Origin of the sequence: Silvimonas sp., assembly GCF_031291215.1 — a bacterium.
Classification (GTDB): domain Bacteria; phylum Pseudomonadota; class Gammaproteobacteria; order Burkholderiales; family Chitinibacteraceae; genus Silvimonas; species Silvimonas soli.
In genome coordinates, this window is the sequence record NZ_JARLJK010000136.1 from 112,802 (window position 1) to 168,334 (window position 55,533).

Consider the following 55,533-nt stretch of genomic DNA (forward strand, 5'->3'; position numbering starts at 1 on the left):
CAAAGAAGCGCCTCTCGAAAAAGTCTGCCTGCTCGGTTGCGGCGTCACCACTGGCATGGGCGCGGTCATGAACACCGCCAAGGTTCAGCCAGGCAGCACCGTCGCCATCTTTGGTCTGGGCGGGATTGGCCTGTCGGCGATTATCGGCGCGGTGATGGCCAAGGCCGAGCGCATCATTGGCGTTGACGTGAATCCGGCCAAGTTTGAGATTGCCCGGCAATTGGGCGCCACAGATTGCATTAATCCAGCTGATTACGACAAACCGATCCAGGAAGTCATTGTTGAACTCACCGATGGTGGCGTGGATTACTCGTTTGAATGCATCGGCAACACCAAAGTCATGCGTTCAGCACTGGAGTGCTGTCATAAAGGGTGGGGTGAATCGATCATCATCGGCGTGGCCGGTGCGGGTGAAGAAATCAGCACCCGGCCATTCCAGCTGGTCACCGGCCGCGTCTGGAAGGGCTCGGCATTTGGTGGCGTACGCGGTCGTTCCGAGCTGCCTGGTTATGTGGACCGCTACATGAAGGGCGAGTTTGAACTGGATACCTTCATCACCCACACCATGGGCTTGCAGGACATCAACAAGGCGTTTGATCTGATGCACGAAGGCAAGAGCATTCGCAGCGTCATTCACTACGATCTTTAATCGCACTCAGACCGCATCGGAGTCCGCTGCATGGCGTTAACCCAACTCTCCCGCAATCGCGCCTTTGGCGGTTGGCAAAGTCGGCATCAACACACTTCAAGTCATTTGCATTGCGACATGAAGTTTGCGGTTTATCTGCCGCCCCAGGCAGAAACGCAGAAAGTGCCGGTGGTGTACTGGTTGTCCGGGCTGACCTGTACGGACGAGAACTTCACTCATAAGGCGGGCGCACAGCGTATTGCGGCTGAGTTGGGGCTGGCGCTGGTGATCTGCGATACCAGTCCGCGCGGGCCAGCGGTCGCCGATGATGGCAGCTACGATCTGGGGCAGGGCGCTGGTTTTTATCTGAACGCCACCCAATCGCCGTGGGCCGAACATTATCAGATGCACGATTATGTGGTGCATGAACTACCGGAGCTGGTTGAGGCGCATTTTCCGGTGCTGCCAGTGCGCGGGATTGCCGGACATTCAATGGGCGGGCACGGTGCATTGGTGCTGGCGCTGCGCAATCCGGGGCACTATCGCTCGGTATCTGCTTTCGCGCCGATCTGCCATCCGGCTGAGGTACCGTGGGGTAAAAAAGCATTTACGGCGTATCTGGGCGAGAACGAAGCGGCCTGGCAGGAATGGGATGCTTCGGCGCTGCTACGTAAAGCCACTGAACATCTGCCCATGCTGATCGACCAAGGCGAAGACGATGAATTTCTGTCCACCCAACTGTGGCCAGAAGCCTTGGTCGGCCCGGCGCAAGCCAGCGGTTATCCACTGACCTTACGTCGTCAGCCAGGCTACGACCACAGCTATTATTTCATCGCGACTTTCATGGAAGACCATCTGCGCCATCACGCGGCTTGCTTGTATGGCTGAGTGATGGCCTTGCCAGCTGGCATTCAGAAAATGGGGTGCATCCATGTGCACCCCATTTATCGATCTACCGGTCCGCCTGTAAATCCACAAACCTCAAGGCGTCGATTTATCGATCACGTCTACCTGGAAGTAATGCTTGGCGATCTTGTCGAACGTGCCATCGGCCTTCAGCGCCGCAATCGCGTCATTCAACTGCTGGCGTAATGCCGTATCCGATTTGCGCAGCCCAATCCCCACGCCAGGCCCGAAAATCGAGGCATCCTTGATCGGTGCTCCGGCATAACCAAAAGCCGAACCAATATCGGTACGCAAAAAGCCTGAATAGGCCGCTTGCGATTCTTGCAACGAGGCGTCGATGTTGTTGGCCAACAGGTCCATGTACACCTTGTCCTGATTCGAATATTCCACCACGGTGACGCCCTTGGGCTCCCAACGGGTTTTGGCATAAGTAGCCATGATCGAACCCTGCAGCACGCCGATGCGCTTACCCTTAAGTGACGAAACATCAGGTGTCAGATGGCTCTTTTTGTTGGCGATCAATTGCACCGGCACGGCGTAAATCGGGTCAGTAAAGGCAATGCTTTTCAGGCGTTCTTCGGTGATATTCATGGCGGAATGGATCGCATCAAAGCGATTGGCCTGCAACGCCGGGATCAGATTGTCGAAGGGCATTTCCACCCAACTGCATTGAGCTTCGATTTTCTTGCACAAGGCATTGGCAATATCGATATCAAAACCCTGCAACTTGCCCGAGACACTTTTGGATTCAAACGGTGGGTAAGCGGCTTCAATGCCAATGCGGATTACTGCGGCTTTTTGGGCCAGGGCAACGCTGCTGCCAATGGCTAGAGCCAAAGCCAGCACAAGCTGCTTGCGCAAGTTCATAAGTACTCCCGATCTGTGTGGTTTGACTGGTTTTTATTTGATGTGAATACCGCGCCCAATCTGACAGCCCGTCCTGCTACTCACAAGCGTGGCTATCCCTAAGGGGCGTTGGGCATCAGAACAGCATAAGCAAAGGCTGTTCCAGATCAGTCGTATACAAGAAGGGTGGGCAATGCACAAGCAATGGCGCGGGTTAACGCTCAGGAAGAGCAGCAACCCGCGCCAGCGAAGAGGATGCAATGATGATTTATGGTGCAGTCACCAGGCGTAAGCGGGTGATTTCGGACGGTGCACCAAAGCGTTTCGGTGGCCCCCAATAGCCAGTGCCACGGCTGGTATACACCCATAGCTGATTCAACTGGTTCAGCCCGGCGGTAAAGGGTTGCTGAAAGCGCACAAACAAATTCCACGGCCAGAACTGGCCACCATGGGTGTGACCGGACAACTGCAAATCAAATCCGGCGGCAGCGGCGGCAGTAGCAGTGCGCGGTTGGTGCGCCAGTAGTACTTTGATCCCGGCATCGGCCGGAGCGCCTGCCATGGCGGCGACAGGATCGCTGCGTTGCGCTTCATTGAAATGGTGCGCGCCGTAATCGGTTACGCCGGCCAACACCAGCGGTGCGACGCCATCATGCTGCAACACGACGTGTTCATTGAGCAGCACATGCAGGCCAAGGCGACGTAACTCGGCGGTCCATTCGTCCGCGCCAGAATAATATTCGTGATTGCCGGTTACAAAGTAGGTGCCGTGGCGAGCGCTCAGGCGGGCCAGCGGCGCGGTGTGCTGGTTCAGATCAGCCACACTGCCATCCACCAGATCTCCGGTCACCGCGATCACATCTGCGTTCAGGGTGTTGACCTTGTTGACGATGGCATCCAGATAATTGCGTTTGATAGTTGGGCCAACGTGGATATCGCTGATCTGGGCAATGGTAAAACCATTGAGATTGGCGGGCAGGCCAGCTACCGGCACATCTACGTTCACTACATGCGCACGACGGCGAGCGTTCACGAAGCCGATCAGCGTGACCAGCAGCGCCAGCGCCGGAACCGCTACTGCCGACCATTGCACCAACTCAGCGTACTGGCTGGCCGCCAGTAACAGACCCACCAGCAACACCACCTCGCGCAGCAGCGTCAGCACAAACAACGACGAAAACAGCCCCATGGCCAGCATGCCAGCCCAAGCCAGCCGGTCTGACAACGGCTGGCGCTGGATGCCGCGCGCCAGCAAACCCAAGGGCAGCAACAGGCAAGACAGCACCAGACCGGCAACACCCACGATCTGACCGGCCAGACCCAGCGGCAACGCCGGGATCAACCGGATGCCGATATACAGATGTAGCACCACCAGCAAGCTGACGGCAAAAGTGAACGAACGACGCATTGGGCAAGCTCCAGATAACCACCGCAAACAGGTGGCTGGATGATTTTGGTGGGGAACCGGCGTTGCCAGTAACACAGCGGCACTGGTGCGGGTTAGCCCGATTTGTCTTAGCTAGATGGGTAACTCATATGACATATTCAAGCAGGGCGCCCCAGGAAAATGGCCAGACGGCGGCTGAACGCCATCACTCACGTGTAAAAAACAAACCCCGCGTTGAGCGGGGTTTGTTGCATGCGCCAGTGAACTTACTGGCCCATTTTCACGCCTTGAGTCGGGTTGGCCGGGTTGTCGCCTTTGTGCCAGCGTTCACCTTGTGAACCGCCAGCCAGCGCTGCGGTAGTAGCAAAAGCCATAGAAAACAGAACAACGAGTGACATGGCAATACGTTTCATGATGGTTTCTCCTGTTGTTGGTGCGAGGATTTTTTCCCCGTCAGTAGTACTTACGCATAGACCGTCCAAATGGATGCAAAGTTCATTGCGGTAGATATAATAATTTTCTGAACTTCTTTGTCATGGATTTGCAACGACTGATATCCGCGTCAGAAAATTTCTTTCTTGCCCAGACATTTACCGTGTGATCGGTTAGCTGATCTTCGGCGCCGGTAAGTGGCGGCTTTATGGTCTAGCGTGATGCATGGGCGACTTCTGTCGCGCCCATACGACCTGCGGAGATCAACATGAGTGCGAAGAAAATACTGGTACTGGCTGGGGATTACGTCGAAGACTACGAACTGATGGTGCCATTTCAGGCGCTGTTGATGGTGGGGCACAAGCTGGATGTGGTTTGTCCGGACAAAAAAGCGGGCGAGCAGATTCGTACTGCCATTCACGACTTTGAAGGCGACCAGACTTATAGCGAAAAGCGCGGCCACAACTTCACATTGAATGCCACGTTTAGCGAGATCAATCCGGCCAGTTACGATGCCTTGTTGATTCCTGGCGGGCGTGCCCCGGAATATATCCGGCTGAATTCTGCGGTGCTGGACGCAGTGCGCCACTTTGCCCAAGCCAACAAGCCTATCGCCGCCATTTGCCACGGCGCGCAATTGCTGGCAGCGGCTGGCGTGCTGGAAGGGCGCTCATGTTCGGCTTATCCGGCTTGCGCGCCTGAGGTCAAACTGGCTGGTGGTACCTATGCCGAAGTGGAAATTACCGGGGCCCATCGTGACGGCAATCTGGTGACCGCCCCAGCTTGGCCAGCCCATCCGGCATGGCTGGCGGCTTTTCTGGAGGTGCTGGGCACGCGGATTACGCTATAACCAAGGGTAGGGGATGCATCCTGCCCGGGTGCATCCAGACTGCCAGGTTGGGAAATGCACACAGATACCCGCCCCTCAAGTAGTGATCTCACAGCTCGTTTGCTGTATGCATTGCAGCGCGAGATTCCGTCCTGTCAGATATTGTCTGATCGTGAAGATACCGCCCCTTACGAGAGCGATGCCTTGCCGGTGTATCGGCAATTGCCGCTGGCGGTGGCTTTGCCCGCCAATGAGGCCGAAGTCCAGGGCGTCTTGCGGGTATGTCGGCGATTGGGCGTGCCGGTGGTGCCTCGCGGCGGCGGTACGAGTTTGTCTGGCGGGGCGACACCCATGGCGCATGGTCTGGTGCTATCGCTGGCGCGACTGAAAAACATTGTGTCGGTCGATCCGTTAGCCCGCACCGCAACCGTGCAGCCCGGCGTGCGCAATATCCAGATATCAGAAGTCGCCGCGCCCTACGGTCTTTACTACGCGCCTGATCCTTCATCGCAGATTGCCTGCACCATCGGCGGTAATCTGGCCGAAAACGCCGGTGGCCTGCATTGTCTGAAATACGGCCTGACCGTGCATAACATCTTGCGCGCCCGCGCCATCAGCATGGATGGCGACATTCTGGAGTTCGGCTCACTGGCGCCTGACGCGCCGGGGCTGGACTTGCTGGCCATTCTGATTGGCAGTGAAGGCATGTTTGCGGTGGTTACGGAGATCACCGTGCGTTTGATTCCGCGTCCGCGCACAGCCCGGTTGGTGCTGGCCAGTTTTGACGATGTCGAAACTGCAGGCGATGCGGTAGCGGCCATCATCGGCGCGGGGATCATTCCCGCCGGGCTGGAAATGATGGATCAACCCGCTGTTCAGGCCGTCGAGGCGTTTGTGCACGCTGGATACGACCAAGGCGCCGCGGCTATTTTGTTATGCGAATCCGATGGCACCAGCGAAGAAGTCGCCGACGAAATCGCACGTATCGGCGAGGTTCTGCAACAGCACAACGCACGTCTGGTGCAGGTTTCGGCCAACGAAACCGAGCGGCTGAAATGGTGGTCCGGTCGCAAAAATGCGCTACCGGCAGCGGGTAGACTGGCGCCGGATTACTTTTGCATGGACGGCACCATTCCCCGGCGCGCTATCGGCAAATTACTCAAGCGTATCAAAGCCATGGAGACAATATATGGTCTGCGGTGCTTGAACGTGTTTCACGCGGGCGATGGCAATCTGCATCCGCTCATCCTGTTTGACGGGAATGATGCCGATGAATTGCGGCGCGCTGAAGCTTTTGGCGCCGACATCCTTGAGCGCTGCGTTGAATTGGGCGGCACCATCACCGGCGAGCATGGGGTAGGTATCGAAAAACTTGATTCCATGTGCGTGCAGTTCGCCCAAGCCGAGCGCGAGACTTTTCTGGCGATCAAGCGAGCCTTTGATCCGTTGGGTCTGCTCAATGCCGACAAGGGTATTCCCACCCACGCCCGCTGCGCCGAGCATGGTCAGTTGCGGGTGACGGCGGGGCAACTGCCATTCCCGGACATTCCGAGGTTCTGATGGCGCAACCCGACCCAGTCCTGGCGTTGGCACGTATCCGCGATCAGGTACGCGCGGCCACTTCGACGCAAACCCCGTTACGCCTTCATGCTGGAAACACCAAAGCCTGGTACGGCAATCCGGTGCAAGGTGAGCCGCTGGACTTGCGGGAGTACGCGGGGATTGTGGCCTATGACCCGGCCGAACTGGTGATTACCGCGCGTTGTGGTACGCCGCTGCGGGACATCGAAAGTGCCTTGGCCGCCAGTGGCCAGATGCTGCCGTTTGAACCGCCGCACTTTGGCCCAGAGGCCACGTTGGGAGGTTGCGTGGCCGCCGGACTCGCCGGGCCGCGGCGGATGTATAGCGGCGCCATTCGCGATTTTGTGTTGGGTGCCACCAGCCTGAATGGGCGCGGCGATGTCATGCATTTTGGTGGTCAGGTCATCAAAAATGTGGCTGGTTACGATGTTTCTCGCCTGTTTGCCGGCTCGCAGGGCACGCTGGGTGTGCTGCTGGAGATATCAATCCGTCTACTTCCGGCACCACAACATGGCCAGACCTTGCGCTTTGTAATGGACGAGGCACAGGCCATTGAAACCATGAACTATTGGGCGGGCAAACCTTTACCGCTGACCGCCTCCTCGTGGCATCAGGGCGAATTGTTATTACGGCTGGCCGGTAGTCAAGCTGGCGTGATGGCTGCCACCTCGGAACTGGGCGGCGATCTGCTGGCGCCAGAGGTTGCGGATGCGCGCTGGCACGCGCTTAAAGAACAGACAGATCCGTTTTTTGCTCTGCAACACCAAGCGGATTGGCAAGAGTGTGACTTGTGGCGCCTGGCCGTACCACCCACTGCGCCTGCCCTGGCTTTGCGGGGCGAGCAGCTTATTGAATGGGGCGGCGGCCAACGCTGGTGGTTGACGGATGAATCCGCGACCGACATCCGTACTATTGCGGTAAGCGCTGGCGGACATGCCACGCTATGGCGGCGGCCATTTACCAAGCCCATATTGACCAACGCTTTTTCCCCACTGGCACCAGCGTTACTGGCGATTCATCGTCGGCTAAAAACGGTGTTTGATCCCGCAGGCATCTTTAATCAGCATCGCCTTTACCCGGACTTCTGAGTCTATGCAAACCCGTTTGCCGCAAACACTGCGCAATACCGAGGAAGGCGCCGAAGCCGAGGAGATTCTGCGCAAATGCGTGCACTGCGGTTTTTGTAATGCCACATGCCCCACTTATCAGGTTTTGGGCGATGAACTGGACGGCCCCCGCGGGCGCATCTATCTGATCAAGCAAATGCTGGAAGGCCACGCCACAACGGCGCAGACACAACTGCATCTGGACCGCTGCTTGACCTGCCGCAATTGCGAAACAACTTGCCCGTCCGGAGTGCAGTTCGGCCGCTTGCTGGAAACCGGCCGCCGACAACTGGCCCTGCAAACGCCAAGGCCGCTGGCGGTACGTGCGGCAAGACGTGCGCTGGCCGCGTTTTTGCACCAACCCACGTTATTTTCCACCGCACTGCGGCTCGGGCAGTTTATGCAACCGGTGTTGCCTGCGGCTGTCAGCGAGAAAATCCCGCCGCGCGCTCAAAGTGGTGGGAAGTGGCCAACAAGGGTTCATCCAGACAAAGTGTTAGCGCTGGCTGGCTGCGTGCAACCGGCGATGTCCCCCGGCATCAATCTGGCGACCGCGCAGGTACTGGACGCGCTGGGCGTGCAAATGGTGATGGCCAATCACGCCGGATGCTGCGGCGCCATCCCTTTGCATTTGGGGTTTGATGAGGATGCGTTGATCGACGCCCGGCGCAATATCGACGCGTGGTGGCCATGGGTAGAGCGGGGGGTAAAAGCCATCGTCATGAACGCTTCGGGTTGTGGCGTCACTGTCAAAGACTATGGACGCCTCCTGCGACACGATATGTGTTATGCCGCCAAAGCTGAACGCATAGCGGCGCTGACAGTGGATGTCTCTGAATTTCTGGACGGCTACACCGATCAACTCCATCGCCTGATCAAGCCCTTGGGGACACGTACCGTGGCCTTCCATCCGCCATGTACTTTGCAGCACGGGCAGCAAATTCGCGGAAAGGTCGAGGCGATTCTCAGCGTTTTGGGTATCACAGTGAAACTGCCGCAGAACGCCCATTTGTGCTGTGGTTCGGCAGGCACGTATTCCATCCTGCAAAGCGAACTCTCCAAAACCCTGCGGGATAAAAAATGCGAAGCGCTTTCGCACTTGGGCGCGCAATGCGTGGTTTCTGCCAACATCGGCTGCATTTGCCATCTGCAAACTGGCACCTCAATCCCGGTCATGCACTGGGTTGAACTGGTGGCGCAGTTGCTTGGAACTGCGCGCGAAATCGAAAGTAGCTGATTTCGTTTTAGCCGCCAGATTCAATTTCTGGCAAGTAGCCACTGTCACGCGGTGCGAGCCGGGTAGTTGATGACTTGGGCTAAGGATATGCGCCAAGGTGTGTCATAAAAGCAGCACATACCGGTAAAAAAAAACGCAAAAAGCCCATATTGGCGAGCAGGTTTTCCCACCCGAGCTAACCCGCGCCGTTGCTGGATTCCCTCTGTTTTCCCACTTCCCAGTCTAAATGTAGTTTGCGCTAGATCAGCTACAACGCTCTTGTCATGCTGATATATTAGGCGCAGCATTCTGATATATCACCAAGACAGTGCAATCACAGCACTTAAGTGGTGCGACGCACAAAATTTCGATCTGGAACAAGTATTTGCATAACGCCGCTGCCTGATGAGCGAGCGTAATCAGCAATGCTCCAAAACCGAAAACTGTATTTCGTTCCGAATGCTAACCGGACACAACATGAAGACGTTGATTCGCGATACGCCGTTTACGCTACCGATCAAATTCATCCAGTTTGGCGAAGGCAATTTCTTGCGTGCTTTTATCGACTGGCAAATTGATCTGCTGAACGAACGCTGCGGCCTGAACGCAGGTGTGGTGGTGGTCCGCCCGGTTGGCAACAGCGACAAGCCATCGCTGGATACGCAAGGTGGTGTCTATACCACGGTGATTCGGGGACTGAATGAGGCCGGTGAGGCCATCAAACAGTTCCGCAAAATCACCTGTGTGCAGCGAGAAATCAATTGTAACACCATGTTTGCCGAGTACCTGCAGCTGGCGCATAACCCGGACGTGCGTTTTATCGTCTCAAACACCACCGAGGCTGGCATTGCCATCAATGACCGTGATAGCTATCACGACCAGCCGCCGACCAGTTTCCCGGCCAAGTTAACCCGTCTATTGCACGAACGCTTTTGCCATTTTTCTGGCGCACAAGATAAAGGCGTCGTCCTGTTGCCGTGTGAGTTGATTGATCACAACGGGCAAGTGCTGGCCGCAGCTGTGCGACATTTTGCCAGCCTCTGGCAATTGGGCGACGATTTCAGCCGCTGGCTCAACGAGGCCTGCTTCTTTTGCTCAACGTTGGTGGATCGCATCGTCCCCGGATATCCGCATGAGGAAATCAACGCGCTGGAGGCTGAACTGGGGTATCACGATCAATTTCTGGTCGCCGCTGAGTATTTTCACCTATTTGTGATCGAAGGCCCGACTTGGCTAGCAGAAGAGCTCAAGCTGGCGGGCGCTGATCTTAATATCAAGCTGGTTGACGACATCACGCCATATAAGCAGCGCAAAGTGGGTGTATTGAACGGAGGCCATACCGCGATGGTCCCGGTCGCCTTGCTGGCCACCCTGGAAGCGGTGGGTGAAGCGGTAGATGACCCCGTCGTTGGGCGTTTCCTGCAGGAAACTCTTGATCAGGAAATCATCCCTTCGTTACCGCTGGAGAGAACTGAACTGGACGCGTTTGCGGCGGATGTCCTGCGTCGCTTTCGCAATCCGTACATCCATCACCGTCTGGAGTCCATTGCCCTCAATAGCTGGAGCAAATTTGCTGCGCGGGTCATGCCGCAATTGCTGACTTATCAGCGCACCAATAATTGCATCCCGCCCAGACTGGCCATCGCATTCGCCGCCACTGTTCTGCTTTATCGCGGTGGTGTGGTGCCGCTGGTGGACGACCCTGCCAATCTGGCCTGGTTCAAATCAGCGTGGCGGCAAGTGGGGTATGGCAGCTGGTCGCAGCGTGATGTGGTGCAGGGCTGGCTGGCAAACACCGAATTATGGGGGCGCGATTTAAATTGCATCCCCGGTTTGACAGAAGCGCTGACCGCATCAGTGGATGCTATTGATCGCGACGGCATTCGCAAAGTGCTCGCGGCGCTTTGAGCGGGTTGACGTGTTGTTATTTATTCAGCCCGGATATTTTTGTCTTGGCAGTAATTGAAGTAAACCCGAAATGCTGGTCTCTCGAAGCTGAGAGTGAGGACACAACGGGATTGAGGTGCCTTTGTTTGATCTGGAGCGTGCGTAACTTGGGGAGCACATCTGGTCTAGCAAATGGTAGTTGTTTTTAAATCTTGCAGAGATTGAAGGCTTTTGTTGCAGGTAAAAGCCGAATGATCCGAATAAACCCGGCTGCCGCAGTAACCCGGAACTCGGTGAATACCGAAACGGTGCAGTTGGCTCGTCAATCAAGTGGTTGAAGGATATGTCATGAGCAAAATCAAGGGCATGCGTTGGTGGATGGTCGGCATGGTCACCGCTGGCCTGATCGTCAATTACCTCGCGCGCAATACGCTGTCGGTGGCTGCACCGACAATGATGCACGAACTGAATATTTCTACGCAGCAGTACTCCTGGATCGTGGTTTCCTGGCAAATCTGTTATGCCTTGATGCAGCCTATTGCCGGCTTTGTGCTGGACACCATTGGCACCAAAATCGGTTTTGCCATTTTTGCCTTGGCCTGGTCGGTCGCTTGCGCTGCTGCAGCCCTGGCCACGGGCTGGCAAAGTCTGGCGGTCTTTCGAGGCCTGTTAGGCATGAGTGAGGCGGCTGGTATACCGGCAGGAGTGAAAGCCACCACCGAATGGTTCCCGGCCAAAGAGCGCTCGGTGGCCATTGGCTGGTTCAACATCGGTTCATCCATCGGCGCGCTGTGCGCACCGCCTTTGGTCGTGTGGTCCATCATGCACGGCACATGGGAGTGGGCGTTTGTGATCGTTGGTGGTCTGGGATTGATCTGGACAGGGCTGTGGGCATGGCTCTACAAGCATCCGAAGAACCAGAAAAATCTCTCCAACGAAGAGCGCGACTATATCCTCGCTGGCCAGGAAGCCAAGTACGCCGAAGAGGTCACCAAAAAGGCTACCTGGCGCGAGATTCTGCGCAATCGCGACTTCTGGTCCATCGGTATTCCCCGCTTCCTGTCGGAACCGGCATGGCAAACCTTCAATGCCTGGATCCCTTTGTACATGGCCACTGAACGTCATATGAATCTGAAAGAAATTGCCATGTTTGCCTGGTTGCCGTTTCTGGCTGCTGATATTGGCTGCGTGTTGGGTGGATATCTGAGCCCGCTGTATCACAAGTATTGCAAGGTTTCGCTGTTCACATCCCGCAAGATGGTTATGGTGACTGGTTCGCTGTGCATGATCGGACCGGCTTGCATTGGCCTGGTCGAAAGTCCTTACGCAGCGATTGCCTTGTTGTGTGTCGGCGGCTTTGCCCACCAAACCTTGTCTGGCGCGCTTTATGCAATTACCTCCGATGTGTTCGGCAAGAACGAAGTCGCCACAGCAACAGGTCTTGGTGGCATGTTTGGTTATCTTGGCGCGACGCTGTTCACTCTCGTGTTTGGTGTTCTGGTGACACAGATTGGTTACAGCCCGCTGTTTGTCGTGCTGGCTTTGTTTGATGTTGTTGCCGCAATCGTAGTTTGCCTGATGGCTCGTGAACGTATCATTGTGACTAACCAGCCTGTGCAAGGAACTCCCGTCGCGGTTTGACATCGGGTGTATTGAACTTTAAAAAGCCGGTCCTGCCGCAAGGGAGGCGGGATCGGTAAATCACCCGAATAGATGAATTGTTGTTCACGGCAAATCTGAACGGTGCGGTGAAATCTCAAACACATTAATTTTTTCCAGTCCAATTGCTGGCGGGGATTCCTGCGCATTGTGTTTATCAAGCCGGTTAATCTGAATATTTTTGTTGCAATTGTGGGTATTTTGTCGGTAATCAAATAGGGAGCATAAAAATGTCTAAATCAGGTAAGTTCAGTAAAAAGGCAATGCTGATTGCGGGAGCATCGGTATTTGCAGGGATTTCGTCTTGTGCATTTGCTGATCTGGATTCAGCGATGAAAGATCTCAATATTGATACCTCTGTGTACGGATTTTTGAACGGCCAGATCGAGTCTGTTCAGGCCGATGGTGGCGCAACTCCGTATTCGTCACGCGGCAGAATTTCGGACGGTAACTCCCGGCTTGGATTTAAGGGCTCAATTGAGATTAATCAATACGCGAAAGGTATTTGGCAATTAGAAGGCGGTCTGAACAATTTTGAGAATGGCGGCGTGAACGACCAGGGGAGTTCCGCTACGCTTGAATCGCGTAACTCTTTTGTTGGCGTTGAGGACACTCGCTTCGGTCGCGTGATCGTAGGTAACAATGATTCTATCTATCGCAGCCTGGTTGGTTCGGGGGGTGAAATGGGTGGCAACCTTGGCCTTACGGTGCACGGGCTAGATCTGTGGAACAACACTTCCGCACAAATGACTGGCAATGCCAACAGCTTATTCAGCCGCGGTGAGGCACGTTACAAGAATTCGGTACATTACCTCTCACCAGAATTTTATGGCTTCCAGGCCGGTGGCTCCTATGGTTTTGATGAAGCAGAAAGCAGCGGTGGCAACCGCGGTCGTTATTCGCTGGCAGCCAAATACACACATGGGGGCTTTGAAATTGGTGTCGGCTACGACCGCCAAGGCAATACCGGTGTGCTCACCGACAAGGTATCGCAAGGTTACGGATTCCAGACTGGTGCCGTTAACAATGTAGACACTTATTTCTACAAGGTTGTTGCATCTTACAAGTTCCCGACCAAAACCTACGTTGGCGTTGGTTATGAAGTTGGCAATTACGGTTATTCGCAATTCAATCCGGCTAGCTCGTCCAATCTGTATAGCTCGACGACGACTGGCTCAATGAAGCAAAGCTCGGCGATGATTTCTGTCGCACAAGATGTGCGTGAAGATACGTCGATCATGCTTTCTTATGGCAAATTGGGTCACCTGGATAATGCAACCTTTGGCACCCCGGATGATTATTCCGCAACTCAATTCTCGGTCGGTGCGTTGTATCAGTTCAACAAGTATCTGGCGACGTACGTGTATTACACCGATATCAAAAATAAGTCACAGCAAAACGTGAATCTGGGTCAGTCTCCAATTTATAGCAATAACTCAGGTACCACTAACGCGTTCCTGGCTCCTGGTGATAGTCCGCGCGCATTTGGTTTGGGTTTGATTGCTCGTTTCTGATCGGGTGGAACATGTTCAGCCAGGCAATGGCTGGCTAATTACCCGCTCTCGCAATACCAGTCACAGTGATGACTTTGGTAATCACGCATTGCTGTCATGGTTTGACCGCGATTGCCAGGTTATCCAGAGGTGATATCCACGATCTGGATATCCAATTTGGGGGAAGTAAATAAAATGAAGATGCATAAAACAAGGGAAATGCTGCAGCGGCTGAAGGAACTGGGTTTTCTGGTTCCGGTGGTAGCTGTGTCAATCGCACTTAGCGCATGTGGTGGCGGTGGTGGCGACAGTAGCAATGCGACAAACTACTCGTCCGACAAACCGTTCCAGGTAGGCACCACCAGCTTTGATGCCAATCTGCCGGCAGAACCAAGCCTGCCAACGGACGACCAGGTATGTGCAACGGTCTATGCCCAGCCAAACGTGATCGGCGGCAAATCTGTGCCGGTTGTTAGTCGCCCGGATGGTTCGTTGCCACCAGAGGCAGATCCGTCGACCTCTGGTAACGGTGTTGCGACCACAACAGCCAATCCTGATCAGGCGCGCATCCAGGCCGCGTTGGATCAGTGCGGTGCATCGGTTGATGCAGAAGTTGGTGGGCAGATTGCTGCAGTCGACGCTGCAGCAACTGCGGCTCAGAAACTGGCCAACGTGATGGTAACGGTGAAGAACGCTTCGGCACCGGTTGCGGCAAATATCGCTGGTGTTTCAGGCGAAGAATTGGCCAAGCCACAATATAAAGCCAAGAAATTTGCAGTACGTCTGGTTGCCAGCCAAGGCGCAGATGGCAGCAATGGCTTTATCAGCGGCCCGCTGACCTTGCCGTCTGGTGTAACGCTGTGGATCGATAAGGGGGTGACGCTATATGCCTCGCGCGATGCGACGACCTACCTCACAACGACTGCCGGCAAATACTGCGCCAACACTGCAAACTCTGGTTCGGCTGGTAGCTCCAGCAACTGCCAGGCGTTGATCAATGGTAACAATATGGTCAACTCCGCGGTGATGGGTGATGGTCGTATCGACAGTCGTGGTTACGCGGAAGTCGTGACGTCCAACAAGTACTATCCGCTGATGAAGGTGGATCTGACTTGTACCAACACCTACGCGGCTTATCTGACGAACAAATTTGCGGCTGACGGCACGCCTTGCGACAACGGCGGTACCTTTGTTGATACCAAGTCCGCTGCCCGCAACATGACCTGGTGGGATCTGGCCTTCAAAGGCAACATGGTTGATAACGGTACAACCGGTTCCGGTTCGCAGTCCAACTTCCGCATGATGGTGTTCAATTACGCCAAAAACCTGACCTTGTATCGCATTACCCTGAACAACAGCGCCAACTTCCACGTCGTGCCGAGTGGTGTCGATGGCCTGACTATCTGGGGCGTGAAGGTACAAACACCGTCGCTGGCAGCCTTTGCCAACCCGGCAGGTAACGGCAATCCGCTGTACAACGGCCAAACCTTTACCGAAGACAACGTCAAGAACACCGACGCCTTCGATCCGGGCGCAGCCAGCAAGCAAACCTCGGTCGCTCTGGCAACCGGCAGCAAGACCAATTCGGCAGCGAAGATCTCGTTTGACGGGTATCTAAAGAACTTTGTGTTTGCCTACAACTTTGTCAGCACCGGTGACGATGATATTGCGCTTAAGGGCAGTAGCAATCCGACTCCAGGCGGCAATGGCTCCGGCATCTTCGCCATCGACGGTAACCGCGACGTTCGTTCTGACCGTAAGTGGGGCATGATCATCGCCCACAACCATATCTACTGGGGTCATGGCATTTCGGTGGGTAGCGAGACTAACTCTGGCGTGACCAATGTGCAGGTGTATGACAACTCCTTCCAGGATTCGGAAGAAGGTCTGCGCATCAAGTCCGACTATGCTCGCGGCGGCGAAGTCAGCAACATTAACTACAGCAATATTTGTATCAAGGATGCTCAGAACGCGCTGCTGTTTACGCCGTATTACAGCACCAAGGCGTTGCCAGCGGCTGGTCCGTTGTACCCGAACTTCCACGACATCGTTCTGAACAACGTGCGGATTCTGGGTAGTTCAAACGTCAAGCTGCAAGGCTTCCAGGCGAACACAGGTGGCTTTGGCAATCCGGCTTACCCGCTGGTGATGTCGCTGACCAATGTGCTGGCTGATTCGGGTACTGCGGTGACCGTTTCGGCAATGTCTGATGCCAATCTGACCGTTCGTGGTGTCAACCTGCCCTTGTTCTCCTCGACCGATAACCGCGTTGTGGTGAACGGTACAGTGACGCAAGCCGTCGATCCATCCAAGGTCATCGATTGCAGCAACGCGTTTGTTGATTTCCCGGCAATTGGTCAATCCAACTTGTTCGGTTCTACGTGGGCTTCCCACTAAGTAGTAAGCGGGCGGCGATAACCTCGCCGCCTCTCGCGTGATCAAACCTCCCGGCATCGTCGGGAGGTTTTCTACGGTCCATTTGTTTGTTATCGGGCCTGTATCCAAGGTTATTAACCCAATCCTGTTCTGCCGGTGAGCACTGCCGCCGCAGTGGGAAGGATTTTGTCAGCGACTTTGGTTTTGAACGGCAACAACGATTTAAATGCCGCGTTTTAAAGGCTCTGACAGGATTAAAAAGATGGCTGCAATGGCTGAAACGACAAACAACGCATTGGCAAATTCCTGCCTGGTAACAACCGTAGCGGGAAGTTCAACACCGATATCCCGGTGTCGCCGCAAGCTGGTGATCGGCAACTGGAAAATGCACGGAAACCTGGATTTGTGCCTCGAGGCCGTCAGTGTGTTGGCGGACGTCGTGCAGCCTGAGGTGGACTTGGTGCTATGTCCGCCAGCTCCTTATTTGGGAGAAATCCGGCGGTTGATGCGTACTACACGGCTCCAGATGAGCGCGCAAAACGTAGCGGAACTGGCCAAGGGCGAGCGCACGGGGGAGTGGTCCGCTGCCATGCTGGCGGAAATTGGTTGTCATTACGTGATTGTGGGGCATTCCGAGCGTCGTCAGCACCACGGCGAATGTGATGCGTTGACCGCTGCCAAAGCGCAAGCCTGTGTCGCTGCGGGTGTAATCCCGGTGGTTTGTATTGGTGAAAACCAGGAGGAGCGCGATAGCGGGCTCACCGAAAGTGTGCTGGCGAGCCAACTCGATACTCTACTGGCAACCACTGGGTGGCGTTACGCCGTGGTGGCTTACGAACCAGTCTGGGCCATTGGCACAGGTAACGCAGCCACGCCCGCCGTTGCGCAGTCGGTACATGCGTTTATCCGCGGTTATCTGGCTCAGGTGGATGCCACTGCAGCTTCCCGCATGCGCCTGGTTTATGGCGGCAGTGTCAGTCCACAAAACGCCGCGGCCTTGTTTGCCATGCCCGACGTTGATGGCGCATTGATTGGTCGTGCGTCGTTGGCGCCGCAATCCCTTTCGCAGATTTATTCGGCGGCCCTGCAAGCGCAGGCCGGATGTCTTTAACAGGTGAATTATGAGTACCAGTCTTTCCAGTTTCATTGCGACCCGATGTACCACCGATGATCGCCACCCCGTCGCTTTCTATCAATTGATTCACAGCATTGCGCAGGCCTGCCGTGCGATTGCTGCTGCTGTGGACCGCAGCGCGCTGGCAGGTACCACGGGTAGTGCTGGTGTTGCCAACGTTCAAGGCGAAGAACAAAAAAAGCTCGATATTGTCACCAACACCTTGATGCTGGAAGGCACCGCCAACAACGACGTGTTGGCGGCAGTGGCATCCGAAGAAATGGCGCGGATCAGCCGCACTGGTCAGGCGCGTAAAGCCGGTCAATATCTGTTGCTGTTTGATCCATTGGACGGCTCTTCCAACGTGGACGTGAATGCACCGGTGGGAACGATATTTTCGATCCTTCGTTGTGCTGACAGTACTTATCCGGTGAGTGAATCGGATTTCCTGCAGCCGGGCACGGCTCAAGTGTGCGCCGGGTACGCTATCTATGGCGCGGCCACCATGCTGGTGCTGACGCTCGGTGATGGGGTGGACGGTTTTACGCTGGATCGGGATAGCGGTGAATTCGTTCTTACTCATCCGCGGATGACCATCCCGGCCAGCACACGTGAATTTGCCATCAACACGGCTAATACCCGTTTCTGGGAAGCACCGGTCAACCGTTATATCGACGAATGCCTGGCCGGAGCCAATGGTCCGCGCAAACAGGATTTCAACATGCGTTGGGTGGCTGCGATGGTTGCTGACGTGCATCGCATTCTGCTGCGTGGAGGCGTGTTTCTGTATCCACAAGACACCCGCGAAGCAAGCCGCTTTGGCAAATTGCGACTGCTGTATGAGGCAAATCCGATGTCTTTTCTGGTAGAGCAAGCCGGCGGCATGAGCAGTACCGGTCATGAGCGGGTCATGGATATCCAGCCGCACGCTTTACATCAGCGTATCGCCGTGATGCTCGGTTCGCGCGACGAGGTGGAGCGATTGACGGCCTATCACCAGCAAGCGGCACAACCAGTGCCTGATCTGGTCAATGCCCTTCGCCATCTCTGGACCGAGTATTAAACGGCAGCCCCAGCCAATAGAAACATGGACCTGACGGCATATCCCAGCGCCCAGGTCATACAAACAAGATCAAGGAATAACACCATGCCACTGGTTTCCATGAGACAGCTGCTGGATCACGCTGCTGATTACCAATACGGTTTGCCAGCCTTTAACGTCAACAATATGGAGCAGATGCGCGCCATCATGCTCGCCGCAGATCGCACCGATAGCCCGGTCATCGTGCAGGCGTCAGCGGGGGCTCGCGCTTATGCCGGTGCGCCATTTTTGCGGCATCTGATTCTGGCGGCGATTGAAGAGTTTCCTCATTTGCCGATTGTGATGCACCAGGATCACGGCACTAGCCCGGCGGTATGCCAGCGTGCCATTCAGTTGGGATTCTCTTCCGTAATGATGGATGGCTCGTTACTGGAAAACGGCAAAACCCCGGCAAGTTACGACTACAACGTGAACGTCACCCGCAACGTGGTGGCTTTTGCGCACGCGTGTGGCGTCTCGGTCGAAGGTGAACTGGGCTGTCTCGGTAGCCTGGAAACCGGTATGGCTGGCGAAGAGGACGGCGTGGGAGCGGAGGGCACGCTGGATCATGCGCAGATGCTGACCGATCCGGATGAAGCCGCCGCATTTGTTTTGGCCACCGGCGTCGATGCGCTCGCCATCGCCATTGGCACCAGCCATGGCGCCTACAAGTTCACCCGCCCGCCAACGGGAGACACACTGGCGATTGATCGCATCCGCCAGATTCATGCTCGTTTGCCTGAGACCCACCTGGTTATGCATGGCAGCTCATCTGTGCCGCAGGAATGGCTACGGGTGATCAATGAATACGGCGGCGATATCCCAGACACCTGGGGAGTGCCGGTATCGGAGATCGTGGAAGGCATCCGGCATGGCGTGCGCAAAATCAATATTGATACCGATTTGCGCCTGGCTGCTACCGGCGCCATTCGCCGCGCATTCGGGACGGCCAGAGCCGAGTTCGATCCCCGCAAATACCTGGAGAAAGCGACCGATGCCATGCGCGATATTTGCATCGCGCGCTACGAGGCCTTCGGTGCTGCGGGCAGGGCTAGTCGTATCAAGCCGATGTCGCTGGATGCCATGGCCGCACGCTATACACGTAGCACTGTAGCTGCGTGACACTTAATTCGACCTTGTAGGCAGCGGCGAGAATATCAATGAACAAGCAAACAGTGGCCATCATTGGCGAATGCATGATCGAGCTGCAACGGCATGGCGGCGGTTTGGAGTACCACTTTGGCGGCGACACGCTCAATACGGCGGTTTACCTGTCGCGCAAGGTGGATCAAACGCGATTTGATATCGCTTACGTAAGCGCGCTCGGCGTGGATACGCTCTCTGATGAAATGTGCGCGGCCTGGCAAAGTGAAGGCATATCAACGCAGTGGGTGCAGCGTTTGCCCGACCGCTTGCCTGGTATTTATCTGATTGAAACGGATAAGCAAGGCGAACGCACCTTTCACTATTGGCGCAAGGACTCCGCCGCTCGTTACTGGCTGGAGGGACCGCAGACGGGGCGGGTGATAGCCGGGTTGATTAACGCTGACGTGATTTACCTGTCAGGAATCAGCCTGGCCATTCTCAGCTCGGCGTATCGCGAGATGCTGTGTGAAGTATTAGGGCGCTGTCGGGCGAATGGCGGCCAGATAGTATTCGACAACAACTATCGCCCGCGGCTGTGGGAAAGCACTGAAGCGGCGATCCAGATGTACTGCCGAGTTTTGATGTTAGCCAATACAGCCCTGTTAACGCTGGACGACGAAACCGCGCTATACGGGGAGCAAGATGTGGACGCGGTGATTGCCCGCACTCGGGCGCTGGGGGTGGCGGAGGTTGTCGTCAAGCGAGGAGGGGCGGCGTGTGTGGTTGCTACACCTGACTTGCGGCTGGAGATCACGCCAGAGCCCGTTGCTGAAGTGGTCGATACCACTGCGGCAGGGGATTCATTTGGCGCAGCTTATCTAGCGGCAAGATTGGCTGGCGCGAACCCGGCCAAGGCCGCCGAAGCAGGACATCGCCTTGCGGGGCGGGTGATTCAGCACAGAGGCGCCATCATTCCTTTATCAGCCATGCCGGATTAATCCTTTCTGTTACTGATTTCTCCCTATCGATCAAAACCTGTTTACGAGACTTTTCCAGATGCTCCAGAAGAGAGCCGGTGATCCCGCACGAACCGAAGAAAACCCCGGTAGCGCAGCGCAGCGCGTTTACCTCGATTTGCGCCAGCGAATCGTCGATATGGTGCTGCTGCCCGGCACCCGTATTGTTGAGAAAGATCTTGCTGCCGAACATGGCACCAGCCGTACACCGGTACACGAGGCGGTTCGCCGTCTTGCTGAAGAAGGCCTCGTGGAGGTAACTCAGCGCGTTGGAACATATGTATCGCGGATTCCGCTGGACAGGCTGGGCGAAGCCATGCTGATACGTACCGCGCTGGAAGTCGCCATTGTGCGCCGTGCGGCGCTGCAGATCAGCCCGCAAGACATCGGCCGCCTGCGCGGGATGCTGGCGGAACAGATTGCCTGTATTGAACGCCAGGACGTTCTGGGCTTTCACCGTAGTGATGAAGATTTTCACGAGGCGTTGGCGGATATCGCTGGTTTCCCCGGCGTCTGGCGGATGGTTTTGCAGGCCAAAATCCAGATCGACCGTTACCGCCGCTTGACCTTGCCCATGCCGGGCCGAATGGATGTGGTGCTGGCTGAGCACATAGAGGTTGTTGCGATGCTTGAGTCAGGTCAGCGGGATCAGGCTGCCGTGGCGATGCGCGAGCATCTGGATCAGGTCTTGCCGGTCCTGGATATCGCCCGTACTCGCTGCCCGGAATATTTCATTGCCAATTTGCCCGAAAGCCGGGAGCCAGCACCTTACTGGTAACGCTGCGGCGGGCAGCACAGGCGGCGCTGATGATGAGCGTTGCAGACCATTTTGAGTTGATATGACGGAGTCAGAACATGAAGTTATCAACGCGGCTGGGTTTGATTGTCGCAAGTGCTGTAATTGGCTTGATCATAGTGGCCATCTTCGCCCTGCATACCTTGCATGCCACCATGCTGGCAGATCGGCGAGAGGAGATTCACGCGGTACTTAACCTGGCGCGCCATCAGGTGGCGTTTTACCAGGATCAGGAGAAGAGCGGCAAGCTCACGCGCCAGGAAGCTCAAGCTAAAGCAATCGAAGCGTTATCTGGCCTGCGCGATGGCAAAAACTATCTCTGGGCGCGGACAAAGGGCGCGTTGGGCCTGGTTCATCCTAACCCGGCTGTAATAGGCAAAGTGGATTTTGGTGCACGTCTGGCCAATGGCCGGACCAACTTTGAGAACTATGTAGTTGAGCTGCAGGATAAGGACTTTGGTTATTTTGACGACATGACCAAGCGGCCTGGCACTGACGTTGAAGTGCCAAAAATCAACGGCGTGACCCGTATTGATGGCTGGGACTGGTTGGTAGGTTTTGGTGTTTTTGTCGACGACATTGACCAAGCGTACTGGACTCTGGCTTGGCACTTTTTGTTAATTGGCTTTGCCGCACTGATCGTAGTGTCAGCCTTGGCCATCGTGATGTCACGAAACATCTACCGGCGCCTTGGCGGCGAGCCGGATTACGCGGCGGAGGTTGCACAAGCCATCGCCAGCGGCGATCTGACCTGGCAGGTCAAACTGCGTAATGGTGACGGGAGCTTGCTGGGGGCAATTGCGGGCATGCAAAAAAGCCTGCGGGAAATGATTCATGGCATCCAGCATGGCGCTCAGGAACTGGCACAAGCATCGGTCAGTCTGACCCGGCAGATGGAGCAGATCCACACTTCTTCCCGCCAGTCCTCTGACGCGACATCTTCCACCGCTGCGGCCATTGAAGAAATGTCAGTGAGTATTGACCAGATTTCGGGCAGTGCCAGGGAAACAGAAAAGGACTCTGCGCGCGCAGCTGCATTGGCGCAGGATGGTGAGGTCCTGGTAAATCGGGTTGCTGCCGAGATACAGGGGCTATTAAGCGAGGTCGGCGAGGCGTCGGATTTGATCAGCGGGCTGGTAGAACGCTCCCGCGAAATTGGCGGGGTGTCCGGCGAGATCAAGGAAATTGCCGATCAGACCAACCTGCTGGCCCTGAACGCTGCGATTGAAGCCGCCCGGGCTGGCGAACAAGGCCGGGGTTTTGCTGTGGTTGCCGATGAAGTACGTAAACTGGCGGAGCGAACTACGCAAGCAACCAATCAGATCGCCAATATGGTGCAAGCTATTCGCACGGACACCGGAGAAGTGGTCAGCAGCATGCAAGCGGTAACCCCCAGGGTGAGAGGGAGTGTGGAGATGGCCGGGTCTGCTGCCACTGCATTGCGTGAAATCAATCACGGCGCCAACGCCAACCTTGAGCGGGTGCGCGACGTAGCCAATGCCGCTGCGGAACAGAGCCTGGCCAGTAACAGTGTGGCGGGGAATGTTGAACGAATTGCCCAAATGGTGGAAGGCTCTACGTCTTCTGTGCAGATCGCCAACCAGAACGTGCGGGAGCTGGAGTTACTTGCTGCACAATTGCGGCGATCGGTGGCGCAATTCAGACTTTAGCTTGGCATTGCCTTTCAAAGAAGATGCGACACAGACAGGCGAGGACTGCATTTCAGTGCGGTCCTCGCCAGTGCCAATCCGGCGGTAACAGATTATGCTATCTTGATTCACGCCATTGGTGATTAATTTTATTAAAGGCTCGCCAGTGACGCTGTTCCTGGCTGGTGCCAAAATTGCGCGAGAACAGCCATAATTGCAGGTGCCACTCGCGCTTGAGGAAAATCAGTATTTTCTTGATTGGCTGCATGATTGGCTGCATGATCTATTCTTTATTCATTTGCAAATGAAAACAGAAAATCAATTTTCCTGACAGTCATCACCTTTCATTGTTTTCTTCAGCTCAGGAATGTCCAGTAGCTCAATCAGGCGATTTTGCATTTGTATTAATTTCATGCTTTGCAAGCGAGACAAAATTCGGCTCACGGTTTCAATTGACAAGCCAAGATAGCTGGCCATTTCGTTTCGCGTCATACGCAGCAAGAAACTTTTATGTGAATAGCCTCGTAGCGCGAACTCGTCAGACAAATTAAACAGAAAGGCGACAACACGCTGTACCGCGGCAGTATCACGCAACAACAAAGTGGCGTGGTGCAATCGGTTGATTTCGTGCGCCATCAGTCGGTACAAATAGGCTTGAAAGGCTGGAGAACTTTGAGTTTGCGCATCGATACGGGCATAGGAAAGCTCGCAGACTTCACCATCCTCAAGCGCAATGGCGTCATAAGTGTGGCGGCCTGACGCCAGCGCATCCGCTCCGATCAACGCACCTGCCATATAAAAGCCGGTTACTTGTTCCCGGTGATGCTCATTCATCATCCTGGTTTTAAAAACCCCCAGCCGCACTGCGTAAAGCGAATGCAATGTTTGTCCTGCCGAGAAAATTCTCGTACCGCGTTTGACATGAATAGTGCGCGTGATGAATTGGCTCATCAGCGGCAAATTTTGTTGCGCCATGTCTGCAGGCAGGCAAATATCCCGGACATTACAATTGGTACAGGTGCGTTGCACCGGCTTGGCTTTTATGGATTGGACTTGGACAGTAGAAAGCATGATCCATCCTGCATAAATAAAAAGGATTTAAGGCTGCAAACTCATGAAAAATATCGCCGATGGTTTATTTATATGGAACAGAAATTTGGAAGAATTATTTCAACCGAAATTAAAATAGGAAAGCAAAGGCATACTGTAAATGCTATGCATGCAGCTAAAGGTGGATAAGTCCAAACTGCTTGCTTGCTAACTGCTACAACTCTTCTGTTTGGGTATGCGGAAACATTATCACTTCGATTCCGGTTTCATTATTGATCCAATCTGATATATCAGTATTATGTGCGCTATCTTTATGAATTTGCAACAGTTTTGTAGTTTCTTTTAATGTAACTACAACGACCTGGAATCAGACACTTGGCGATCTCGGAAATGTGAATGAATTAGTAGTCGTTAGTGGGCATAGAGGGGGGGAACGAGGAAAAAAAAGAGGCCATCGGAGATAGCCTCTTTGAACGGAACAGCCTGACGCTCAGTTGTTGTAGAACAGCAGGGCATGCGTGGGTCAATGGCCAGGTAGATGGAGCCAACACCATTGGGCCAGTTTGACTATGGGTCAGGTGGGCTCCCGACCGGCTGGATATATGAGCACCAAGCGGGCTGTTGCGCACCAGCGTTTGCGGGTTGCTAACACAAAGATCGGGAGCCACTCAGTGTTCAGTTGACGGAGACGGATGCCCCGCTAACGGTCATAGGCATTTTGTGGATAAGGGTGGCCAAGGAATACCGGGCTGGCAGGTATTGCAGCGTTATCGTCAGTTCTGAAGGTGCTGTTTACAGCCATAATCCCATAAGGGTGATTGGAAGCGGTAAACGGCGCAAGCAAAGAGCCACTCAGCTCGGGCGCGATGTGTAGGTATAGCGTACTTGGAATTGATTACGACAAGCGCGGCGCGCTCTACCAGGATAGCGGGTTTCCCGTCACCAGTGATCCGGTGATGAATGAGCGGAGCGGACGGGGCCGGACTGTAAGTGGCGATCGAGCCAAGAACGAAGTCATTCTTGAAAATAATGTTCTTCGCCTGGCAGCCGATAATGCCGGACCCCAGCGATAAAATCGTCGCGCAGCCTGTGCTGATTGGCGTTTTGGCCAGGCAACGGGTATAGATTGAGTTGGTATTGATCGGGTTGTAACCGCAGGGAAGTTACCCTTGAGATTAAAGTACGGGTATGTAGCGGGCGAGGTGCTGTTACGTCATCGTTACTGAGTCAGGCATTTGAGAGCCATTGCCGACCGAATGTTATCCATTCTTGGGTTTTATTCAGTGGGGGGATGGTCATTGAATGCGCCGATTTTTTCCTTGCCGTGACTGATCCATCCTGAAATCAGCCACGGTGGCCCCGGCGAATTACTGAACTGTCATAGGCGCATTGGTCGCGGGGAAATTGACAAATGCGGTGCTGCAGTCATACGGCGCAGTCGTCGTTCCGGTGCGCGCATCGGTTAGGGTGAACCCGTTCTGGCCCCCTGCGGCATGCAGCAAACTAGCAAAGGATACTGGTCCAGGCCCCATTGTCAGACCCGCGTTCGAAGCCAAAGCAGGGAATCCGCTAGCGGGGCTACCCCAGCCAGGCATCGAATCAAAAACAACGTTATCAAGCGTGATGTTCTTGAGGGGAGAGGTTGGTGAAGTGTACTGATAGCCTCTAAAGCCGATGCTGGCGTTACCTGCCCCTGCATAACGCGAGCCACTTACATCCAGGTTGCGCACATTGCGGATCGTAATGTCGTGGATGTTTGGCACCAGCGCGTTGGTGGAGCCCTGTGCGTTGCCATAGTAGCTATCAATTAAAAGTGGCTGTGTAACACGCCGCGTACATAAGCCATCAACGACCACATTCTTGACCTCACCACCGCGACTATCATCTGTTTTGATCCGGAAGCCGCTGGTAGAACTGATATCGAAACCATCCACGGTCATATCGCGAATGGTGACATTGCTCAGGCCGGAATCTGTTTCGCTGCCAATCGACATGCCGTGGGTGTAATACATGCGGTTGTGCAGAATCTGGATATTGCTGGTCGCAGGCGAGGTATGCGACTTGATTGCAATGCCGTCATCGCCGGTACTGATATGGTTGAAAGCGATCAATACGTTTTGCGACTGGCCCGGATCGATTCCGTCTGTATTTTTTGTGGTATCGGGCGTGAAGCAAGTGCTTGCACGTGTAAGGTTGGGCGAGCCAGAAACAACGGGAGCAGTTCCCGCCGCGCAGTTGTAGCCAGCAACGGAGTATTCCAGCGAAGGAGTAAGTATTTTGCTGGCCCAAATTGTCGCGCCATTCGTCCCCGTGGTTACCACATGAAATTTGGGGGCATTTTGCAAGGTGGTACGGTACAAGACAAAATTGCTGCCGCCATTCACCTGGATCAGGCGTGGATTGTTTTGATTGGCATTGCTCATGGTTTTGGTCAGTGCACCAACATCCCACCAGGTCAGCGTATTTGCATAAGTGCCGCTAGTCATCACCGCGCCACCACGGCCATCAATTGTCCCGTCACCAACTACGCCGCTATTGTTGGGTGTGATGCTGATAAGCGGGCTGCAGCCATTATCACTAGCGGATGTCGCACCACAGGTGTTTTTGCCGGCGATCTGATAGTCAACCGGGCTACGCGATGCGAACAGGGTGATACCGCTATCAATCCATAGTGTGACGCCTGCTTTGAGCGTGAGCGGGCCCGACAAGAAGGCATTTTCGCCATTCGCCCCCGTAACCAGTTTGACCGCCTGGCCATTCGCACAGGAGTTGAGCGCACTCTGAATTCGCGACGCATCTGGTTGCGAATTTGCTGGAGTAGCATCAATTGAATTGTCCAGCAGGCCTTTGGCGTTTCTGGTGAGGCTGGCATTTACCGTTGCACAAACAGCGGTAGGTAGGGTGGGTTCTTTGCCCGCTACTGCAGCGTCATTTTGTGCGCTGAGTGGCCAGGAACCAATGGACGGTGCAGGCACGGGAGTAGGGCTTGGTGTTGGGGTTGGGGTAGGTATGGGGTTCGGAGTTGGTGTAGGGGTTGCTGCCGAATTATCAGCAGGAGGCGTTGTTGAGCTGTTTGCCTGGGCGCTCCCAGAGTCTGAGCCACCTCCGCAGCCGGCTAGCGAGATAGTCAGGAACAGTGAAGCGAGCGCGCAACTGCCCGCATTGGGTTTGGAGTAGTTCATGTGCGGTCCTTGCACGACTTGGCAGAACGCCAGCCGAATTTTTGTGGGAGCATGATGACGCCGCGCAGATATAGCCCGCGGCGTCATAAGGACGATGAAGTTAAGGTTTGATCATTAGCCCCTGAATAACCATGGTGCCCCCGGTATTGATGTTCTGCAGACGCAGAATGAGCGGCTGAGTGATTGGGGTGGGGATGAGGTTGGTTTCATCGCAGACGTTACCCGTGCAAGCTGCTCGGCTCGGCGACGTGGTTACAATATTGGTCCAAGTCGTGCCGTTAGTGCTGTAGTCGAGCTGATAGCCATTACTACCTGCCCGATAGAATTCAAAGCTGAACTGACTAAGTTTAGGAAGGTTGAAGGTGACAAAACCGCCGCCGGTAGCCGAGCCGGTGAACGTTTTGGATAACTGAATATTGCCCACGAGACTGCTGCCTGACGCTAGATCAGAGGTGTATTTCACAGTGGAACTGGCACCAGTAGTTGTGCCATTGCCATTTTGGCTGGCGCAGATGAATTGTGAGCCTGTCGCTGCAACCATCGAGCCTGATCCCGGGCCGTTTGGCGTGCCGGGGTAACTTTCAAAGATGGCGGCGTCCCCGGTGGTTGCCAGACCCGCAAGGTAGGCACTGGCGTTTGCAGTGCCACCCATTGTATTGCCAAGTGAGGCCAATGGCGTAACCATGGTGCCTGTGGCTCCTCCAAACGAGGTGTTCAACGTCGCCACATCAATCATGACACCGCACGAGCCCGCGATCTGGGTTGGAGTGCCCGTAGGTGTGGGGGTTGTAGTCGGGGTCGGAGTTGGTGTCGACGTTGGGGTAGGAGTGGGAGTGGGTGTTGGAGTCGGCGTCGGCGTCGGCGTTGCAACCGGAGTTGGCGTCGGTGTTACGCTTGGCGTTGCTGGTGCCTTGGGCGATGCGGCTGTTGATGGCGCGCCGACCGGGTCGGCATTGGTGCCATCGCCACAAGCGCTCAGTGTTGATGCAAATAATGCAGCGATAGCCGCAGCCTGCAGTGTTTTTCTGGTTTGATTCATTGCAGCTCCCCCCATAAATTTAACTGAAGCCCGGCTTTGCTGTTCCTTCCGTGGATTCGCCAAGGTAGCGTATCAACCAGGTTATGCATCTGATAAGCAAAGGTTATTTCCGGGCCGATATACCCAATACCCGCCAATCAATGTGTGGGGCGTGTATCAAAGTAAGCACAATATGCGTCTGATATATCAGAAATATTTGCCGGTATGCTAGGGGGAAACAGACGTGAGCGGCTACGCGTAACACGCAATGTCATGACAAAAATCAACCGCATGTGTACTTATGGAAAAATGACTACATGTGGCGGGATGAGGCAGAGCAAGTGGCATGCTGTTTGCTTGGTTCAAAAGGAGCGAAGTGAGAAAAGTGGGGCTCACTGTATCTTGAAGTGGCGGCCATCCGTGGCGACCGGGGTCCTGCGAGCTAAATCTGACGCTGCTTGTTTGCCTGTTTGGGAAGGCATTGCGCTTGTATCGTTGGGCTCTCCAACTTCTGGCGTAAGTGGATTCAATATTCGCATGGGCTATTAAAACCTGCCGAGTATCGCCAAAGCAGCGTTCCACGAAGCGCTATCGCCGGGAAATTACCTAAAATACAGAAGCTTGTGATCATGGGGGTTTGTGATGCTGACCGTATCCAGCCCTGTTGCCGGGAATCTGTTGCGTATGTATGCGCAGTCGGGTTCGGCTGCACCGGTGAATGGTGATAACGGTAGCAATGCAAACACGCCGCGTAGTGCCAGTGGGCAAACTCTGGACAACGCTCAGCAACAACAGGTGGACCAGCTTCAGAAAATTGACAAGGCCACGCGAGCACATGAGCAGGCGCATCTGGCTGCTGCTGGCGGGTTGACGATTGCGGGGCCTAACTATCAACTGACTACGGGGCCGGACGGCAAGCAGTACGCCAATGGTGGCGATGTGCAGATTGATGTGAGCGAAGGGCGCACTCCGGAAGAAACCGTGCGCAAGGCGCGCATTATCCAGGCTGCCGCGCTGGCGCCGGCGCAGCCGTCGACGCAGGATATTTCGGTTGCCGCGCAGGCCCAAGCCATGGAGCAGAAAGCAGAGCAACAAATCGCGCAGCGTAGTACGCAAAGCCAGCAACTGGCCAATGCGTATCAGCCTGATTTACCTGCAATTTCAGGATTTTCCAATAGCGCCTGACTTTGCCCGCAGCGTCTTTCTGTGTTCAATTGCGATGAGGCCAGCACCCGCAGATGCTCCCTCCAGTATGAAACCGTTATCTCCTTGATAAGTGCCGAAGCTGTCCCAAGTGGGTGAGGGGGATAGCAGATGCTGGCGAACCCCGAGTCTGGTTATTGGGGATGCAGTTCTTCAAGCGTTTCAGCTAACCCTCGGCCAAACACCCGCAAATTGGTGCGCACGGTGACCAGATCGGTGACGTGAAATGGCAAGCTGCCTTTGCGTACTACCAGGATATCGCCGGAGTCGCCCTTGGGTGCTTTGGGGATGAAGAAGGTCTGCCAGTGAATGGTTTCCTCCACCAGAAACGCGGCTAGCCATTGACCGTCACTTTTTTCCAGCAGCCCGCCTTGCCAGGCGTCGGCGTCATGCACGTCAAATTGCTCGTCGGCCATCGATTTGAGAAAGCTCAGTGACGGCATGACACGCACCGCCACGCCCTCGACCGAGTCTCCCATCAGGCGCAGTACGGTAGCCCGTTGCAACAATAAACCCAAGGCAAAGCACAGTAAAACGAGAGCGGAAATGGCCAGCACGGTCAGCGTGAATTCGCCCAGAAAGTGCTGAATGCCGATTTTGTCGGCCAGAGGTGCTTCCAGCTTTTTGAGTGTGCCTATGAATCTGGCAAAGACATAAAGCAGCACGCCCAGAGGCAGCGCAAACAACACACCGCTGATCATGATTGCCAGAAAGCGCTTGAGCATGAGTGCCCTCCCTGTTGGCCAAATGAAAAGACAAGGCCCCAAAATACATATGGGGCCTTGTCATACTCCAGCTTGCACAAGTGCGGCAGCTGCGTACTGTTTAAGGCGCGTTCACCACAACGTAGGTGACATTGCTGCCCTGATATTGCGGCTGGTACCAGGTGCTGCCGCATTGCATATAAGCCGTGTTGCCATGCATGACCTGGACGCAGCCGCTGGTCGGCATTTGTGCCGGGGTCAGAATGGCGCCGACCACGGCCACGGTTGCAGTAATGGCCGCTGCCGTGGCAATAGGATGATAGTTATTGTCATAGCCATAACCACCGCGACCATTGTTTTCGACGTTCACGTTGACGTCGCGGTTGTTGTTGACGTTCACGTTGTTGTGGCTGTTGTTGATATTGGTTTTGTTGCCCACGTTGTTACCGTTGGCCACTCTGTTACCACCATTGCCGTTGTTGTGGGCGCCGCCCCCAGCGGGTTTATTAACCGAAGTGCGGGCCGCTCCCCTGGCGCCGGGTCCGGCATTGGCGGCATCCGCCAAGCCCAGTGTCATCAGGGCTGCAGTGATAAGGGACAGCAATGCGACATGTGTTCTGGATTTCATCATTGGCCCCTTATTCGCTTGCCTTGGTTAGTGGAATGGACACATCACCTTTGCCTGGCACGAAGGTAAAGCTGGATGACTTGATGACCGGCTTGACGTTCCACGTGTAGACCGCGCTGTATTCCGGATGGGCATCATCAGTTAGCGTGGTGATCACCAGCTTGCATGGCAGCGGTTTTTCCGATCGGGTGACCCACAACTGCCAGTCCATGCCTTCCTGGCGGAATGCCAAGTGGTCGCACATCTTGCCGTTGATTTGGGACGGGCCGACATACAGTGCGCTGGTCAGGGCACTAGCCTGCGATTTATCGGTGCCAAACAGGAACAGATCCTCCAGCGGGATCTGAATGCCGTAGTGATCTTCAAGGTCGTGTATGGCATCGGAAATCTTGCCGGGCGCATTCACCGTGGTGTAGTACTTCAGGTTTGGCGAGTACTGGGTCAATTTGCTGCCGTTGTAAAAGAAGCGCCGGCTTTGTGTATCGCTTTCCACGGCCGCGTACATTTTGGTACGACCATCCACCTGCAGTTTGGTCGTGGCCTGCATTTGCAATTTCTGGCCGGTTTCCAGCACGGTGTCATGGGTAATGGTAGCGTCTACTTCAAATCTGGGCAGGCTACGCAAGTAGTTGCCCATCTGGGTCAGTTTGTCGACCACGCGCGGGTTGACTACCGCAGCCGGTGCGGATGCGTCGGCCGCTGCAGGTGTTGCATCCTCCGCCCATGCATGCATCGCCGCCGGGGCGAGCAATGCACACATTAGCTTTAGTTTCCACGTCATGTGTTTTCTCCAGCGTGTTTGAACGTACTTAGGTGAAGTTTAAACTCCGCAGTCAGCGGGGTTTTCTGCATGCAGTTTGTGCGGGCAACCAAGGGGCACCGATGGCGGTGTTATTCATGTTCGGGCCCGCATAAATGATGGCTGGCTGATACCCCCTATGTTCTAGCACCTTAATTACGAACTTGTAATTTAATTGGCAAAATGTCGCAGGGGGAGCGAGGTTTTCGCAAAATGTAATCGGCTGATTCGTGATACCGGCTATGTGGTTTTGGCCAGGCTTGCACGCGCAAAGAGCGCGTACTTGCAAGTGGTCAATTTTTGCTAAGCTGCAGAAAAGCAACGAATTTATGGATTATTTTGCTGAGGTTAAGGTGGGACGGTGTTTTGTGAGGACTAAGTACAGTCGTCTACAGCTTTCCAGTTTTTGTAAGTTATGGTCGGCAATCGCAATTTTTACATTCTATATTGATCGTAATTTCGTGGAGCCGGTGGCACGGCGGTCGCGAAAAGGGATGGGGTGACAAGCAGCCAGCAGAGGCTGCGGCAAACGGTGTGCGACCACATGGCGCATCCGCTTCAATGAGTGTTCGACATGTCAGAAAAACAAGGTTCCTCCCGCGCGCAGAACCCGCTGCGTCCGCGCTCCCACGCTCTGGCGCTGGAACCACGCATTTTGTTCGACGGTGCCGTCGCGGCAGCGGTTGAACAACACCACGCCGATAGCACCCACGCTCTGAAAGTGTGCTGTTTGGGCTAAAAACTCATCGCCAAACCGAGGGATACCCCGGAGACATTATTGCCAAACACATAGCGCGCCACTAGCCGGGTGCGCGTGACAATAATGTCGTACTTGCTCGAATCCAGCTCCATCCCCACGCCCAACGAGGTGAGATAGTCGAATCCCAACGCGCCGCGCAATTGGCCCAGGTATTGGGTATGGGCAAACTCCAGCACATAGCGCACCGGACGGTCCAGCGCGGTCATGCCGGTCGGGGCGCGGTAGCGGGCCCATACGCCCAGACTTTGCGCGTCAGCATGCCCTTTCACCGCATCATCCGAGCCACCAAAGCTTTCCAGTGCGATATTGGAATAACGCAGCTCGATTTCCTGTTCGCGCTCGGGTTTGAAATCCTCATACACCAGCATCAGTGAGCCACCCAGGCCATAAGCATTCAAGGTGCCGCCATCTACAAAACTGATGTCCCGATCTGTCTTGTGGTTAATCAGCCATTCTCCGGCGGAAAGATCACTCACCACCTTGCCCAGCGCGATATTGAGAATAGGGCGGATTTTGATGTACTGCGTGATGGGGAAGTCCCAACCAATGCCGCCGCTGACATCACCGGTATTCCAGCGCAGCGGCAGCTTGCGTTCATCTACACCGTTGGTGGCAAGAAAAGTGGGGTCGTAGCGCATATACGCCGCCAGTCCTTCCAGATATAGCGGCGTCGAGTCGCTGATTGTTGCGCCACCGCCCAACTGGGTAGACCACAGGCCCGGGTTACCGGAGCTGGCGTTGTTGATCGACAACGAGCTGGTGGTGACATCCGGCACCACCGCGTAGCCGATCAAGCCAACTACTGCATTGGCCGTGCGTTGCAGATTGGCGCCCTCTACCCGGTATGGACGCAGTGGATCAGCTTGGGCCACGTCACAAAGAAGCATGGACATGACCACTGCGCAGAGTGCCAATTTTGCCAATCTATAACGATTAAGCCGGCAAATCACAGAATCCAAATGTTGCCCCTTGGGTCAATTCATCGTGCCGCGTATTCAGGGTCGCGGGCTATGGTTATCTGTATGTATATAGATGAACCGCTGATATACCGCCATCCATCGGCGTGATTTTGGCGTGGCCGCCACAGTGTTCACTGCGGCGATTCTAAGTAGGGGTATTTGGCCGAGCAGGGTCGAATGCGCATCTGAATTGCGGGGACTGGATGATCTGCAGGCGTTCGTGAGCTGGCCAGAGGTGTGTGAACGCGATTGGAGACAATGCTTGCGCTTGGGGGATGGGAATACTGTTCGCGTCAGACGTTGCCGGGCACGGGCAATGACGCTGGGTCGCAAAGCTCGCCGGAGGGGTTATTTTTTTGAATTCAGCTTGGAAAAGCTTCTAATAAGACTTCAGCCGGGAACGAAAAAAGGGTTACGTCCGAAAACGTAACCCTTTGATCTTGCTGCTAAATTCATGGTGCCGCCGGCAGGAAACGCTAACCTATCCGTAATTTCCCGTAATTGCACGCAAACCGCCAAAAATCTTGATTAATCGTAACACTACGCAATCCAGCTACCCAGCGATCCCCGCTTTTCCTCGTAAAATCCCGGCATCGGTTACGCCATTTTTACGCCACGAATGCCAACATTTCGCAAACGCAGTAACGGATGGCGCGCGGAGGTTTCGCGCCAGGGAGTTCGTGACTCTCGCACTTTTGATACTAAAGCGCAGGCTTCTGCTTGGGCGGTTGCTCGTGAGGCAGAAATTCTTGCCGGGATCGGTAAAGGCCCGGCAGTTGAAAAGTATACTCTTGACGAGGCGATTGGCCGCTACATTACCGAAGTCAGTGCCAAAAAGCTTAACGGGAAATGGGAAATTACCCGTCTTAATGCGATACGCAAGGAGCGTAAACCCCCACTGATGTCCTGGCTTGCTTGCCGAAATACACCCATGACTGAGCTGACTGCCGCAGATATGGCAGCTTATCGCGACCTGAGGAGCGAGTTCGTAAGTGATGCCACTGTGATTCGGGAAATGACACTTTTGCGGTGTGTAATGGAACGAGCGAGAACTGAATGGGGGTGGATGGACCACAGACCGATGCAAGATGTGAGGAAGCCGAAAAAGCCCCCACCTCGATTCAGACGGGTCAGCGAGGAAGAAACACGCCGTATGCTACTGGCGTTATCGTTTGTTGAAGAGGAGCCGGTAAAGTCGGTGACACAACGGATTGCCGTTGCATTTTTATTTGCTCAGGAAACGGCGATGCGAATCGGCGAAATTTGTGCGATTCGACCGGAACACATTTTCCTGACGGAACGCTACATTTTGCTGCCTAAGACCAAAAATGGCGATTCACGCCAAGTTCCGTTATCACGGCGGGCCATCGAGTTGTTGGCCCTCTTGCCAAGGCATCACGACACCACGTTTAATTTGAAGCTTGCTTCCGCTGATACGCTGTGGCGAAAGGCGCGTAACCAGGCCAGGATCAGTGATCTTCATTTTCATGATTCGAGGCATGAAGCGATCACCCAACTCGCAAAGAAACTGAGTGTTCTGGAACTTGCGAGAATGGTCGGTCATCGTGATCTTAAAAGTTTGATGATCTACTACAACGCTACAGCGACCGAGCTGGCCGCTAAACTCGACTGAATTTCCTAACTGGTGGGTCCATGGCTGGATTGTTTCTTGTGGTTGGCGATGATGGAAATCTTATTGATTCCCGGGTCTCCCTAGTTGAAGAAGATGGCATTCGTGGTTTGGCATTTGAGTCTGGTGGCGGCAAATCTGGCGACACAAGACCGCCCAGAAATCCTGAATATGCGCAGGGACTGGAGCTAGTTCTCTCGCGAATGAAGAACTTGGGTGTTATCAAATTGCGGGCTTATCTGGCATCAAGTAATGCGAGGGAACTGTGGCCCGCACTTGACCGCCGTGCCTTGAAAGTGGAAGGAGAGGTGGCAATTTCATTGCAGAATCAGGAGCCCACGAACCTGCGGCTGGCTCTAGGTAATGCAATGGCGCAGTTCAAAGCCAAACCAACCAAGAAGTCGGGCAACAATACTAAGCGAGTGCTGCTTTACGCTGAACTAACCGACGCTCAGTGGGAGTCGGTGGTTTTTGGTAAGTCGGCACATGAGCCGGGGGCATTAGCCCAGGAGCGATTTACTCCCATACCGGACGGCATTACTGCAGAGCACCTGGCAGGGGCTATGCGCGACCTCGATCAAGGCGTGCCCCACCTGTTTGGTCCATCTACGAGCTATGACGTTTTCTCCAACGGAAAGGCATACCCGCCGAAAGCAGTGGTAGGCATTGGCGCCGCCGCAATTCTGGGGTTCCAGCTCAGGCCGTCCGATTTTGGTGGCGGCGAGGAAACCCGCTGTTTTCAAATTCTCCGCAGCAACGGTTTTCAAGTTTTCCCAAAACAAAAACCGAGTGACTACCCGGATGAAATTGCCGTTACTACAGCTTCGATCGACGACAGTCAGAGCTATTTTGAAGGTGCCGGAAAACAAGTTGTTGTAAACCGCTATGAACGAGACCCGGCAGCGCGTAAGGCCGCGATCAAACACTATGGTGCGGTTTGCCAAGTCTGCGGGCTGGACTTTATGAAGACCTACGGGGAGATTGGCAAGGGTTTCATCCACGTTCACCACGTCAAATCCCTAGCGTCGATTGGTAAAACATACAAAGTTGACCCGGTTCAAGACCTGCGGCCTGTTTGCCCCAACTGCCATGCAATGCTGCACAAAGGCGTGAGTGAGCCACGTGAAATCGATGAACTTAAAGCGATTATCAACAAGATGAGCACTAAGTAGATTTGCGCGGGCGCCCGGCCTTTCGCCTCGCCACAACTTCTGATTTATCTATTGAACCGGAAGGATAGTGATAGCTGATCTGGTGTTTTCTGTGATCGCTGGCCCATTGCAAGACTTCACTGGCCTGCCAGCGCGGGTGACCGGTTCCACCGATACGCAACGGCTGCGGAAAATCTGGCCGGCAGGCGATGTTTTCCAAAACCTGCCGACGCGCAAATCCGAGCACCGTACCAACGCCGTCGGCGTCTAGCCAGCGGGTTTCCAGCGGAATGGCGACTGCCTTGGTTACTGCAATCAAAGTGTCGAGCTTATCAAGTAGCTGAGTATCGATGGTCATGGCGCACCGCAGGTTAGGATTTCGCTGATTCTTCAAACAAGCCGCCTTGAGCTTGGGCTTGTTCGATGCGTTGGCAAGCAATATCAAACGCATGCCGGTCTTTTTCGATGCCGATATATTCCCTTCCAGATTGGACTGCCGCCACTCCAGCAGAACCAGAACCCATAAACCAGTCGCCAATAACGTCGCCACAGGGGGGCAGGATATCGGCATAAAGGCGTACCGGCTTGCCGGCAATGTGAAATTTGGGTTCGCTGCCTGCCGAGTAACGCATTACGCCTGGTGCAGCATCGCCAGCTAATTCACGCGGGCCATTGGTGGACCACACAAAAAACTCAGCTTGGGCTCGATAACGTCCTGGCTGGGGTCGGCAACCTTCGGTTTTGTCCCACACCCCAACTCCACGCCAGACCCAGCCACCGGCCTGAACGATATCGGTGGTTAAGGGCAATTGGCGCCAGTCGGTAAACATCACCATGAGGCCACCTGGCGCACAAACGCGCTGGCTTTCAGATAGCCAGAGCGAGCACCAATAGGCGTAGCCACGTTGATCCCGGTTGTCTCCGCTGAATTCGGGATAGATGCCGCGGGCGGTGCTCGATTGATATTTGCTGCTTGTGCTTGCGGTACGGTCACTCCGGAACTGGCCGCCACTACTGTAGGGCGGGTCCAGCACCAGATCTGCGATGGCGCCGGCAGGCAGATCGGCGAGCACTTCCAAAGCGTCGCCGTGATATAGCGTGGCGCGGCCAATCGTTATTTTCTCGTACATGCTTAATTCCTGATCTGCTGACCCGTTATCTGGGCCGCCCGCTGGCGGGGGGCGTAGTTGTCTTGCCAGTCTTTGGCACATTCCGCACCGCAAAACGTGGAGCCGACTGGCGCGGGATCGTCGCACCATGGGCAGTTACCGGATGGCGCAGGCGTTGCTCTCGGTACTGGTTTTCGGGCGGCGGCAATGGCTGCACTTCGCTGCGCCTGTTCGATATCGCTGGCGCGATCAAATTGATCAGTCATTTTGTGGCTCCTTATTGCGGGAGCGAACCAGACGCCAGGCGCCCCAAATGGCTAGAGCAATGCACAGCAGCGCGCCGAGCAATTGGGAGGTTGAGAACTGGATCGTTGGCTGAGTCAGCACGAGGTAGCTAATGGCAGTAGCCAGAACAACCGCCACACACCAGCAGGCGATCAGGAACACAAGCACCAGCACCCCGACGGCCACAATATCCACCAGCAAATCTGATTTATGTTTAGCCATGGTGGCGCTCCCGGACGGGCTGGGCGCGATAGGTGTCGCCCCGAACGTTGGTGATGCGCCAGCCTGCCGCCGCATACTGGCGCAGGGTGGCGAAATTATCGGAACGGTCTACCAGCACCAGCCCCGCGGGGCGGCGAGTGCGGGCCACAGAGGCAAGGGCGCGCATGGTTAAGCCCCCAAGTTGATCGTGATGGCGACGTCAATGCGCTGCGGCGGGACGGTGGCTGCGCTTGAAGATTTCTCAAATGCTGGGGGTGTGGCTGCAGTGCATTCATGGTGCTTGCGCAGGCTGGCCGGGGCGGCTTCCGCACTGTAGAAGTCACTGACTTCTAGTAGCACGGCGTCCAACACCAGTTGACTGGTTTCCAGCCCAGCGTGGGCTTCACGCTCTTGATAGTCGTCAATTGCCAGCATGACTTTGCCCGCAGCGACGGTCATATCGTCTAGTGCCTTGCCGAGTTTTTCCGATAGCGCCGCGGTGCGGGCCGCTTTTATGAAAATGTCATTGCTCATGGTTGTGCTCATCCTGATTGGCGCTGTTTTCTGGCTTTTGGATTGCGTGACCAGTACCAGATCCAGCGAGATTGGGAGGGAGTACAAGCGTGATTTCTGCTTCCCAGTGGTGGGATGACCGGATTTGTTCACCCGGTGCGGTTTTATGTATTTGTGCTAATTTGCAATCAATGCATTGTTTTTGTTGGGGTTTTTCTGTTGTTCCGGTTTTCCCCGTTTTTGCCCGGTTACAGTTATTGACACAGGTCCAAGTGCTCGCGGCTTCGCCACTGCGCCGAACTTCAAAAGCCGGGCCGGGGCCAAAACCGGCGCCAGTGGGCGAGGGTTGGCTGGCCAATAGATTGGCGATGGTCTTGTCCCGACCCCAAGTCACTTCCCATTCATGCAGGCGGGTGTGGATGCGCTCGATGACCCGGTGGTGAACGTCGCGGATCACCACGGCACTGCGGATGGTTTTGGGTTCGCCGTATTTGTTGAGCGGCTGCACCAGTTCGCCGGTTTCTGGGTCGGCGACCATATGCGGCTCGACCTTGACCTTAAAGCCGCCCCGGATGGCATGCCATGAAGTGAGGTATTTGGCCCAATCGCCAATGTCGGCCGCTTGGTAAAGCTCGCGCAGCATTAACACGCGATCATCGGCAAACAGGTCGGCTTGGGCGGCGGCATCGGCTTTGCGTAGTTCGCGCCAGACCGTGACCGGTGGCTGGCCGAGCGGCTGGAACTGGCGGATGCGCCAGCAACTGGCCCAGTTGCGTACGCGCTTTGCAGCAGTGGCCACGCTCAGGCCGGATTCGTAGTCATCGTCCATGCGATAACCGTCGATGTTCTTGGCCAAGTATTTGGCGATGTAGCCGACTGCGCTGCCTTTGGTGGGATCGATGGCTTTGACGGTAAAGCGGTGCTCTTGCGCGCCGGGCTCGTCGCCATCTACCTGCAGGGCTTTCTCTCGGATGATCTCCAGCATCAGATCTGCCCGGCCTTCTGGTGCCCACAGCAGTAAGTGCCAGTGTGGCGTGCCGTCGCCGTGGGGTTCGGCTACGCGTACACCGAATGGCGTGATTTCATACTTGGCGAGTAGGGCGCGGGCACGTTGCCAGACGCGGCAGAGATATTGCTGAGTGTCGCGGGGCGATGCGCCGTTGTAATGCGCGCTGACGCGGTGGTAGGCGCTGGGCGCGGTGAGGGTGAGGAACCATGCTCCCCAGCCCATTTCTTGCGCGGCCACTTCCATGCCGTGAACGCGGGTCATGAGTTCGGTGCGGCGCAGCGCCGGGTTGGACACACTACGGTTGCTCAGGTCTTCTAGCGTGGCGGTGTAGCCGGTTTCGTTGGTGGCTTCGGCAGCAGCCAGCGCACGGCGGCTGTTAGCGCGGCGCCGTGTTAATCGGCGGTGGGTTTCGTCGCTGACAAAGGCGTCACGGTTTTTGGCGACTTCGCCCAGGGTAATAAAGGCGTGCTCAATGTGCTGGGCGACGGCGCGTTTCAACCGGCCACGCCACCACAGTTCGTCTTGCACACGTTTGGACAGCGCCAGAATGTCCGCGGGGTTGTCCGGGTTCCAGTCCAAAGCCACACCATAACGGGTGGCGAATTGAAGTAATGCTTCTGGTTCCGCCTTGGCAGCGGTGATATGCAAGCGACCGGCGATGCGGTGGGCGATCTGGCCGAGTTCTTCATCAGGCGCGCAGATCGGTAATGCGGTGTCTTTGATCTGGCTGGCAGTCTCACGCAACCAGATATTGGCGGCGCGCAGATGCGAGCCGTCTACATGGTCGGTTACACCGTGGATTCTGATCTGCGGCCACTGCCCAGTCTTTTTGCCGGTGGTATTGGTGCGAATGGATTTCCAGCGCCGGCGCAGCGGGTCGTGCAAAGACTTGGGCACGCCGACCAGCAAACGCTCGATGTCACGTTGCTCCTGGCGCTCGCGCTTGGCTTCTTGTTGAGCCAGCCAATCTGCGGTAACGGCTTGGCGGGGCGACCAGGCTGGGGACGTGCTATCCGCATTGCGCCATGCGCGGCCCAAGTTGGTAGCCATGTTGCGCCAGTAGGGAGCCAAGGCTTTCATAGCGCCCCCTGGCACAGCGCAAAGAGGGTGGCAGCTCCATTCGCTAGTCTCTGATTTGTCTCGGCCGAGACCAAACCAACCATTCGCAAAGGAACCACCATGGAAAAGGAACATTTAAGGGACCAGCGGCCGCCCAAACCGCCGCCCCCACCACCACCCCCGCCTCCACCTGAGAAGGCGAAATAAGGAGTCTTCAAATGAGCGCAGGCCAACTCCCTCATACCGAGGAACGCCACAATCTGGAATTCACAATTCGCTATGGCCTTTGTCTGAACGCAAGGCACAAAGCACTGTACGGACATCTCCGGCAGTGGTTTTCTGGTTTGAGTCTGCTGTTTGGCATGGGGGCGCTGGCCTTTTTGACGGGAGACAAAGGCTGGCTGGGCACTATTGCTGGCGTATCTATTGCCGTCATCGTGGTACTGGATAATCAGATCGACCCGGCAGGAAAAGTGCACGCTTTTGCGGGCTGGCACAGAAGGTGGGGTAAGTTGTTTCGCCGGTTGGGCGAAGGTGAAGCTTTGGACGCCATTGGCGCTGGCGTGGCCAAGTTGCAGGGCGCTAGCTCTGCCACATTGCAGGGGCTGACTTTTGTGGCCTACAACGACGCAGCGCTGGAAATGGGGCTGCAGCCTGACAAACTGACTTTGTGGCAGCGTTTTCTCGCCGTACTGGCCTAATGCGGTCCGCCCAATAAACTGATTCATTGCGCCGCCTCCGCAAGGACGTGGCGCTTTTTCAAACTGGTACGCCGCAAGCCAATCTCCCGCGCTGCGCGGTCACGCTCTAGCACCAGCTCAATCAACCCCACCAACCGCCCGGCTGCGCTACCCACTGAACGCCAATCCGCGGAGGAGAGGCCATTCACTGCGATCCATGCCGTGCTGCTCAGTAATTCATCCAGCGGGCCACATTGCGTTATCAGGGCAGCGCGCACCTTCAATAGGTGTTCGCGCTGGCCGGTGGTGAGTGCGTCTGGCTTGCGTTCTGGTACGGGCTGCAGCAATGGCTGAGGCGCAGATTCTGGCAATGCCGCTGCAACCGGGTAACGACCGGGGTAGCGGCTGACCTGGGCGAGCAGGGCGGCGTGAGCTGCGGTGGTGTTGGGTTGCATGGCATGCGCTCCAGAATTTGGGCGTAACAAAACCCCTCGCGCTGGTTTGGCAGCACGATCAGGCGGTTAAAAACGGGGTGAAACGGGGTCTAGCGGATCAGGTCAGGCAAGGTCTAACGCTCCTTGCCCTGGTAAAGGGCCATTGCGGTTGGCCCGGTTTCGTTCGGGCAGTTCTGTGAGTGGATTGGGCCAGACGCCAGGGTTAATGATGCGTATTGCTTCAGTCACCACGACAAATGAGCATGAGCAGTAGGCGTTGGTGCATTGGCAGGTTGCTTCTTTGGCCAGCACAGACACCCACTTGCTGGTTCGTGTAACGGCTAGCTGACCGCATTTTGGGCAACGGTTGCTCATTGTCTAAGCGCCGCCTTCGCGCAATACGTAACATTCCTCTGGTTTTTCAAAAGGAGCGTTTGTATGGTGGGTCAATATATTGCGGGTGTGGCTATTCCGGCCTACGAAACCCAAGTCGAACAGGTGATCGCCAAGTTGAATCTGGACGGCGGCGGCACGCCCATGGTGATTGCGATTGAAAACGAAAACGGTGCTGTTTATCGCGTTTTCACTGCAATCGGGCTTGGTGCCTACGTTCGCAGTACCCAGGCGATGTTGGGCTTGGGTATGCGTGATCGCCTGGCCGACTTGCCGACTTCCCGCGAAGGGTTTGATAGCCGCTTTCATTTCTAGCCCTGCGCCGCCAGCCCCGACTGGCGCAACGCCTGAACCGGTATCGTTTGCCTGAGCCGGTTCAGTTCATCTATAGCCGCATTCAGTTCGAGATCATCGCAGCACTTCAGCAAATATTTTGCAGTATGCCCTGCCACCCGCAACTCAGTGCCACAGTGCTTTTTTAGATACTTGTTCAGATAACGAATACGCATAACGTGCCCCCTGAATATTGAATGCCAGCGGCTTAAACTGTGGCCAAGGTCGCATGGGATGCGACGTTGTGGTCCTGTGCACTACAGAAGCGGTCCACGACCTGAGAGACTTGTTGTGCGCTCATGTCCTGCAATTGCTTGAGGCCCAACACAGTGGCGATGCGGGCAGTGGTGGTAGGCAGACAACCGAGCTGGTCTGCAGTGGTATTCAGTGTGGTGTGCTCGACCTGCATCAGCACCATGTTGACGCGTTTACCACAGCTGATGCGGTTGGGAGAGCGGCGGCGCGGACGGGATACGGTTTGCATGGTGTAATATCCTGGACGGTTAGTAACAGAACCATTCTTGCATCAAAAAATGTGCATGAAATTGATTTGCACCAAAAATGGTGCATGCAGGATTTATCCATCCAATGACTACCGCTGAGAACACCTTGTTTGATGGCGTGCCCGAGCGCCTAGTTTCCGAGCGCACTAGATTAGGCTTGGGCCAAGAAGAATTTGCCGCACTGGGTGGGGTAAGTAGAAATACGCAAAGCCGCTACGAAAAATCGGCCTCCAAGATTGACTTGAACTATCTCGACAATCTTGCACGATATGGCGTGGATGCGGTGTATGTGCTTACTGGTCAGCGCACCAACAGGGAAGAACTGAGACTGGTCGCAGCTTTCAACGCTGCGCCAGAGGCGGTGAGAGTGGCGGTGCTGGCGGCGCTGGGGGCCAATCCCATCCGGGAACACTAACAACAATCGCGGGACAGTCATGTTTGAATTTGTTAGCAGCCTTCCCAAAGAGTTTTGGACCTCGTTGGTCAGCGGCATAGTGGGGGCTGCTAGTGCCATTATGGCAACATGGATTGCCGGTTGGCAAACTTCTAGAAATCTTAAACTCCAGTTGGCCCATGAGCTAAAAATGAAAGAGGATGAGCGTATCTCAGACTTGCGCCACTCTCTATATATGCAGATGTCTGAAGAGCTAACCAAATTAATGCATACCTTTGGGTCCTTAGCTTCAGAAGGGCCGGAAGCATTGACAAAAAGTCCCATGGTCACATTTCTTGCCTGTGCGTCCAAGATTGGGCTAGTTGGGCGCCAGGAAACGGTTCTGAAAATTAGAAATGTTACTGATCAGTGCACAAGTTTTTTGTTGATTGCGCTACCCGCCGTTTCCCCGCTTCTAATGTTACGAAGTTCCATTGAAAATATCACCGAGCATTACAATCGTTCGGAAACGGAAATTGCGCGCATTCTGGCTGCTATGAATGCGGTGACTGAAACAGTGGAAGCACAGCCGCTTGTCTTTGCAGCGTTGCAGGCAAAGTTTGACGCCTACCAGGCAACCTCTAAATCGTTTTCGGACCAGAGGAACAAGCTTTGGGCAGAATACAGGGCTCTCGAACCGGCCATCAACAAAACCATCTTTGAGCAGCTGAAGTTGCTGTCACCCCTTCAGATTGATGCACTGATCGCTATCCGCACTGAACTTGGCCTTTCCTCCGATTCGGAGTCTTTGCATGCGCTTGCAACAGAAAGTTTTGCGAAGTGGGATGCTGCATACGCCAATATGCACAGAAACTTTGCGGAGGCGGAGCGAACTGTGGATCAAGCGTCACGCTGAGATATTTTTCTTTCTTTTTTGAGATCGTATAACTTTCCCTTTTGTGCTTGTTGGGAAAAGCCAACGTGAATTTATATTTCTAGCGTTGATTTTTTCTTGTTATGGCAAACTGCATATAGCTACGTTTATCTTACTGGCTAGTAAAATAAAATCTGATAAAACTACTGAGTACTCTGCCTTGAAAATCACTAGATTCTATGCGGAAAATGTCCATGGGTATCTGCCAATTGACATTTCATTTAATGATGAGCTTAATTTTTTAACGGGCCTTAATGGCTCTGGAAAGACTTCAGCGCTTCGTTTGATTATGGCGCTATTGACACCCAATTTAATTGAAATTGCAAATATCAATTTTTCGTATGCGTCCCTTTCAATACTTAATGACAGTGTTGAACTTGTTTTGCAGGCAACAAAGAGTATTGATGGCTTGGTTTTGCAAATAACAGGCGTCGATGAAAGTCTAATCATGTCACGGACAGAGCTTGATATTGTTTTAGATTCTAAACTTAAAGAAGAGCCGCTTTCGAAAACAAGAGAATTTGCCCAGTCAAATGCTACGTATCAAATGATCCTAAGTCTTTCAACTCCCATGTTTTTAGGATTGGATCGTCGCTTTCTTGTTCCGGGAGTGCCCCGCGACGAGAGTGATGACGTTAGACGCCGAGAATATATGGCGCGACGACTGTGGCCAGAAGAAGCTGGGCTCAAAGGAGTGTCTCCACCCGTCTCGCTTGTTGAGGTTAATTATTTGGTATTGACAAGTGTTCAGGAAATTCGCGCCGAACAGGAAAAGCTTGATGAACAGCTAAGAAATGATTTTTTTAAAAAAGCATTCGAATATAACCCTTCTGACATCTTAGGTCGTGCTCAACCACCTTCGCGGAATGAACTTGAAAAATATCGCGGGCAATTTGCTCATATCAATAGTGCTGGGGAGCTCAAAGTACCAGTTCCAGAAATTCAAGAGGCGCTAGAAAATTTTTTCGGAAAGATGAACAATCTTTTGGATCTTCTTGAAAAAGGTGACCACGAGCAGTCGGCCGGCGGAAAGTTTAAAAAAGTGAGTGCTGCCACGAAGACAACTATTAGTAAGGAATATATTGAATGGATTGTTAATCGGCCCCAGGCAGACCGAGTTCTCAATCATTTGAGTATGCTGAATGAATATATTGAACGACGTAATTCTCTTAGATCACCCATTGATAGCTTCCTTAAACTTGTAAATACATTCCTTGTTCAAACCAAAAAGAGTGTTGTGGTTGGTGTGACTGGTCAATTGTTTGTTAGCATAAATGGCGATGCAGTACTACGGCCAATATCCTCGCTTTCATCAGGCGAGCGACAATTGCTCATTATGCTTGCCCATTTATCTTTGAATCCAAATTTAAAGGATAGTGGAGTATTTATAGTTGATGAACCAGAGCTGTCACTTCATATTGACTGGCAAGAAAAATTTGTTGATGCCATCTGCATTGCAAATCCAAAAGTCCAGTTTATTCTGGCAACTCATTCCCCTGCCATTATTTTGGATCTGGATTCGGCATGTGTCAGCATGGATGGCAAGATAGATGCTTAAATGGCCAGAACGTGCGAAACCGGCAGTTCAACGATTATTTAGTGAACTTCAAGATATAGATGTCTATGTAGAAGACACCAATGATGAGCCGTTTTATCGTAGCTTGATAAAATTTGCAACTAATGGAGAGCTAACCGTTGCGCGTGTTTTTGCTCTGGGTGGAAGACGCTCTGTTATAGAAACGGCTAAGATTCATGACTACAAGAAGAGGCGTGCTCTTTTTATAATAGATGGGGACTTGTATTGGGTTAAAGGTGAGCCCACTCCTAACGTGGCTGGCCTGCACTGTCATGATGCATATTGTGTGGAGAATTTGCTTCTTTGTGAACAGGCGCTGTCATTGGTACTCTCCGAGGAATTGCCCGCAACTGAAGCGGACGCACAATTGCAATTGGCATTTAGTGCGTGGATTTCTGGAGTGCAGGAAAGTTTGTTGGAACTTTTTGCCGCTTTTGCCACAGTTCACACTTTTGATCCAACAGTACCCACCGTTTCAAACAAAGTAGCGATGCTTTGTAGCAAAGCCAAGAGAGGGAAATATCCGAGACTTGATCCCACTAAAGTCGAGAAACTAAAGTCGGAATGTTTGGCGGCAGCAGAAAAAGTAGCTGACCCAACGGATGTTTTGAAGACTTATAAGCAACTGCTCACCCGTATCAAAGCTTTGCCTTCACCTATACATGCGATTTCTGGAAAAGACTTCTTACTTCCTTTAATAGATTTTCGGCTGCAAGAGTTTGGTTGTCGCATTAAAAGGGCAACGCTCCGCGTACGACTTGCGAAATGCGGCGATAAATCACGACTGAATGCCCTTGCTACTGCCCTTCGCAGGGCCGCCACAAGCTAGGTCGTCGATCCTAAGGCAAAAGGGGCCAGGGCCCCTTTTCCCATATAGATGGTTGGCTTACACCGTAGCAGTGGCCGGACTGTCGATGATGCTCATGACCACACGACGAAAGTCCATTGGCGCTTTGATGTAGGGGATGCTGACATTGTTACCGCCGATACCGCGGATGGTGACTCGGCCATAACCCAGCATGCGGCCAAGCAGGCTCTGATCGATATTTACCGATTCCAGCTTGGCCAGCGGCAGATCTACCGATACGCGCCGGATAAACCCGGCTTTGCCTACGATTTTCTTGTTTGTGACAGCGAGTTCGGTGGTGGTTACGTTGATGATCGCCATCAGAATGAAAAGGATGGGAAATACAACTGTCCAGACCAGCAGAACTGCCCAGATCAGCAGGCCGGTTTGGCTTAGCCAGGAGACGAGGGCGTACGACTCGACTTTCTCACCTGGGATCAACGAATTATCTACAAATGTACCCATCACGATCTCTCTTTATTGGTTGGTGCGGTTGATCCGGTGCTGGCAATGCACCATTTTGGGAAGAATTTTTCAGAGACTGAGTATCACTCATATTAGTTACTTCTGATACTGTAAGTCATAGACTGACGTGAAAACACGACAAATACTTACTCCGCATCAATAAATGCCGGGCTTCGGCGTTTTTTGACCGCCCATCCCGCCAAGGCGCCGGTCGTAAAATGCTTTTTACTTGATTGGAGTACGGCATTGCCGTATATTGGGTGCATGTACACGGTCATTGAAACACCTGTTTTCCAGCGATACGCTGCCGATATCTGGGCCAATGATGAACGTATGGAATTCATTACGTGGCTGGCCAACAATGCGTTGGCGGGTGATGTGATTCCAGGCGCAGGCGGTCTGCGCAAGGTGCGCTGGAGCCGCGCCGGTATGGGAAAGCGCGGCGGGGCAAGGGTGATTTACTACAATCAACTTGATGATGGCCGCATCTATTTGCTGATCGTTTACACCAAGGCGAAGTTTGATAATTTGCCAGTGGCTTTTCTCAACCAATTGCGTGAAGAGGTTTTACATGGATAAGGAACTGGAACAATTCCAAGCCGATTTGCTGCACTCGGTGCGGGAGATGAAGACGGGCAAGGCGGGGCGTGTGACGCAAGTGGCGTTGTCACCGGTTGCGGAGGCCCGTACTAAGGTGGGGCTCTCACAGACTGCGTTTGCAGCGTTGCTGGGCGTGAGCGCCAGAACCCTACAGGATTGGGAGCAGGGTCGTCGTGAGCCGACTGGTGCGGCCAAGACTTTGCTGCGCGTGGCGGAGCAGCACCCTGAGGTGTTGAGAGATTTGCGGGCGGCTTGAGTCCGAATTTTATCGATTGATAAAAAAACCCGCCTGATGGCGGGTTTTTACTGAGGGTCTTAACGAGTGTGTGGCATGAAGTCGCATATTTGACGGCTCATGCGTGTTGATCCGTTGATTTGCTCAGGGTGCTCTATTTTTTTTAAGCGGTATAACGGTGCCACATGAACCGTCAACGGATGTTGCCATCTTATCAGCGACCCCGTCAGGCAAAGGCATGCCTGCATAAACACCCCAAGTTACAATATCAGCGTCAAACCCGTTCAGATTTAGCGATGTAATTGCGCTGCGAATTTGTCGACAAAAATTATCAACATCATGTTGTGTATTTGCTTTTCCAAAGGCGGCCATTGAGGTGCTGTACCAATCCTTTTGGAGCAAGTAAGAGCTAATTGATCCTAATTCTTTTTGTCCAGCGGTGTCGACTAAATTGTAACTAAGTACTTCATTTGCTGAGATAGCGGCCAGTACATTTGTAGTTGCGGTCGCTATGTTCGTTGCGCAATGCGGTATTTTGGGAACATTTTCCCCGCAGGCTCGCCAGTCTGAAAAAATTGAGGGTCTTGGCGCGTCAAAAGTAATATTCCACACCCCAATTGGATCTGCATCTGAGTCCCAGTTCCCTTCGTTTCGTGGAATACTAAATGAAATTTCCAAACCACCCCCTTGATTTGTTAAGTCTGCATTCCACAATCTGAGATCGCGATCACTAACTTGGCTTTCAGAGATTCCTTCCGAAAAAAGCTGAGATATAGCGGTGTCCACTGCATTAGCATGTTCGCGTGTCAGACCTTGGGTAAGCGTTGTCACCACAGGTGGCATTTTAGATACTGCATTAACAAGCTGCAGTGCGACCGACAGACCCGCAGAAGCCCCTCTGGAGGTAATTGTTTTTGTACCATTTAAAGATACCGCCACCCTGGGCGACATTCCTGAACTGCTGGTCTTTATAAGAAATAGAGGGAAGCTGCTCACATCGTGGTAAACAACGCGCTGCCATTGCTCTCCCTCTGAATTGCTCTGATGTCCCAAAGTCGCAAGTGGAATGACGACGTCAAATCCGTCCGCGGTTACCCTCGCAGAGAGATTAATTGCAAACTCCTCGCCCCATAGTGCCCGCCATATCCAGGGCCTGGGCTGGTATGGATATGCTTGGGTGGCTTTAGCAGGCGAGCCGCTTGCAGATGCGTTTGCCTCGTCTCCCGAAGTAGTCTTGGTCGAGGCAGTAGCCTTACCGTCAGCATCGAGTTTTGCAGTCACAATAACTCTGGTATACGCACCGGGGAAGTCATCTCCATGGGCATTCGATGCTGACCACTTATCTGAGTAGCCGGTAAACGGGGTGATTGTATAAACGGTTGCTGCCGGCGTCGGTGTCGGCGCCGGTGCCGGCGTTATGTCGCCTGCTAGATTCAAGTGAACGTTGGCGGTCGTCGAGTGTTCGCCAGCGTTGGGCGGGGGCGAATATGACGAGCAGGAGGTTAGGCAAGGAAGTACAAGGAACGGCAAAATCTGCGGAATGGTTTTCCGAAAATATACTTTCTTCATGTGGTCAATCCTCCACGAGCGCTACCGTTTTCACGTCTGAAAAAGCAATACAAGTGTTTCGATTTGACCCAGAAGCTATATCTACCATAAAGCGACGAAATGTAGGTTTTATCCTGCATATTTCAATCACATAATACTGTCATAAATTACAGGTTGCTAACACGCGATCTGCGAGCCCGACGATGTTGGCACCGTCATCCTTCGCGCCTGTTGTTAAGCACGCACCTGCCCAAGATGTTCCGGAACGACTGTGAAGTGAGTGATGTTTTCCCACGGCGCGCTGTCACCCCCTCCGCGCCTGCGATGCATTTTGAGTGGTTTTTATGCAGTGCATGGTAGGCAGCATAAAGCAGCAGCAGAGCGGGACGTCATGGGATTTTGACCGCCAGCGCGCGATGCGGATTGATGCAGGGCTATGCGGTCACCGGCTTGCGGTGTATTAGGTGCGCGGGACGATACCAAGTACTCGTTTTGCAGCAGAAATGGATCTAAGCGTAATCCAGGAGGCATAAATACAAAGTGAGAATACTGCCGTAAAAATGAGGTAGCCCCATTGTCCGGGGAAGAGGGCCAGTACGGATACGACAATTAGCATGATCGACGACAGTAAGTACGTAAGGTCAGCGGCAATCTCCCTGACGCGAAGGGGGTATTTTCCTTTGTATTCATATGTTTTATTTTCTTTGTCAAACTTTAACATTTGTCTGCAGTATTTTAGATCAACAATAGTTTCCATTTGATTGTCTGACTTAAGAACCTCATGAATTTCCTTGTTTGGCAAGATAAGTCCAAAATACTGAGAAAAAACCAACTCTAAAATTATTCCCGGTGTTTTTTCGAAATCGGAAGATGTAATTGTTTTTGATAACGTTTCGAATTTCTTGTCTTTAATCGCTAGAGGTGCTGAGCGTAGATCTTGGGAGAACTTCAATAGGTAGAGAAAAGCGAAAAAAGCAATACCTGCAATGCTTAGTCCGGGGGTTCCAAGTTTATCAATGTGGTCAAGAATTGATGTTGATAAATCCATAAAAAATCCTTTGGTTAATATGCTTGGTTGAAGTTGTCATATATCATATAATTGGTTTTCAATAAATCAAGAAATAAGTATTGGCTGTGGCATTTGTGCGAACTCAAACTAGTTCGACGAGGAGGTGGTTGTTGTGGTTTGTAAAATAAGCGTCATTTGCGCTTTTTTGGGCTTGATGAAATTGCTACTGATCGTCCGCCACTTCCGCAATCTTCTTGTCAAACTGCGCAGTTGTAGTCAGTCCGCCACTCCCGTCCAGGCTATGCTGCAGGTCGCGCAATATCCAGGTCGTATCGTCAATTTCCGGCTTGAACCCTGACACAGTAACCGGCGTCTCCGGACAAAGGTCAACGCGACCACGCGCCAAGGTAAGAGAGAAAGACACTGTGCCGCGCTGAATGCGCTGCCAGTGCGACTCCGCGGCGCGCTGGGCGTTGGCTTTGCTGGCGTAGGTGTGGTGCAGGGTTTTGACGTTGCCTTCTTTGCCAACCAGCACGCTCGCGGTCTTGGCGCCTTTGACGTTCTGGTAGCACGCCTTCACACCACTGAAATTGTCGCGATCGGCTACGGTGTAGCGATGCTGATCACCAGATTGCCGGGTGATAGTGACGCGCTCGATGGGTTTGCCGCTGGCGGTTTTGGCCTCGCCCATCGGCATGAACAATAGCTTGCCGCTTTTTACTGTGGCAATGGCGTCATAACGGCGCGCAAGGCGTGTGAGAAAGTTGGCGTCGCTCTCGCGTGTCTGGTCGATATGGTCAACCACCTGGCTGGCCAACGCGGGCGATACAACCGGCGTTAATTTGGATTCGGTAGCGATACTGGCCACGATCTGGCCAATGGTTTTGCCGTGGTAGCTACGCTCGTATTGCTGAAGTAGCCCATCGCAAAAATCAGCCGAGCGAGCGGTGATGCGTAGCCGGTCCGGGCTTCCAGAATGCTCGACTTCATCCACATTGTATCGGCCACAATCGACGAGGCCCAAATCTTCCCACCCCAGCCAGACGCGGATCTCCGCTTGGCGCGGGGGCAGGGCGAGGCGCCCATCATGATCATGTAATGACAAATCCAGCTGGTCAGCCTCAAAACCGCTTTTCACGCTCAGTGATAGCGACTCCAGCCGGTTTTCAACAATACTGGTGATGTCTTTGCCATTCACTTGCAGCCGGTAGCGCGGAACCAGAACACCCATATTATGGACCCGTGCTATTGCTGGCCGGCGCGGGCTGATCTAGATCGTCTGGCACCCGCTTTAACGATAGCGAAAATTCGATCTTGCGCGGCGAACCATCCCACATCAGCACGCTACGGGTTTCGGAGATATCCGTAATCGTGAAGTCACCGTAGATATACCCGGAACCGTCAATCAGCGGCCATGCCGCGCCCAGATCGCCCATGCCTCGCAATTCATCCAGATCAACAACGCCACCAGTTAACTCCGGGTACAGCTCACCGCTTAATGTGATGTTGTCGGCGTCCGGACCCAAAAACTGATCGAGCGGACGCGCCCCGACACGCTGGCCGCTGGCGTGCTTCCAACTAGTTTGCCGCTGCATTTGCTGAAAAGGAACGCTTTGTAACCGGAAAACAAATAACCCAAGTGATGCCAGGTTAGAGATTTTCGGGGCCGGGCTGGCATGATCGACTATCCATGCAATATCTCGTGCTGTTTCGAGCAAAGCGCCAAATTCAGACATCAATCAACCCCACTGTCGGAAAGGCGCGAGCGGGCGCGTGATGCGCTCTGGCGCGCAAGCGTTTCGATTTCCTGTCGTACCATCCGAGCGAGTGCAGCCTCATCCATGCCTTGTGTTGGCGTAACCTGAATGATGACGCTGCCAAAGCGGATAACCGGCGCGCCACCTTGAGCGCTGGCCGACAACGGCGGGCGACTGTCGATACGTACGTCAGCGGCGGCGCCTGTCGATCCAATCATGAACCCTGCGCCGGCAGCAACGAGCTTGCCGGCAAGTTTAGACATCGAGGCGAGCGGCCCTTGCTGGCCACGCGTCAAACCCTGATCAAGCCCGGCCATGGTAAAACCGCCCAGCTCAGCGAAGACTCGGCTGGGGGAGTGAATGCCGAGTTTTTCTTTAAACCAGCCAATAGTGGCATCACCCGCGCCGGTCACTGCATCTTTGACATAGCTAAGCGCACCAGTAATTCCCTTGGCCAAGCCGCGCAGGATCATCGCGCCAAACTCAGTGAATTTGCCGGGAAGCTCGATACCAAACCACGAAAGCACGCCCGCAAATGCTTTGTAAAACAGCCCCAGCGGGGACCAGTTGAGCAGCAGTGCAGCAACGCCAGTGAAACCACCCGCAAAGGCCGCTTTGACCTGACTCCACAGACCCACAAAGAAGCCTTTGATCGGTTCCCAGTGTTTGTAAATCACGTACGCGATCACTGCGAGACTGGCGATGATGGCAATGACCGCCAACATCATCGGATTGGCGGCCAGAAACGAGATGCCGGTGCCGATAGCTCGGAACGTGCCGACAATGCCGGATTTGAACAGAGATAAAGCTTTGCCAACGGTACTGATCGTGTCGGGCATCATGGTAAAACCATATCGCAACATTGCAAAGGGACCGACAAAACCAGCAATGGCGACAGCGACCGAGCCAAACGCCACCAGCAACACACCAAACGTACCGCCCAGCACCATCAGCGCTTTGACTAACGTTTGATGCTTTTCGGCGAACCCGCCTAGAGTCTGCATTGCGCTGCCAGCCATCTCCAGCGCGCGGGTGTAAGCGGGCATGATGGTTTGGCCAAGCTTCAGGTAGACATCGGCCCGGCGCGCTGCCAGCTCGATTTCTTTACCTTCGGCGGTTTCTTTGGCTTTGTCGTTCAGCTTGTCGATGCCATCCGCGCCTTCATTCAATTTGGCGTTTTTGTGGATCTGATTGCGCTGCAAATACATTTGCGAAAACAGGTTGGAGGCAGTGCGGTTGGAGAAGATCGACCCGATGGTATCCAGAATCTGCTTATCGCTGGTGATGCCCTTGGCGGCCAGAGTGGGTAACAGGACTTTTTCCATCCACCCAAACTGGTCTTTACGGAACATGTCCGCACCTTTCAACGCGCCGGGGTCCATAAACGAGACTTGCCCCGCCTTATCGTTGTGGACCTTGCTGCGATCCTCAATCAGGCCCAGCTTGTCGATGTTGGTCATCGCGCGTTTGGTAGTTTTGCCCTGATACATCCCTTGATAGGCACTCATCATGGCGGTGCCGACACGATTGCCGCCCATTTCCTGAACTAGCGGCTCAAGCTTGTAATAGAACGACTCATCGGCCTGACCTTTGGCGGCTAGTCCGCCGGTTTTAATCAGATTCAGCCATTCTTCCGGCCCAACGCGACCGCCCGTTGCCGTCAGTACTTTCTGGACAATATTGGCCTGATCTTTGAACGCTTTTTCGCTGGCGAGCCCGCCGCGCATTTCAATGACCTTGAGCATATCCATGAATTTCTTGTCGTGCTCCTCGCCACCTTCGGCGCCAAACATCGCCTGATTGGCGAATTTCATTTTGGCCAAAGTGGGTGCGACCATTTCGGCGTGGTGCGAGTCTGCAAAGACGGTCATTGCATCGCGCATCAGCACGAGGTTATCGCGCGTGCTGGTGCCATAGGTTTTCATCGCCGTGGCGTATTTAATGGCGTCGGCGCTCATCCCATCGCCAAGACCCAGTGCGCGGATTCGTGCGGCTTCGGTCTGGAATCCTTTCGATTCTTCCAGCATCGGATGCATTGCACCCAGCACATGTTGGCCAGTCGCGCGCCCAGCGTACCCCGCCATGGCCATGTTACCCGCCAGCGCTTGGCTCTTCGCCAAAGTACGCGATGCCTGACCCATGTGCTCCAGCCGGCTTTCTTGCTGTTTGAGTGCAGAAGTGGCGGCTTCGATTTTCTGTTTAAGCTGGGTTTCAGTGCTGGTTAAATCTTTGATGCCACTCGAAGAGATGGCACTGCGCAACTGCAAAAGCTCCTGGCGCTCACCCTGATGGCGTTTGGTCAGTTCTGCGACGGATTTTTCGGCTTGCTTGAATTGGGCGACCAACGACTTTGACGGGTTTTCCATGCCCGCAATTTGCTGGCCCAGCATTTTCGCGCTTGCTTGGGCAACCTTCATTTTGTTGGAGGTTTCGGCACTTTGCGCCTGTAGCCGGCGCAGCCCTTCAACCTGACGTGCTGTCTGATTGAGTTGTTTCAGTTGATCGCGATTGGCTTTGATGGCAGAGGCCATGCCTTTGCTGCCCGCCATCATCTGCCGCAAAGGCCCGGTGAGCCGGTCGATGCCAGCGAACAGTACTTCGAGCTTGAGCGTGTTGCTCGCCGACATTAATCATCCCCACCATTACGTATGCGGGCACGCTCTCGCCATGCCATCAGATCGGGCAGCGTGAGGGTGTCCAGATAATCTGGCTGCCAGTGGAACACCAGCGCCAGATCTGCCATCGCGTCTTCTACTTGGTCGGGGAGTCCAGCCTCTCCGCCTTCGGCAGCAAAAAACCAGCCACCGCGATGCCGCATTGAGCAAGGTCAGCGGGGTCCATTTGCGCCACATCGTGCGAGGTCAGCGTTGGCTCGCTGATGCGGGGCAGCACGGTTTGCAGTGCTGTAACTTCCATGCGCATCAGATCGGTGAGGGCAATGCCGCGCAGCTCTCCAGACTTGGGTTTGCGCAGGGTAATGGCGCTGATCGTTTGTTCACCACGCTGAAGGACGGTATCCAGATCAACCACTTGGGAGTCATTTTTGTTCATGTCTCAATTCCTTGTATAAACTGGTCCGGTATTCGGTTTGCCGATTGCGAAGCTGGCTGAATATCGCCCCGGCCTTGGTCGGGGCGATTTCGTTTTACAGCCCGATGGCGCGCCGTTGATCGGCCAGACGGTCCACGCCGCCAGATACAAACACCATATTCACCAGATCAATTTCCACATCCACCACGTTGTTAACGCTCAACTTGTAATAGGTGCAGGCGAGGGTGGCCTTGAATTCCGATTTGTCACCGGGCTTAGCCTTGCCGGGGTCAATCTCTTTCCAGCGGCCACGCGCGATAACTTCAACCGCATCAACGGTGCCTGAATCATCTCGCTGATAAGCACCGGCAAACCGGACCAACACACCAGAAATATTCGCGATGCCGTATTGCTGCAACATTTCGCGCATCAAGCCGCCATAGCTGAGCGGCATTTCAATTTTTTCCT

The 55,533-nt window shown here is 54.2% G+C and carries 58 protein-coding genes (2 of these 58 only partly in view); 28 read left to right on the forward strand and 30 right to left on the reverse strand.

Annotation, left to right across the window (positions count from 1 at the left end; genetic code table 11):
• Together P4L78_RS16080 and fghA are read left to right on the forward strand one after the other, a co-directional pair.
• Positions 1-649, forward strand: partial view of an S-(hydroxymethyl)glutathione dehydrogenase/class III alcohol dehydrogenase gene (locus P4L78_RS16080; protein WP_405051568.1) — the 3' portion only. It extends 470 nt beyond the left edge of the window; 649 of the gene's 1,119 nt are visible here — the last part of the coding sequence; its start codon lies beyond the left edge, outside the window; it ends in the stop codon at positions 647-649.
• Positions 650-679: 30 nt separating this feature from the next.
• Positions 680-1,516, forward strand: coding sequence for an S-formylglutathione hydrolase (gene fghA, locus P4L78_RS16085; protein WP_283149180.1), 837 nt, complete (start codon positions 680-682; stop codon positions 1,514-1,516).
• Between the two features lie 93 nt (positions 1,517-1,609).
• Here fghA and P4L78_RS16090 read toward each other — a convergent pair whose 3' ends face one another.
• The 3 genes from P4L78_RS16090 to P4L78_RS16100 form a co-directional block, all read right to left on the reverse strand.
• Positions 1,610-2,401, reverse strand: coding sequence for a transporter substrate-binding domain-containing protein (locus P4L78_RS16090; RefSeq protein ID WP_283149181.1), 792 nt, complete (start codon positions 2,399-2,401; stop codon positions 1,610-1,612).
• 247 nt (positions 2,402-2,648) lie between these two features.
• Complete coding sequence (locus P4L78_RS16095) at positions 2,649-3,788, reverse strand: metallophosphoesterase (protein WP_309328900.1); 1,140 nt, start codon at positions 3,786-3,788, stop codon at positions 2,649-2,651.
• A gap of 245 nt (positions 3,789-4,033) precedes the next feature.
• Positions 4,034-4,180 (reverse strand): hypothetical protein, encoded by a 147-nt coding sequence (locus P4L78_RS16100; protein WP_283149183.1) that lies wholly within the window; start codon positions 4,178-4,180, stop codon positions 4,034-4,036.
• A 287-nt stretch (positions 4,181-4,467) separates the two neighbouring features.
• On the opposite strand from P4L78_RS16100, the gene P4L78_RS16105 reads away from it, so the two are divergent.
• From P4L78_RS16105 to P4L78_RS16170, 14 genes are all read left to right on the forward strand, one after another.
• Positions 4,468-5,049, forward strand: a complete 582-nt coding sequence (locus tag P4L78_RS16105) for a DJ-1/PfpI family protein (RefSeq protein ID WP_309328902.1) — start codon at positions 4,468-4,470, stop codon at positions 5,047-5,049.
• Between the two features lie 54 nt (positions 5,050-5,103).
• Positions 5,104-6,588, forward strand: a complete 1,485-nt coding sequence (locus P4L78_RS16110; RefSeq protein ID WP_309328904.1) for an FAD-linked oxidase C-terminal domain-containing protein — start codon at positions 5,104-5,106, stop codon at positions 6,586-6,588.
• On the forward strand, positions 6,588-7,697 hold the full coding sequence (glcE, locus tag P4L78_RS16115) for a glycolate oxidase subunit GlcE (protein ID WP_309328906.1): 1,110 nt from the start codon (positions 6,588-6,590) through the stop codon (positions 7,695-7,697). Before P4L78_RS16110 ends, glcE begins: the two co-directional genes overlap by 1 nt.
• 4 nt (positions 7,698-7,701) lie before the next feature.
• A complete protein-coding gene (gene glcF, locus P4L78_RS16120; protein ID WP_309328908.1) occupies positions 7,702-8,952 on the forward strand; it encodes a glycolate oxidase subunit GlcF in 1,251 nt (416 codons plus the stop codon).
• Positions 8,953-9,408: 456 nt separating this feature from the next.
• Positions 9,409-10,839, forward strand: coding sequence for a tagaturonate reductase (locus P4L78_RS16125; RefSeq protein ID WP_283149188.1), 1,431 nt, complete (start codon positions 9,409-9,411; stop codon positions 10,837-10,839).
• Between the two features lie 327 nt (positions 10,840-11,166).
• Positions 11,167-12,459, forward strand: a complete 1,293-nt coding sequence (locus P4L78_RS16130) for an MFS transporter (protein ID WP_283149189.1) — start codon at positions 11,167-11,169, stop codon at positions 12,457-12,459.
• A 281-nt stretch (positions 12,460-12,740) separates the two neighbouring features.
• Positions 12,741-13,991, forward strand: a complete 1,251-nt coding sequence (locus P4L78_RS16135) for a porin (RefSeq protein WP_405051574.1) — start codon at positions 12,741-12,743, stop codon at positions 13,989-13,991.
• A 174-nt stretch (positions 13,992-14,165) separates the two neighbouring features.
• Positions 14,166-16,367, forward strand: a complete 2,202-nt coding sequence (locus P4L78_RS16140; RefSeq protein WP_309328912.1) for a glycosyl hydrolase family 28 protein — start codon at positions 14,166-14,168, stop codon at positions 16,365-16,367.
• Between the two features lie 250 nt (positions 16,368-16,617).
• Complete coding sequence (gene tpiA, locus P4L78_RS16145; RefSeq protein WP_283149192.1) at positions 16,618-17,457, forward strand: triose-phosphate isomerase; 840 nt, start codon at positions 16,618-16,620, stop codon at positions 17,455-17,457.
• Positions 17,458-17,467: 10 nt separating this feature from the next.
• Complete coding sequence (locus P4L78_RS16150; RefSeq protein WP_309328914.1) at positions 17,468-18,523, forward strand: class 1 fructose-bisphosphatase; 1,056 nt, start codon at positions 17,468-17,470, stop codon at positions 18,521-18,523.
• A gap of 84 nt (positions 18,524-18,607) precedes the next feature.
• On the forward strand, positions 18,608-19,663 hold the full coding sequence (gene fba, locus P4L78_RS16155) for a class II fructose-bisphosphate aldolase (RefSeq protein ID WP_283149194.1): 1,056 nt from the start codon (positions 18,608-18,610) through the stop codon (positions 19,661-19,663).
• Between the two features lie 38 nt (positions 19,664-19,701).
• A complete protein-coding gene (locus tag P4L78_RS16160; RefSeq protein WP_283149195.1) occupies positions 19,702-20,625 on the forward strand; it encodes a sugar kinase in 924 nt (307 codons plus the stop codon).
• 58 nt (positions 20,626-20,683) lie between these two features.
• Positions 20,684-21,421 carry a GntR family transcriptional regulator gene (locus tag P4L78_RS16165; protein ID WP_283149196.1) on the forward strand — a complete coding sequence of 246 codons (738 nt, stop codon included), beginning with the start codon at positions 20,684-20,686 and terminating at the stop codon, positions 21,419-21,421.
• A gap of 77 nt (positions 21,422-21,498) precedes the next feature.
• Positions 21,499-23,109: a methyl-accepting chemotaxis protein gene (locus P4L78_RS16170; RefSeq protein ID WP_309328916.1), complete on the forward strand. Its 1,611-nt coding sequence runs from the start codon at positions 21,499-21,501 to the stop codon at positions 23,107-23,109.
• Between the two features lie 97 nt (positions 23,110-23,206).
• Here the strand turns inward: P4L78_RS16170 and P4L78_RS16175 are convergent, their stop codons facing one another.
• The 4 genes from P4L78_RS16175 to P4L78_RS16190 all read right to left on the reverse strand — a co-directional run bounded on the left by P4L78_RS16175 (position 23,207) and on the right by P4L78_RS16190 (position 28,359).
• A complete protein-coding gene (locus P4L78_RS16175; RefSeq protein WP_309328919.1) occupies positions 23,207-23,368 on the reverse strand; it encodes a hypothetical protein in 162 nt (53 codons plus the stop codon).
• A gap of 38 nt (positions 23,369-23,406) precedes the next feature.
• A complete protein-coding gene (locus P4L78_RS16180; protein ID WP_283149199.1) occupies positions 23,407-24,159 on the reverse strand; it encodes a helix-turn-helix domain-containing protein in 753 nt (250 codons plus the stop codon).
• A gap of 1,346 nt (positions 24,160-25,505) precedes the next feature.
• Positions 25,506-27,320 (reverse strand): glycosyl hydrolase family 28 protein, encoded by a 1,815-nt coding sequence (locus P4L78_RS16185; RefSeq protein WP_309328921.1) that lies wholly within the window; start codon positions 27,318-27,320, stop codon positions 25,506-25,508.
• 100 nt (positions 27,321-27,420) lie between these two features.
• Positions 27,421-28,359, reverse strand: coding sequence for a hypothetical protein (locus P4L78_RS16190; protein WP_309328925.1), 939 nt, complete (start codon positions 28,357-28,359; stop codon positions 27,421-27,423).
• A gap of 621 nt (positions 28,360-28,980) precedes the next feature.
• On the opposite strand from P4L78_RS16190, the gene P4L78_RS16195 reads away from it, so the two are divergent.
• A complete protein-coding gene (locus P4L78_RS16195) occupies positions 28,981-29,523 on the forward strand; it encodes a putative metalloprotease CJM1_0395 family protein (protein WP_309328929.1) in 543 nt (180 codons plus the stop codon).
• Between the two features lie 152 nt (positions 29,524-29,675).
• On the opposite strand, the gene P4L78_RS16200 is transcribed toward P4L78_RS16195, so the two are convergent.
• The 3 genes from P4L78_RS16200 to P4L78_RS16210 all read right to left on the reverse strand — a co-directional run bounded on the left by P4L78_RS16200 (position 29,676) and on the right by P4L78_RS16210 (position 31,654).
• Complete coding sequence (locus P4L78_RS16200; protein ID WP_283149203.1) at positions 29,676-30,266, reverse strand: hypothetical protein; 591 nt, start codon at positions 30,264-30,266, stop codon at positions 29,676-29,678.
• Positions 30,267-30,366: 100 nt separating this feature from the next.
• A complete protein-coding gene (locus P4L78_RS16205) occupies positions 30,367-30,822 on the reverse strand; it encodes a hypothetical protein (protein ID WP_283149204.1) in 456 nt (151 codons plus the stop codon).
• A gap of 61 nt (positions 30,823-30,883) precedes the next feature.
• The gene (locus P4L78_RS16210; protein WP_309328932.1) at positions 30,884-31,654 is read right to left on the reverse strand and encodes a DUF2092 domain-containing protein; all 771 of its coding nucleotides are present in this window, start codon (positions 31,652-31,654) and stop codon (positions 30,884-30,886) included.
• Between the two features lie 592 nt (positions 31,655-32,246).
• Here P4L78_RS16210 and P4L78_RS16215 point away from each other — a divergent pair.
• Entirely contained in the window at positions 32,247-32,411 is a 165-nt protein-coding gene (locus P4L78_RS16215; protein ID WP_309328935.1) for an LEPR-XLL domain-containing protein, read from the forward strand.
• Here the strand turns inward: P4L78_RS16215 and P4L78_RS16220 are convergent.
• Positions 32,408-33,325 carry a hypothetical protein gene (locus P4L78_RS16220; protein ID WP_309328936.1) on the reverse strand — a complete coding sequence of 306 codons (918 nt, stop codon included), beginning with the start codon at positions 33,323-33,325 and terminating at the stop codon, positions 32,408-32,410. The genes P4L78_RS16215 and P4L78_RS16220 overlap by 4 nt on opposite strands.
• A gap of 685 nt (positions 33,326-34,010) precedes the next feature.
• Here P4L78_RS16220 and P4L78_RS16225 point away from each other — a divergent pair.
• Complete coding sequence (locus tag P4L78_RS16225; RefSeq protein WP_309328939.1) at positions 34,011-35,024, forward strand: site-specific integrase; 1,014 nt, start codon at positions 34,011-34,013, stop codon at positions 35,022-35,024.
• Positions 35,025-35,044: 20 nt separating this feature from the next.
• Positions 35,045-36,193 (forward strand): HNH endonuclease, encoded by a 1,149-nt coding sequence (locus P4L78_RS16230; RefSeq protein ID WP_309328943.1) that lies wholly within the window; start codon positions 35,045-35,047, stop codon positions 36,191-36,193.
• Here P4L78_RS16230 and P4L78_RS16235 read toward each other — a convergent pair.
• The 6 genes from P4L78_RS16235 to P4L78_RS16260 all read right to left on the reverse strand — a co-directional run bounded on the left by P4L78_RS16235 (position 36,186) and on the right by P4L78_RS16260 (position 40,369).
• On the reverse strand, positions 36,186-36,530 hold the full coding sequence (locus tag P4L78_RS16235) for a hypothetical protein (protein WP_309328946.1): 345 nt from the start codon (positions 36,528-36,530) through the stop codon (positions 36,186-36,188). The two genes, P4L78_RS16230 and P4L78_RS16235, sit on opposite strands and share 8 nt — an antisense overlap.
• A 13-nt stretch (positions 36,531-36,543) precedes the next feature.
• On the reverse strand, positions 36,544-37,302 hold the full coding sequence (locus tag P4L78_RS16240; RefSeq protein WP_309328949.1) for a DNA methyltransferase: 759 nt from the start codon (positions 37,300-37,302) through the stop codon (positions 36,544-36,546).
• A gap of 2 nt (positions 37,303-37,304) precedes the next feature.
• On the reverse strand, positions 37,305-37,547 hold the full coding sequence (locus P4L78_RS16245; protein WP_309328952.1) for a hypothetical protein: 243 nt from the start codon (positions 37,545-37,547) through the stop codon (positions 37,305-37,307).
• Complete coding sequence (locus P4L78_RS16250) at positions 37,540-37,788, reverse strand: hypothetical protein (protein WP_309328955.1); 249 nt, start codon at positions 37,786-37,788, stop codon at positions 37,540-37,542. The genes P4L78_RS16245 and P4L78_RS16250 overlap by 8 nt, the downstream gene beginning before the upstream one ends.
• 168 nt (positions 37,789-37,956) lie before the next feature.
• Positions 37,957-38,301 carry a hypothetical protein gene (locus P4L78_RS16255; RefSeq protein WP_309328958.1) on the reverse strand — a complete coding sequence of 115 codons (345 nt, stop codon included), beginning with the start codon at positions 38,299-38,301 and terminating at the stop codon, positions 37,957-37,959.
• Positions 38,291-40,369: a replication endonuclease gene (locus tag P4L78_RS16260; RefSeq protein ID WP_309328961.1), complete on the reverse strand. Its 2,079-nt coding sequence runs from the start codon at positions 40,367-40,369 to the stop codon at positions 38,291-38,293. The genes P4L78_RS16255 and P4L78_RS16260 overlap by 11 nt, the downstream gene beginning before the upstream one ends.
• A gap of 197 nt (positions 40,370-40,566) precedes the next feature.
• Here P4L78_RS16260 and P4L78_RS16265 point away from each other — a divergent pair, with 197 nt between their 5' ends.
• Positions 40,567-41,049: a hypothetical protein gene (locus P4L78_RS16265; RefSeq protein ID WP_309328965.1), complete on the forward strand. Its 483-nt coding sequence runs from the start codon at positions 40,567-40,569 to the stop codon at positions 41,047-41,049.
• Between the two features lie 23 nt (positions 41,050-41,072).
• On the opposite strand, the gene P4L78_RS16270 is transcribed toward P4L78_RS16265, so the two are convergent.
• Both P4L78_RS16270 and P4L78_RS22960 read right to left on the reverse strand, forming a co-directional pair.
• Positions 41,073-41,483: a hypothetical protein gene (locus P4L78_RS16270; RefSeq protein WP_309328968.1), complete on the reverse strand. Its 411-nt coding sequence runs from the start codon at positions 41,481-41,483 to the stop codon at positions 41,073-41,075.
• A 102-nt stretch (positions 41,484-41,585) separates the two neighbouring features.
• Positions 41,586-41,837 (reverse strand): ogr/Delta-like zinc finger family protein, encoded by a 252-nt coding sequence (locus P4L78_RS22960; protein WP_405051571.1) that lies wholly within the window; start codon positions 41,835-41,837, stop codon positions 41,586-41,588.
• Between the two features lie 63 nt (positions 41,838-41,900).
• On the opposite strand from P4L78_RS22960, the gene P4L78_RS16275 reads away from it, so the two are divergent.
• Positions 41,901-42,170: a hypothetical protein gene (locus P4L78_RS16275; RefSeq protein ID WP_309328971.1), complete on the forward strand. Its 270-nt coding sequence runs from the start codon at positions 41,901-41,903 to the stop codon at positions 42,168-42,170.
• On the opposite strand, the gene P4L78_RS16280 is transcribed toward P4L78_RS16275, so the two are convergent.
• A complete protein-coding gene (locus tag P4L78_RS16280; protein ID WP_309328974.1) occupies positions 42,167-42,364 on the reverse strand; it encodes a hypothetical protein in 198 nt (65 codons plus the stop codon). The two genes, P4L78_RS16275 and P4L78_RS16280, sit on opposite strands and share 4 nt — an antisense overlap.
• Before the next feature lie 32 nt (positions 42,365-42,396).
• Positions 42,397-42,672, reverse strand: coding sequence for a hypothetical protein (locus P4L78_RS16285; protein ID WP_309328977.1), 276 nt, complete (start codon positions 42,670-42,672; stop codon positions 42,397-42,399).
• 104 nt (positions 42,673-42,776) lie between these two features.
• Between P4L78_RS16285 and P4L78_RS16290 the strand changes: the two genes are divergently transcribed.
• The 4 genes from P4L78_RS16290 (at position 42,777) to P4L78_RS16305 (ending at position 46,403) form a co-directional block, all read left to right on the forward strand.
• Positions 42,777-43,106: a helix-turn-helix transcriptional regulator gene (locus P4L78_RS16290; protein ID WP_309328980.1), complete on the forward strand. Its 330-nt coding sequence runs from the start codon at positions 42,777-42,779 to the stop codon at positions 43,104-43,106.
• Positions 43,107-43,125: 19 nt separating this feature from the next.
• Positions 43,126-43,980 (forward strand): hypothetical protein, encoded by an 855-nt coding sequence (locus tag P4L78_RS16295; protein ID WP_309328982.1) that lies wholly within the window; start codon positions 43,126-43,128, stop codon positions 43,978-43,980.
• 178 nt (positions 43,981-44,158) lie between these two features.
• Positions 44,159-45,556, forward strand: a complete 1,398-nt coding sequence (locus tag P4L78_RS16300; protein WP_309328985.1) for an AAA family ATPase — start codon at positions 44,159-44,161, stop codon at positions 45,554-45,556.
• Positions 45,549-46,403 carry a DUF4435 domain-containing protein gene (locus tag P4L78_RS16305; RefSeq protein ID WP_309328988.1) on the forward strand — a complete coding sequence of 285 codons (855 nt, stop codon included), beginning with the start codon at positions 45,549-45,551 and terminating at the stop codon, positions 46,401-46,403. The genes P4L78_RS16300 and P4L78_RS16305 overlap by 8 nt, the downstream gene beginning before the upstream one ends.
• A gap of 57 nt (positions 46,404-46,460) precedes the next feature.
• On the opposite strand, the gene P4L78_RS16310 is transcribed toward P4L78_RS16305, so the two are convergent.
• A complete protein-coding gene (locus P4L78_RS16310) occupies positions 46,461-46,886 on the reverse strand; it encodes a PH domain-containing protein (RefSeq protein WP_309328991.1) in 426 nt (141 codons plus the stop codon).
• A gap of 183 nt (positions 46,887-47,069) precedes the next feature.
• Here P4L78_RS16310 and P4L78_RS16315 point away from each other — a divergent pair, with 183 nt between their 5' ends.
• Together P4L78_RS16315 and P4L78_RS16320 are read left to right on the forward strand one after the other, a co-directional pair.
• The gene (locus P4L78_RS16315) at positions 47,070-47,465 is read left to right on the forward strand and encodes a DNA-binding protein (RefSeq protein ID WP_309328993.1); all 396 of its coding nucleotides are present in this window, start codon (positions 47,070-47,072) and stop codon (positions 47,463-47,465) included.
• Entirely contained in the window at positions 47,458-47,742 is a 285-nt protein-coding gene (locus tag P4L78_RS16320; RefSeq protein ID WP_309328996.1) for a helix-turn-helix domain-containing protein, read from the forward strand. Before P4L78_RS16315 ends, P4L78_RS16320 begins: the two co-directional genes overlap by 8 nt.
• Positions 47,743-47,865: 123 nt before the next feature.
• Here P4L78_RS16320 and P4L78_RS16325 read toward each other — a convergent pair whose 3' ends face one another.
• The 8 genes from P4L78_RS16325 to P4L78_RS16360 form a co-directional block, all read right to left on the reverse strand.
• Positions 47,866-49,290: a hypothetical protein gene (locus tag P4L78_RS16325; RefSeq protein WP_309328999.1), complete on the reverse strand. Its 1,425-nt coding sequence runs from the start codon at positions 49,288-49,290 to the stop codon at positions 47,866-47,868.
• 439 nt (positions 49,291-49,729) lie between these two features.
• Entirely contained in the window at positions 49,730-50,317 is a 588-nt protein-coding gene (locus tag P4L78_RS16330) for a hypothetical protein (protein WP_309329002.1), read from the reverse strand.
• Between the two features lie 184 nt (positions 50,318-50,501).
• Complete coding sequence (locus P4L78_RS16335; RefSeq protein ID WP_309329005.1) at positions 50,502-51,509, reverse strand: phage late control D family protein; 1,008 nt, start codon at positions 51,507-51,509, stop codon at positions 50,502-50,504.
• 1 nt (position 51,510) lies between these two features.
• Complete coding sequence (locus tag P4L78_RS16340; RefSeq protein ID WP_309329008.1) at positions 51,511-51,996, reverse strand: phage tail protein; 486 nt, start codon at positions 51,994-51,996, stop codon at positions 51,511-51,513.
• 17 nt (positions 51,997-52,013) lie between these two features.
• Positions 52,014-54,662, reverse strand: a complete 2,649-nt coding sequence (locus tag P4L78_RS16345) for a hypothetical protein (protein WP_309329011.1) — start codon at positions 54,660-54,662, stop codon at positions 52,014-52,016.
• Positions 54,662-54,778, reverse strand: coding sequence for a GpE family phage tail protein (locus P4L78_RS16350; protein ID WP_309329014.1), 117 nt, complete (start codon positions 54,776-54,778; stop codon positions 54,662-54,664). Before P4L78_RS16350 ends, P4L78_RS16345 begins: the two co-directional genes overlap by 1 nt.
• A gap of 8 nt (positions 54,779-54,786) precedes the next feature.
• The gene (locus P4L78_RS16355) at positions 54,787-55,086 is read right to left on the reverse strand and encodes a phage tail assembly protein (RefSeq protein ID WP_309329017.1); all 300 of its coding nucleotides are present in this window, start codon (positions 55,084-55,086) and stop codon (positions 54,787-54,789) included.
• Positions 55,087-55,180: 94 nt separating this feature from the next.
• Positions 55,181-55,533, reverse strand: partial view of a phage major tail tube protein gene (locus P4L78_RS16360; RefSeq protein WP_309329020.1) — the 3' portion only. The gene runs 157 nt beyond the window's last position; the window shows 353 of its 510 coding nt (coding positions 158-510); the start codon falls outside the window, past its right edge — the gene reads right to left on this strand; its stop codon occupies positions 55,181-55,183.

What these genes read in the sequence shown, in the direction of transcription:
- P4L78_RS16140 (WP_309328912.1), top strand. Translation starts at nt 14,166, where the DNA reads ATGAAGATGCATAAAACAAGGGAAATGCTGCAGCGGCTGAAGGAACTG.
- P4L78_RS16175 (WP_309328919.1), bottom strand. Translation starts at nt 23,368, where the DNA reads ATGCAGCCAATCATGCAGCCAATCAAGAAAATACTGATTTTCCTCAAG.
- P4L78_RS16225 (WP_309328939.1), top strand. Translation starts at nt 34,011, where the DNA reads ATGCCAACATTTCGCAAACGCAGTAACGGATGGCGCGCGGAGGTTTCG.
- P4L78_RS16325 (WP_309328999.1), bottom strand. Translation starts at nt 49,290, where the DNA reads ATGAAGAAAGTATATTTTCGGAAAACCATTCCGCAGATTTTGCCGTTC.
- P4L78_RS16215 (WP_309328935.1), top strand. Translation starts at nt 32,247, where the DNA reads ATGTCAGAAAAACAAGGTTCCTCCCGCGCGCAGAACCCGCTGCGTCCG.
- P4L78_RS16190 (WP_309328925.1), bottom strand. Translation starts at nt 28,359, where the DNA reads ATGAATCAAACCAGAAAAACACTGCAGGCTGCGGCTATCGCTGCATTA.
- glcF (WP_309328908.1), top strand. Translation starts at nt 7,702, where the DNA reads ATGCAAACCCGTTTGCCGCAAACACTGCGCAATACCGAGGAAGGCGCC.
- P4L78_RS16220 (WP_309328936.1), bottom strand. Translation starts at nt 33,325, where the DNA reads ATGTCCATGCTTCTTTGTGACGTGGCCCAAGCTGATCCACTGCGTCCA.
- P4L78_RS16160 (WP_283149195.1), top strand. Translation starts at nt 19,702, where the DNA reads ATGAACAAGCAAACAGTGGCCATCATTGGCGAATGCATGATCGAGCTG.
- glcE (WP_309328906.1), top strand. Translation starts at nt 6,588, where the DNA reads ATGGCGCAACCCGACCCAGTCCTGGCGTTGGCACGTATCCGCGATCAG.
- P4L78_RS16330 (WP_309329002.1), bottom strand. Translation starts at nt 50,317, where the DNA reads ATGGATTTATCAACATCAATTCTTGACCACATTGATAAACTTGGAACC.
- P4L78_RS16275 (WP_309328971.1), top strand. Translation starts at nt 41,901, where the DNA reads ATGGTGGGTCAATATATTGCGGGTGTGGCTATTCCGGCCTACGAAACC.
- P4L78_RS22960 (WP_405051571.1), bottom strand. Translation starts at nt 41,837, where the DNA reads ATGAGCAACCGTTGCCCAAAATGCGGTCAGCTAGCCGTTACACGAACC.
- P4L78_RS16185 (WP_309328921.1), bottom strand. Translation starts at nt 27,320, where the DNA reads ATGAACTACTCCAAACCCAATGCGGGCAGTTGCGCGCTCGCTTCACTG.
- P4L78_RS16165 (WP_283149196.1), top strand. Translation starts at nt 20,684, where the DNA reads ATGCTCCAGAAGAGAGCCGGTGATCCCGCACGAACCGAAGAAAACCCC.
- P4L78_RS16135 (WP_405051574.1), top strand. Translation starts at nt 12,741, where the DNA reads ATGCTGATTGCGGGAGCATCGGTATTTGCAGGGATTTCGTCTTGTGCA.
- P4L78_RS16200 (WP_283149203.1), bottom strand. Translation starts at nt 30,266, where the DNA reads ATGCTCAAGCGCTTTCTGGCAATCATGATCAGCGGTGTGTTGTTTGCG.
- P4L78_RS16090 (WP_283149181.1), bottom strand. Translation starts at nt 2,401, where the DNA reads ATGAACTTGCGCAAGCAGCTTGTGCTGGCTTTGGCTCTAGCCATTGGC.
- tpiA (WP_283149192.1), top strand. Translation starts at nt 16,618, where the DNA reads ATGGCTGAAACGACAAACAACGCATTGGCAAATTCCTGCCTGGTAACA.
- P4L78_RS16270 (WP_309328968.1), bottom strand. Translation starts at nt 41,483, where the DNA reads ATGCAACCCAACACCACCGCAGCTCACGCCGCCCTGCTCGCCCAGGTC.
- P4L78_RS16240 (WP_309328949.1), bottom strand. Translation starts at nt 37,302, where the DNA reads ATGTACGAGAAAATAACGATTGGCCGCGCCACGCTATATCACGGCGAC.
- P4L78_RS16210 (WP_309328932.1), bottom strand. Translation starts at nt 31,654, where the DNA reads ATGACGTGGAAACTAAAGCTAATGTGTGCATTGCTCGCCCCGGCGGCG.
- P4L78_RS16130 (WP_283149189.1), top strand. Translation starts at nt 11,167, where the DNA reads ATGAGCAAAATCAAGGGCATGCGTTGGTGGATGGTCGGCATGGTCACC.
- P4L78_RS16260 (WP_309328961.1), bottom strand. Translation starts at nt 40,369, where the DNA reads ATGAAAGCCTTGGCTCCCTACTGGCGCAACATGGCTACCAACTTGGGC.
- P4L78_RS16195 (WP_309328929.1), top strand. Translation starts at nt 28,981, where the DNA reads ATGCTGACCGTATCCAGCCCTGTTGCCGGGAATCTGTTGCGTATGTAT.
- P4L78_RS16095 (WP_309328900.1), bottom strand. Translation starts at nt 3,788, where the DNA reads ATGCGTCGTTCGTTCACTTTTGCCGTCAGCTTGCTGGTGGTGCTACAT.
- P4L78_RS16110 (WP_309328904.1), top strand. Translation starts at nt 5,104, where the DNA reads ATGCACACAGATACCCGCCCCTCAAGTAGTGATCTCACAGCTCGTTTG.
- P4L78_RS16310 (WP_309328991.1), bottom strand. Translation starts at nt 46,886, where the DNA reads ATGGGTACATTTGTAGATAATTCGTTGATCCCAGGTGAGAAAGTCGAG.
- P4L78_RS16205 (WP_283149204.1), bottom strand. Translation starts at nt 30,822, where the DNA reads ATGACACTGGGCTTGGCGGATGCCGCCAATGCCGGACCCGGCGCCAGG.
- fba (WP_283149194.1), top strand. Translation starts at nt 18,608, where the DNA reads ATGCCACTGGTTTCCATGAGACAGCTGCTGGATCACGCTGCTGATTAC.
- P4L78_RS16345 (WP_309329011.1), bottom strand. Translation starts at nt 54,662, where the DNA reads ATGTCGGCGAGCAACACGCTCAAGCTCGAAGTACTGTTCGCTGGCATC.
- P4L78_RS16230 (WP_309328943.1), top strand. Translation starts at nt 35,045, where the DNA reads ATGGCTGGATTGTTTCTTGTGGTTGGCGATGATGGAAATCTTATTGAT.
- P4L78_RS16355 (WP_309329017.1), bottom strand. Translation starts at nt 55,086, where the DNA reads ATGAACAAAAATGACTCCCAAGTGGTTGATCTGGATACCGTCCTTCAG.
- P4L78_RS16180 (WP_283149199.1), bottom strand. Translation starts at nt 24,159, where the DNA reads ATGCTTTCTACTGTCCAAGTCCAATCCATAAAAGCCAAGCCGGTGCAA.
- P4L78_RS16245 (WP_309328952.1), bottom strand. Translation starts at nt 37,547, where the DNA reads ATGACTGATCAATTTGATCGCGCCAGCGATATCGAACAGGCGCAGCGA.
- P4L78_RS16320 (WP_309328996.1), top strand. Translation starts at nt 47,458, where the DNA reads ATGGATAAGGAACTGGAACAATTCCAAGCCGATTTGCTGCACTCGGTG.
- P4L78_RS16285 (WP_309328977.1), bottom strand. Translation starts at nt 42,672, where the DNA reads ATGCAAACCGTATCCCGTCCGCGCCGCCGCTCTCCCAACCGCATCAGC.
- P4L78_RS16265 (WP_309328965.1), top strand. Translation starts at nt 40,567, where the DNA reads ATGAGCGCAGGCCAACTCCCTCATACCGAGGAACGCCACAATCTGGAA.
- P4L78_RS16350 (WP_309329014.1), bottom strand. Translation starts at nt 54,778, where the DNA reads ATGGCAGATCTGGCGCTGGTGTTCCACTGGCAGCCAGATTATCTGGAC.
- fghA (WP_283149180.1), top strand. Translation starts at nt 680, where the DNA reads ATGGCGTTAACCCAACTCTCCCGCAATCGCGCCTTTGGCGGTTGGCAA.
- P4L78_RS16235 (WP_309328946.1), bottom strand. Translation starts at nt 36,530, where the DNA reads ATGACCATCGATACTCAGCTACTTGATAAGCTCGACACTTTGATTGCA.
- P4L78_RS16100 (WP_283149183.1), bottom strand. Translation starts at nt 4,180, where the DNA reads ATGAAACGTATTGCCATGTCACTCGTTGTTCTGTTTTCTATGGCTTTT.
- P4L78_RS16295 (WP_309328982.1), top strand. Translation starts at nt 43,126, where the DNA reads ATGTTTGAATTTGTTAGCAGCCTTCCCAAAGAGTTTTGGACCTCGTTG.
- P4L78_RS16250 (WP_309328955.1), bottom strand. Translation starts at nt 37,788, where the DNA reads ATGGCTAAACATAAATCAGATTTGCTGGTGGATATTGTGGCCGTCGGG.
- P4L78_RS16170 (WP_309328916.1), top strand. Translation starts at nt 21,499, where the DNA reads ATGAAGTTATCAACGCGGCTGGGTTTGATTGTCGCAAGTGCTGTAATT.
- P4L78_RS16150 (WP_309328914.1), top strand. Translation starts at nt 17,468, where the DNA reads ATGAGTACCAGTCTTTCCAGTTTCATTGCGACCCGATGTACCACCGAT.
- P4L78_RS16280 (WP_309328974.1), bottom strand. Translation starts at nt 42,364, where the DNA reads ATGCGTATTCGTTATCTGAACAAGTATCTAAAAAAGCACTGTGGCACT.
- P4L78_RS16125 (WP_283149188.1), top strand. Translation starts at nt 9,409, where the DNA reads ATGAAGACGTTGATTCGCGATACGCCGTTTACGCTACCGATCAAATTC.
- P4L78_RS16255 (WP_309328958.1), bottom strand. Translation starts at nt 38,301, where the DNA reads ATGAGCAATGACATTTTCATAAAAGCGGCCCGCACCGCGGCGCTATCG.
- P4L78_RS16335 (WP_309329005.1), bottom strand. Translation starts at nt 51,509, where the DNA reads ATGGGTGTTCTGGTTCCGCGCTACCGGCTGCAAGTGAATGGCAAAGAC.
- P4L78_RS16290 (WP_309328980.1), top strand. Translation starts at nt 42,777, where the DNA reads ATGACTACCGCTGAGAACACCTTGTTTGATGGCGTGCCCGAGCGCCTA.
- P4L78_RS16305 (WP_309328988.1), top strand. Translation starts at nt 45,549, where the DNA reads ATGCTTAAATGGCCAGAACGTGCGAAACCGGCAGTTCAACGATTATTT.
- P4L78_RS16105 (WP_309328902.1), top strand. Translation starts at nt 4,468, where the DNA reads ATGAGTGCGAAGAAAATACTGGTACTGGCTGGGGATTACGTCGAAGAC.